This is a genomic window from Neobacillus sp. GCM10023253, from assembly GCF_042653105.1.
GTDB lineage: Bacteria > Bacillota > Bacilli > Bacillales > Cytobacillaceae > Neobacillus > Neobacillus citreus.
Genome location: NZ_JBHSHV010000010.1, coordinates 1 through 57,671, shown reverse-complemented (window position 1 = coordinate 57,671; position 57,671 = coordinate 1). Strand labels below are relative to the sequence as shown.

Annotated in this window: 52 protein-coding genes and 1 rRNA gene (1 of these 53 running past the window's edge); 44 read left to right on the top strand and 9 right to left on the bottom strand. The window is 42.3% G+C overall.

The annotated features are described in order from the left end of the window. Both ACFPA1_RS13655 and dacB read left to right on the top strand, forming a co-directional pair. On the top strand, window positions 1–77 hold the 3' end of the coding sequence (locus ACFPA1_RS13655) for a glycosyl hydrolase family 18 protein (RefSeq protein ID WP_213148195.1). 1,192 nt of this gene lie to the left of the window's left edge; 77 of the gene's 1,269 nt are visible here — the last part of the coding sequence; its start codon lies off the left edge, out of view; its stop codon occupies window positions 75–77. A gap of 84 nt (window positions 78–161) precedes the next feature. Then, window positions 162–1,628: a D-alanyl-D-alanine carboxypeptidase/D-alanyl-D-alanine-endopeptidase gene (dacB, locus tag ACFPA1_RS13650; protein WP_378583703.1), complete on the top strand. Its 1,467-nt coding sequence runs from the start codon at window positions 162–164 to the stop codon at window positions 1,626–1,628. Window positions 1,629–1,667: 39 nt separating this feature from the next. Here the strand turns inward: dacB and ACFPA1_RS13645 are convergent, their stop codons facing one another. Next, window positions 1,668–1,880, bottom strand: coding sequence for a cysteine-rich CWC family protein (locus tag ACFPA1_RS13645; protein ID WP_213148197.1), 213 nt, complete (start codon window positions 1,878–1,880; stop codon window positions 1,668–1,670). 62 nt (window positions 1,881–1,942) lie between these two features. Continuing rightward, window positions 1,943–2,425 carry an HIT family protein gene (locus tag ACFPA1_RS13640; protein WP_378583701.1) on the bottom strand — a complete coding sequence of 161 codons (483 nt, stop codon included), beginning with the start codon at window positions 2,423–2,425 and terminating at the stop codon, window positions 1,943–1,945. A gap of 186 nt (window positions 2,426–2,611) precedes the next feature. Here ACFPA1_RS13640 and ACFPA1_RS13635 point away from each other — a divergent pair, with 186 nt between their 5' ends. Further along, the gene (locus ACFPA1_RS13635) at window positions 2,612–3,340 is read left to right on the top strand and encodes a CBS domain-containing protein (RefSeq protein WP_378583698.1); all 729 of its coding nucleotides are present in this window, start codon (window positions 2,612–2,614) and stop codon (window positions 3,338–3,340) included. Between the two features lie 37 nt (window positions 3,341–3,377). On the opposite strand, the gene ACFPA1_RS13630 is transcribed toward ACFPA1_RS13635, so the two are convergent. Continuing rightward, a complete protein-coding gene (locus tag ACFPA1_RS13630) occupies window positions 3,378–4,091 on the bottom strand; it encodes a hypothetical protein (protein WP_213148200.1) in 714 nt (237 codons plus the stop codon). Between the two features lie 131 nt (window positions 4,092–4,222). Here ACFPA1_RS13630 and ACFPA1_RS13625 point away from each other — a divergent pair, with 131 nt between their 5' ends. From ACFPA1_RS13625 to ACFPA1_RS13615, 3 genes are all read left to right on the top strand, one after another. Next, entirely contained in the window at window positions 4,223–5,209 is a 987-nt protein-coding gene (locus ACFPA1_RS13625) for a helix-turn-helix transcriptional regulator (protein WP_378583695.1), read from the top strand. A gap of 120 nt (window positions 5,210–5,329) precedes the next feature. Then, the gene (locus ACFPA1_RS13620) at window positions 5,330–8,278 is read left to right on the top strand and encodes a PD-(D/E)XK nuclease family protein (RefSeq protein ID WP_378583693.1); all 2,949 of its coding nucleotides are present in this window, start codon (window positions 5,330–5,332) and stop codon (window positions 8,276–8,278) included. After that, a complete protein-coding gene (locus ACFPA1_RS13615) occupies window positions 8,271–11,474 on the top strand; it encodes a UvrD-helicase domain-containing protein (protein WP_378583691.1) in 3,204 nt (1,067 codons plus the stop codon). Before ACFPA1_RS13620 ends, ACFPA1_RS13615 begins: the two co-directional genes overlap by 8 nt. A gap of 75 nt (window positions 11,475–11,549) precedes the next feature. Here the strand turns inward: ACFPA1_RS13615 and ACFPA1_RS13610 are convergent, their stop codons facing one another. Continuing rightward, window positions 11,550–11,978, bottom strand: a complete 429-nt coding sequence (locus tag ACFPA1_RS13610; protein WP_213148204.1) for an acyl-CoA thioesterase — start codon at window positions 11,976–11,978, stop codon at window positions 11,550–11,552. 265 nt (window positions 11,979–12,243) lie between these two features. Between ACFPA1_RS13610 and eutL the strand changes: the two genes are divergently transcribed. The 11 genes from eutL (at window position 12,244) to ACFPA1_RS13555 (ending at window position 20,727) form a co-directional block, all read left to right on the top strand. Beyond that, window positions 12,244–12,900, top strand: a complete 657-nt coding sequence (eutL, locus tag ACFPA1_RS13605; RefSeq protein ID WP_213148205.1) for an ethanolamine utilization microcompartment protein EutL — start codon at window positions 12,244–12,246, stop codon at window positions 12,898–12,900. Between the two features lie 35 nt (window positions 12,901–12,935). Next, window positions 12,936–13,235: a BMC domain-containing protein gene (locus ACFPA1_RS13600; protein WP_213148206.1), complete on the top strand. Its 300-nt coding sequence runs from the start codon at window positions 12,936–12,938 to the stop codon at window positions 13,233–13,235. 22 nt (window positions 13,236–13,257) lie between these two features. Next, window positions 13,258–14,031, top strand: a complete 774-nt coding sequence (locus ACFPA1_RS13595) for a hypothetical protein (RefSeq protein WP_213148207.1) — start codon at window positions 13,258–13,260, stop codon at window positions 14,029–14,031. After that, window positions 14,028–14,303 (top strand): EutN/CcmL family microcompartment protein, encoded by a 276-nt coding sequence (locus tag ACFPA1_RS13590; RefSeq protein ID WP_213148208.1) that lies wholly within the window; start codon window positions 14,028–14,030, stop codon window positions 14,301–14,303. Before ACFPA1_RS13595 ends, ACFPA1_RS13590 begins: the two co-directional genes overlap by 4 nt. A 22-nt stretch (window positions 14,304–14,325) precedes the next feature. Next, on the top strand, window positions 14,326–14,664 hold the full coding sequence (gene eutS, locus ACFPA1_RS13585; protein ID WP_213148209.1) for an ethanolamine utilization microcompartment protein EutS: 339 nt from the start codon (window positions 14,326–14,328) through the stop codon (window positions 14,662–14,664). Then, window positions 14,661–15,101: a EutP/PduV family microcompartment system protein gene (locus ACFPA1_RS13580; protein WP_213148210.1), complete on the top strand. Its 441-nt coding sequence runs from the start codon at window positions 14,661–14,663 to the stop codon at window positions 15,099–15,101. Before eutS ends, ACFPA1_RS13580 begins: the two co-directional genes overlap by 4 nt. A 43-nt stretch (window positions 15,102–15,144) precedes the next feature. Next, window positions 15,145–16,572, top strand: coding sequence for an ethanolamine ammonia-lyase reactivating factor EutA (locus ACFPA1_RS13575; RefSeq protein WP_378583682.1), 1,428 nt, complete (start codon window positions 15,145–15,147; stop codon window positions 16,570–16,572). A gap of 170 nt (window positions 16,573–16,742) precedes the next feature. After that, window positions 16,743–18,104, top strand: a complete 1,362-nt coding sequence (locus ACFPA1_RS13570; protein ID WP_378583679.1) for an ethanolamine ammonia-lyase subunit EutB — start codon at window positions 16,743–16,745, stop codon at window positions 18,102–18,104. Window positions 18,105–18,161: 57 nt separating this feature from the next. Next, window positions 18,162–18,980, top strand: coding sequence for an ethanolamine ammonia-lyase subunit EutC (gene eutC, locus ACFPA1_RS13565; protein WP_378583714.1), 819 nt, complete (start codon window positions 18,162–18,164; stop codon window positions 18,978–18,980). A gap of 50 nt (window positions 18,981–19,030) precedes the next feature. Further along, window positions 19,031–19,165: a hypothetical protein gene (locus ACFPA1_RS13560; protein ID WP_277398268.1), complete on the top strand. Its 135-nt coding sequence runs from the start codon at window positions 19,031–19,033 to the stop codon at window positions 19,163–19,165. Window positions 19,166–19,191: 26 nt separating this feature from the next. Further along, window positions 19,192–20,727: an amino acid permease gene (locus ACFPA1_RS13555; RefSeq protein ID WP_213148213.1), complete on the top strand. Its 1,536-nt coding sequence runs from the start codon at window positions 19,192–19,194 to the stop codon at window positions 20,725–20,727. Between the two features lie 105 nt (window positions 20,728–20,832). Here ACFPA1_RS13555 and ACFPA1_RS13550 read toward each other — a convergent pair whose 3' ends face one another. Further along, window positions 20,833–21,189: a CotG/ExsB N-terminal domain-containing protein gene (locus ACFPA1_RS13550; protein WP_378583676.1), complete on the bottom strand. Its 357-nt coding sequence runs from the start codon at window positions 21,187–21,189 to the stop codon at window positions 20,833–20,835. Window positions 21,190–21,385: 196 nt separating this feature from the next. Between ACFPA1_RS13550 and ACFPA1_RS13545 the strand changes: the two genes are divergently transcribed. Next, entirely contained in the window at window positions 21,386–22,477 is a 1,092-nt protein-coding gene (locus ACFPA1_RS13545; RefSeq protein ID WP_378583675.1) for a CotH kinase family protein, read from the top strand. A gap of 72 nt (window positions 22,478–22,549) precedes the next feature. Here the strand turns inward: ACFPA1_RS13545 and ACFPA1_RS13540 are convergent, their stop codons facing one another. Beyond that, entirely contained in the window at window positions 22,550–23,623 is a 1,074-nt protein-coding gene (locus ACFPA1_RS13540; protein ID WP_378583674.1) for a Gfo/Idh/MocA family protein, read from the bottom strand. 163 nt (window positions 23,624–23,786) lie between these two features. Here ACFPA1_RS13540 and ACFPA1_RS13535 point away from each other — a divergent pair, with 163 nt between their 5' ends. The 4 genes from ACFPA1_RS13535 (at window position 23,787) to ACFPA1_RS13520 (ending at window position 27,441) form a co-directional block, all read left to right on the top strand. Then, window positions 23,787–24,401, top strand: a complete 615-nt coding sequence (locus ACFPA1_RS13535) for a DedA family protein (RefSeq protein WP_213148216.1) — start codon at window positions 23,787–23,789, stop codon at window positions 24,399–24,401. Window positions 24,402–24,528: 127 nt separating this feature from the next. After that, window positions 24,529–25,458, top strand: coding sequence for an alpha/beta hydrolase (locus ACFPA1_RS13530; RefSeq protein WP_213148217.1), 930 nt, complete (start codon window positions 24,529–24,531; stop codon window positions 25,456–25,458). A 182-nt stretch (window positions 25,459–25,640) separates the two neighbouring features. Next, window positions 25,641–26,495 (top strand): ABC transporter permease subunit, encoded by an 855-nt coding sequence (locus tag ACFPA1_RS13525; RefSeq protein ID WP_378583670.1) that lies wholly within the window; start codon window positions 25,641–25,643, stop codon window positions 26,493–26,495. Window position 26,496: 1 nt separating this feature from the next. Beyond that, on the top strand, window positions 26,497–27,441 hold the full coding sequence (locus ACFPA1_RS13520; protein ID WP_213148219.1) for an ABC transporter permease subunit: 945 nt from the start codon (window positions 26,497–26,499) through the stop codon (window positions 27,439–27,441). Window positions 27,442–27,544: 103 nt separating this feature from the next. Here ACFPA1_RS13520 and ACFPA1_RS13515 read toward each other — a convergent pair whose 3' ends face one another. Continuing rightward, window positions 27,545–28,474 carry an endonuclease I family protein gene (locus ACFPA1_RS13515; RefSeq protein ID WP_378583667.1) on the bottom strand — a complete coding sequence of 310 codons (930 nt, stop codon included), beginning with the start codon at window positions 28,472–28,474 and terminating at the stop codon, window positions 27,545–27,547. A 352-nt stretch (window positions 28,475–28,826) separates the two neighbouring features. On the opposite strand from ACFPA1_RS13515, the gene brnQ reads away from it, so the two are divergent. From brnQ to ACFPA1_RS13475, 8 genes are all read left to right on the top strand, one after another. Next, the gene (brnQ, locus tag ACFPA1_RS13510) at window positions 28,827–30,197 is read left to right on the top strand and encodes a branched-chain amino acid transport system II carrier protein (RefSeq protein WP_213148221.1); all 1,371 of its coding nucleotides are present in this window, start codon (window positions 28,827–28,829) and stop codon (window positions 30,195–30,197) included. A gap of 325 nt (window positions 30,198–30,522) precedes the next feature. Beyond that, complete coding sequence (locus tag ACFPA1_RS13505; RefSeq protein WP_378583665.1) at window positions 30,523–31,962, top strand: GntP family permease; 1,440 nt, start codon at window positions 30,523–30,525, stop codon at window positions 31,960–31,962. Between the two features lie 20 nt (window positions 31,963–31,982). Beyond that, the gene (locus ACFPA1_RS13500; RefSeq protein WP_378583662.1) at window positions 31,983–32,768 is read left to right on the top strand and encodes a 3-hydroxybutyrate dehydrogenase; all 786 of its coding nucleotides are present in this window, start codon (window positions 31,983–31,985) and stop codon (window positions 32,766–32,768) included. 144 nt (window positions 32,769–32,912) lie between these two features. Continuing rightward, complete coding sequence (locus ACFPA1_RS13495; protein ID WP_213148223.1) at window positions 32,913–34,343, top strand: sigma-54 interaction domain-containing protein; 1,431 nt, start codon at window positions 32,913–32,915, stop codon at window positions 34,341–34,343. Between the two features lie 216 nt (window positions 34,344–34,559). Next, entirely contained in the window at window positions 34,560–35,432 is an 873-nt protein-coding gene (locus ACFPA1_RS13490) for an SDR family oxidoreductase (protein WP_213148224.1), read from the top strand. Window positions 35,433–35,581: 149 nt separating this feature from the next. Next, on the top strand, window positions 35,582–36,127 hold the full coding sequence (locus tag ACFPA1_RS13485) for a GNAT family N-acetyltransferase (RefSeq protein ID WP_213148225.1): 546 nt from the start codon (window positions 35,582–35,584) through the stop codon (window positions 36,125–36,127). A 95-nt stretch (window positions 36,128–36,222) separates the two neighbouring features. Continuing rightward, the gene (locus ACFPA1_RS13480) at window positions 36,223–36,450 is read left to right on the top strand and encodes a hypothetical protein (protein WP_378583660.1); all 228 of its coding nucleotides are present in this window, start codon (window positions 36,223–36,225) and stop codon (window positions 36,448–36,450) included. Window positions 36,451–36,642: 192 nt separating this feature from the next. After that, window positions 36,643–37,908, top strand: coding sequence for an MFS transporter (locus ACFPA1_RS13475; protein ID WP_378583657.1), 1,266 nt, complete (start codon window positions 36,643–36,645; stop codon window positions 37,906–37,908). Between the two features lie 62 nt (window positions 37,909–37,970). Here ACFPA1_RS13475 and ACFPA1_RS13470 read toward each other — a convergent pair whose 3' ends face one another. After that, a complete protein-coding gene (locus ACFPA1_RS13470; RefSeq protein ID WP_378583654.1) occupies window positions 37,971–39,650 on the bottom strand; it encodes a multicopper oxidase family protein in 1,680 nt (559 codons plus the stop codon). A 118-nt stretch (window positions 39,651–39,768) separates the two neighbouring features. Between ACFPA1_RS13470 and ACFPA1_RS13465 the strand changes: the two genes are divergently transcribed. Both ACFPA1_RS13465 and ACFPA1_RS13460 read left to right on the top strand, forming a co-directional pair. Continuing rightward, the gene (locus ACFPA1_RS13465; RefSeq protein WP_378583651.1) at window positions 39,769–40,551 is read left to right on the top strand and encodes an HAD family hydrolase; all 783 of its coding nucleotides are present in this window, start codon (window positions 39,769–39,771) and stop codon (window positions 40,549–40,551) included. A 135-nt stretch (window positions 40,552–40,686) separates the two neighbouring features. Then, window positions 40,687–41,370, top strand: coding sequence for a BsuPI-related putative proteinase inhibitor (locus ACFPA1_RS13460; RefSeq protein ID WP_378583648.1), 684 nt, complete (start codon window positions 40,687–40,689; stop codon window positions 41,368–41,370). A 61-nt stretch (window positions 41,371–41,431) separates the two neighbouring features. Here ACFPA1_RS13460 and ACFPA1_RS13455 read toward each other — a convergent pair whose 3' ends face one another. Further along, window positions 41,432–41,743, bottom strand: coding sequence for a hypothetical protein (locus tag ACFPA1_RS13455; RefSeq protein WP_213148230.1), 312 nt, complete (start codon window positions 41,741–41,743; stop codon window positions 41,432–41,434). 177 nt (window positions 41,744–41,920) lie between these two features. Between ACFPA1_RS13455 and ACFPA1_RS13450 the strand changes: the two genes are divergently transcribed. The 12 genes from ACFPA1_RS13450 to ACFPA1_RS13395 all read left to right on the top strand — a co-directional run. After that, window positions 41,921–42,346, top strand: a complete 426-nt coding sequence (locus tag ACFPA1_RS13450; protein WP_213148231.1) for a hypothetical protein — start codon at window positions 41,921–41,923, stop codon at window positions 42,344–42,346. Window positions 42,347–42,355: 9 nt separating this feature from the next. Then, window positions 42,356–43,696: a sigma-54 interaction domain-containing protein gene (locus tag ACFPA1_RS13445; RefSeq protein ID WP_213148232.1), complete on the top strand. Its 1,341-nt coding sequence runs from the start codon at window positions 42,356–42,358 to the stop codon at window positions 43,694–43,696. A 181-nt stretch (window positions 43,697–43,877) separates the two neighbouring features. Continuing rightward, window positions 43,878–45,032, top strand: coding sequence for an acyl-CoA dehydrogenase family protein (locus tag ACFPA1_RS13440; RefSeq protein WP_241113892.1), 1,155 nt, complete (start codon window positions 43,878–43,880; stop codon window positions 45,030–45,032). 20 nt (window positions 45,033–45,052) lie between these two features. Then, window positions 45,053–45,493: a MaoC/PaaZ C-terminal domain-containing protein gene (locus tag ACFPA1_RS13435; protein ID WP_213148233.1), complete on the top strand. Its 441-nt coding sequence runs from the start codon at window positions 45,053–45,055 to the stop codon at window positions 45,491–45,493. Beyond that, window positions 45,468–46,265 (top strand): 1,4-dihydroxy-2-naphthoyl-CoA synthase, encoded by a 798-nt coding sequence (gene menB, locus ACFPA1_RS13430; protein ID WP_378583644.1) that lies wholly within the window; start codon window positions 45,468–45,470, stop codon window positions 46,263–46,265. Before ACFPA1_RS13435 ends, menB begins: the two co-directional genes overlap by 26 nt. A gap of 35 nt (window positions 46,266–46,300) precedes the next feature. After that, on the top strand, window positions 46,301–47,938 hold the full coding sequence (locus ACFPA1_RS13425) for an AMP-binding protein (RefSeq protein ID WP_213148235.1): 1,638 nt from the start codon (window positions 46,301–46,303) through the stop codon (window positions 47,936–47,938). 18 nt (window positions 47,939–47,956) lie between these two features. Beyond that, entirely contained in the window at window positions 47,957–48,703 is a 747-nt protein-coding gene (locus tag ACFPA1_RS13420; RefSeq protein ID WP_378583641.1) for an SDR family NAD(P)-dependent oxidoreductase, read from the top strand. Between the two features lie 30 nt (window positions 48,704–48,733). Further along, window positions 48,734–49,510 carry an enoyl-CoA hydratase/isomerase family protein gene (locus ACFPA1_RS13415; RefSeq protein WP_378583639.1) on the top strand — a complete coding sequence of 259 codons (777 nt, stop codon included), beginning with the start codon at window positions 48,734–48,736 and terminating at the stop codon, window positions 49,508–49,510. Between the two features lie 168 nt (window positions 49,511–49,678). Next, on the top strand, window positions 49,679–50,908 hold the full coding sequence (locus tag ACFPA1_RS13410) for a DUF438 domain-containing protein (protein ID WP_378583637.1): 1,230 nt from the start codon (window positions 49,679–49,681) through the stop codon (window positions 50,906–50,908). Window positions 50,909–51,106: 198 nt separating this feature from the next. Beyond that, window positions 51,107–52,549: a DHA2 family efflux MFS transporter permease subunit gene (locus ACFPA1_RS13405; RefSeq protein ID WP_378583634.1), complete on the top strand. Its 1,443-nt coding sequence runs from the start codon at window positions 51,107–51,109 to the stop codon at window positions 52,547–52,549. A gap of 262 nt (window positions 52,550–52,811) precedes the next feature. Next, window positions 52,812–57,155 carry an alpha-amylase family glycosyl hydrolase gene (locus ACFPA1_RS13400; protein WP_378583631.1) on the top strand — a complete coding sequence of 1,448 codons (4,344 nt, stop codon included), beginning with the start codon at window positions 52,812–52,814 and terminating at the stop codon, window positions 57,153–57,155. A gap of 342 nt (window positions 57,156–57,497) precedes the next feature. Beyond that, a 16S ribosomal RNA gene (locus ACFPA1_RS13395) occupies window positions 57,498–57,671 on the top strand; the annotation flags it as partial.

The window sequence follows — 57,671 nt, the reverse complement described above, 5'->3', positions numbered from 1 at the left end:
CATTTTGGCAAATCACCCTCCCATTTCCACAAAATTGGGCTTATATAAGGGACCATATAGCTGTTATAAAAACTTAATAGATTTGTCCAGTTTACCTATGTACAATTATTTTTAAGAGGTTTTGGACAAACTCTAAGGAAAAAAGAAAGGATGGAAATTTATTGCTCATAAGATTTCATTTTTCCTTCTTGATATTATTTTCCGCTATTAATTACATAGATCAAGACAGGGTTATTGCGGAAAGTAAGTCTGTAGTAATAGAAAGTCAGATTAAGGAGCTAATGAGTAATTCCCTTACAATGCAAGGGGCAATTGCTGGAATTAGTATCAGGTCAGCAGCAGATGGGAAAATGATTTATGAATATAATGGAGATGTGCGGCTTCGCCCTGCCTCCAATATGAAGCTGCTAACAGCCGCTGCTGCACTGAAAGTTTTAGGAGAGGACTATACCTTTCCAACCGAAATACATATCGATGGTCCCGTTAAAAAGAAGACACTTGCTGGGAATCTTTATATAAAGGGAAAAGGTGACCCCACCTTGACGAAAGAGGATTTTGACAACCTAGCTAAAGAAATTCGGAAGCATGGCATTACAAAGATAAAAGGAAACCTGATAGGTGATGATTCCCACTTCGATGATGTCCGGTACCCCCTTGACCTGCCATGGAGTGATGAAACGACTTATTACGGGGCACAGATTTCAGCACTGACAGCAGCACCAACTACAGACTACGATTCAGGGTCAGTAGAAGTTATCATGACACCAAGCTCCAAAGAAGGAGAAAAGCCGAAGGTAAAAATTACTCCGGAAACCAGCTATGTAAAAATAGTCAATCATGCTGTAACAGTTGGAGAAAATGAGAAAAAAGACATTACCATCAAACGGAAACATGCAAAAAATACGATAACAATTGAAGGCACTGTCCCAATAAAAACAAAAGCAGTCAAAGAGTGGGTGGGCGTTTGGGAACCAACGCGGTATGCATTGGCGCTTTTTAAACAATCATTAGCAGAACAAGGTATTAAGGTTTCCGGGAAAATTAAGACAGGTAAAGTACCTGACAATGCTACACTAATTATTACCCACAAATCAATGCCATTGTCAGAACTGCTTGTTCCCTTTATGAAGCTTAGCAACAATGTTCATGCTGAGGTGTTTGTAAAGGAAATGGGAAAGGTTGTTCTCGGTGAAGGCTCTTGGGAAAAGGGGCTTGAGGTTTTGGAGTCGGAAATGGTGAAGTTCGGGTTAAATCCGAAAACGATGGTCATCCGTGACGGTTCAGGCGTCTCTCATGTTGATTTAATTCCAGCAAACGAAATTTCCAAACTGCTACTTGCCGTCCAAAAGGAAACGTGGTTCTCTTCTTATCTAAATTCATTACCGGTAAGTGGTGTTCCTGAAAAAATGGCTGGCGGGTCGCTTCGCTATCGGATGAAAACCGCAGATGTTCGAGGAAGGGTAAAGGCAAAGACTGGGACTCTTTCCACTGTCAGTTCTTTATCCGGCTATGTAACAACAAAAAACGGTCAAATATTGATTTTTTCAATCATTTTAAACAACCTGATGGATGAAGATAAAGGGAAGAAGCTGGAAGATGAGTTTGTTAAAATATTGGCGAATCAGTAATGAACAGGCAGTGAAACTGTGGATTCACTGCCTTTTATATCACTTCTTAATCGTAGTTTTGCTTAAATGCTCTTCCCGAAATTTATCTAAACACTTTTTGCAGATACAATCTTTTCTTATACTTTCGGCAGGAACTAATTCAAGAATTTCGTTAGGAAATACCTCGGCATCACACCAGCAATTGCCATGTTCTCCCGCACCCGACATACATCCGTTAGCTTCACCGCAAATTGGGCAATATTTATTAGCCAATTTTAAACTCTCCTCCCTATATGTCTTTTATTTAATTTATATCATTTTGGTTTATGAAAATGTTATTTTAATTCTTTTTTTAATGATTCAATCGCCGTTAATACCTTTCGCCTGTTCTCTTCGTCATTCATATTGTTCCGGGCATGAAGCAGCACCGGTCTCACAGACTCAACGGAACGGCCAAACTCATACATCCATTCATAGCGGGGTACAAGCCAGGTATGAAAATGGTGGGTAGTGTCCTCGTTGTAAAAGTAATAAACATACTCAATACCAAGCGTATCTCTTTGGGCTTTTCTGATTTTTGTTAGTAGATTAATATAATCGAGTTTTTCTGCATCTGTCAGTTCATCAAAGCATTTAATATGCCTCTTCGATGCCAAGATAACTAAGCCTTCAATGGGATAGGCGACATCCTGATGGGCATGAAAATGTTCGGTTTCAATAATGACCCCGCCATCCGGATGAATCAGCCCGTTCGTTAAGGCACAGCTTAAGCATTCTACTTCTACTGTTTGACCATTTGAAAGAGTAATAGTTCGCATATCGGCTCCTTAGAAAAAGTAGTATCCAACCAATATTACACTAAACATGGAAAAAAGAATAGATTTTTCCAGCGGTGTGCCATCTAACATAAAGCGTGGGGAAGTTACTAACAAGTATTTTCTATTGATTTCCCACCTGCGAAAGAATGTATAATAGAGAAAAAAGCATTCACACGGGAGAGAACAATGAAACCGGCAAATAAACAGGATCAGCTTCTTTCCGAGCGCTTCGAGGTTGCCTTTAATCAGGTTCATAATGCGCTTCGGGATATTGTCCAGATTAATGATGAAAGATTTGTTGTTTTAGTGAAGGTAGGAGCAAAAAAGTATCAAGTCATAGAAACCTTTAAAAAGGATTTGGAGCAATATGCCAGACTTCGGAATGCGATTGTTCACGAAAAGATGGAGGTTGGCTTCTATATTGCAGAACCCAATGCTAAAGTGGTCCATCATATCGAAAAAATTGCTAATATCTTAAGCAGGCCGAATTACGCCCTTACGATTGCAACCAAGAACGTTGTTTTCTTTGATGAAAACGATAGTATTTTAAAGGTAACGGCTGCCATTAAACAGTATGGATATTCGAAGTTTCCGATTTATAAGAATCAAAAATGCATCGGCCTTTTGACCGCTGGTTCGATTATGAAATGGATGGCACAGCATATGGAAAGCGGCATCGTCAATCTGGCGGATGTTCGGATTGCAGATATTATGATGGTTGAAAAGAAACAGTCAATAGAGTTCATTTCAAAAGAAATTAATTTATTCCAGGTGGAAAACATTTTTGAAAAGGCTCATAAAAAGAAGAATAAATTAGAAGCAGTCGTGATCACGGAAAATGGAAATGCGGGTGAAAAGCCGCTTGGCATTATTACACCATGGGATTTAATTCAGATTGATTATACGGTTGATTAATAAAGGGTGCTCTAAAAAAGCACCCTTTTCCGATATTTTAAAAATCAAATTCGCTTAACTGGTCCATATGACTGGCAATCATCGCAATGATGGTGCTCGCCTCTTCTTTGCTAAAAATAAAATGCGATTCATCCTTGATTAACTCGTCCTCGGTTGTCCAAATTCGGTTTACCCGCTTCAGTACACCGTCACCGGTTTCCTGAACCACGCCAAACTGATAAGTTACTTCCACTTCATCCTCATGTTTGAAGGCTGTTACCTCTGGGGTGGACCATTCGACGTCAATTTCTTCAAAAATTTCATCCCGGTTTATTTGTGCGCCTTCAAAATACTCCTCGTCATCATCCGCCATTTCAAATTCATCTTCTTCACAATATTCATCATCTGATTGAAGATAAACCCCATCATCGGTAAAATGGTCCTCGCCGTTTATGTAATCATGGAGACTTTCATGTACCTCATCGACAATCTCCTCAATGTCTGAAAGAATGATTTTTGCAGTATGACCACTGTCAACATCGAAACTGTCAATATAAAATTCTTCGTTTTGCGGGTCAAAAAACAGCGTGCAAAAGTAATCTCGGTCCAGTTCCTCAGTATCAACATCTGCGGTCTCCACAAAAAACTCAACCCTAGGATGCTTGGCAGCTCTCTCAATCTTCATGTGGCCAGCTTGATCGTATTCTTCACAAATCGATTCAAGATGATCCTGTAATTCACTGCAAACTCGGTCAAACCATTCTAACGACATCAAACATCCCATCCCTTCAAGTTTAATCGAGGTTATTATGTCCGAGTTTCCAAAATATATTTCATGAAGGTAAAATGAGTACTAACGTAGAATTCTGGTAGAAGGAATTTTTTAATAGAAAGGTGATCTAGATGGCTAAGCCTCCAAGCGGAGAGCGTCTGCTTAAGTTGCGGGAAATTTTATTTAATGAAACAGATGAAACGAATGAGCTTTCAATGGGAGAAATCATTGAAAGACTTCGTCAGGAGTTTGGGACGGGTTTTGAATTTGAACAGCGTGCCATTCTTCGTGACGTCGAGGATTTAACTAACCAGCGTTTCGAAATATTTGTTACCAGGGGTGCTGCTGGGAAGAAATATTACAGTCATAAAAATAAGCGTTTCGAGCAGTACGAATTGAGACTTTTAATTAACGCTATCCTTTCAGCACGTTTTATTACAAAAAAAGAGGCAGAACAGTTGATTGAGAAGGTGAAGGGTCTGACCAGCAAGCATCTTGCAGCCAAGCTTCCGAATCCGACACATTATGAAAGTTCGATTCGCAGTACCTACCAGCAGCTGCGGTACGAAATTGACCAAATTCAAATTGCAATTAATGAAAATTTAAAAATTAAGTTTCAATATGGCAAATACGATATTGATAAAAATTTTGTCCTCCAGCGCAATGGTGAATTTTATGAGGTCAGCCCGCACGCACTCATTTGGAAAAATGATTATTACTATTTGATAGGGATCTTAAACGGTGAGGAGAAGTTCCGCCATTTCCGGGTAGACCGAATGCGGAATGTCCAATGCACGGAGGATTTTTTCCTTAAGGCTGATATCAATATCTCTGATTACATTAACAAATCCTTTAATATGTACGCTGGCAAAGAACAGTGGATTACACTGAAGTTTAAACAGTCCTTGGTGAATGTCATGATCGATTACTTTGGGCTTGGTGCCGATATGAAAAAAATTGATGAAGAATTTGGCTGGCTTAGGGTAAAAGCAAACAGAAGCGAGGGCCTTGTCCGCTGGCTCCTCAACTGGGGAAGTGATGTAAAGGTGCTTGAGCCTCGGGATTTAGTGGAAGAAATAAAAGCGGAAATTCAAAAAATGAATCAAACCTATGAATAGAGGCAGGCCATAATAAAGCTCGCCTCTTTTTTAGGTTTACCAAAAATGGTAAACCATTTGGAAGGAAATGTGAGATAATAAAATGTAACTAATTGTAAATTGATACAAGGAGATTTTTTTATGGAATCTTTAGTAAAAGAACTTAATGAAATTTGTATGAGAGATCCCTTTCGCGAGAAAATTGTCATTGTCGATTCTTATACAATTGGCGAACAAATAAACGAAGCCTTCATAAAAAAAGACTTCCAGGCGGTTAATCTTAAATATCGGACGGTTTTGGATCTGGCCAGGAGCCTAGTGGAACTGAATGCAGACCAGCCTGCGGAAATGCTTGACCAGACGGTGGGGGTACATTTTACGTATACACTGCTCAAAAGATTAAAGGAACAGGGGGCTCTCCATTATTTTTCAGGAATGGAGATTACCCCGTCCTTCAGCCAAGCCATTTTCTCGGCAATTCAAACATTGCGGCTCTCGGGTTATACCAAAGAGACTTTGAATTTGAACGTATTTGTGGCACCAGCCAAAGCCGAGGACATGGCTGAAATTCTTGCCGGATATGAAGAGCTTTTGCAAGCCAATACGTTCATCGACAGAGCTGCCCTGTTAACTAAAGCAATGGAATATGCCCTAATTGATGAAAAGAAATTGTTTATTCTGCAGTCTAATTTACAGTTGTCACAACTCGAAGAACATTTTCTTGAAAAAATTCTGCCAGAAAACACCGCTAAACTGCCACTGGCACCCGTTTTCGGCATCGATTTACCTGAGCGGACAAGCTTGAGTTCTGTTCGCTGGGGTGAGCCCTCACCACTTAGCTATCTTTATCAACAGGATAAGGCAGGCGGTAAGCCTGATTTGCATATTTTCACTGCCAAAACGGAAGAACTGGAATTGAAACAAATTCTGGAGCAGATCAAAAAGTCCAAATCTTCGCTTGATGAAAATGTCATCTACTATACGAGCGCTGATTCCTATGTTACCCTTTTTTATCATTTGTCCCAGCGAATAGACCTTCCGGTTACTTACGGGGAAGGGCTGCCGATTTCCTTCAGCCGTCCCGGCCGTCTGGTTTCAGGCCTGCTTGGGTGGATTCAGTCGAACTATAGTGTACAAGCATTTCTTGATTTATTAAATGAAGGGCTCCTCGAATTGGATGATGAGGCCCCGTCAAAAACAAGAATGGCCAGGATTTTAAGGGATTTACAGATTGGTTGGTCAGAGGAGAGGTATGGGGCATGTCTAGCTGCGGAAATTGAAAATTTAAACTCTGATAGCCCATACTATGAAACTCGATTAAAGGAATTTTCATGGTTAAAGCAGTGGTTCTCTTCCATTTTCAGAAAGCTGCCGGCCTTTGATTTAACAATCAACTATAAAAAATGCTTAACAGGTATTGCTCATATTTTAAAAAATTTCAGCAAAACCAGCTCAGGTTTAGATGAGATTAGTAAAACTGCATTGCTGGAGGAGATTGAAAAAATTATTCCATACGCAGACGAAGCCTTGCCTAAATATGACGTAATTGAAAAGGTGAAGGATTTGCTGCTGTCGATACGTGTTCAGCAATCAAGACCGAAACCGGGGCATCTACATGTAACCTCCTATAAAAATGGAACTTACAATAATCGCGCTAACGTGTTTTTTGTGGGTCTCGATAATAAAAAGTTTCCAGGTAATGCCGGTGAGGACCCGCTGCTCTTAGATTTGGAACGGAGAAAACTTAGCAGCAGCCTGCCACTGCGGAGCGAAAAGGGCCAGGTCAATTTATATACCTTATTGCAGGTAATGGCACAATCTGCTGGAACCGTAACAGTCAGCTATTGTCATTTTAATATCAATGATAACCGTGTCACGAATCCGGCATTTGTGGTGCTGCAATGTTACCGCCTTATGACTGGAGATCAAAATACAGACTTTAAAGCATTAAAATTACTTCCAACCTCCATCATTGCAGGCGATATTTTGGATGATAAAGATTACTGGAATGAAAAATTAGCCAGCAATCAGCCTGTCCGATTAACAGGTGGAATTCTTGGGTGTTTTTCAAATGTTAAGCAGGGGATAGCGGCGGAAATCAAGCGGAATTCAAGTGGATATTCGGAATTTGACGGCCTTGTACAGCTTGACGCGAATGAGGATGACCCGCTCCTTAATCAGAAGAAAACGATGAGCGCCGGAAAACTTGAAACGCTTGCCAAGTGTCCATATTCTTATTTCTTAAAAGAAGTGCTGCGCGTCAAACCAATTGAGGAAATTTCGTTTAATGCCAACAAATGGCTGGATCCTGCCTCAAGGGGAAGTCTCCTGCACAGCATCTTTGAAAATTTTTATAAGCAGTTAAAAAAGGAAAATGTGAAGCCTTCATATGCGCTTCATTTAGACAAGCTTATAGCGTTAGCAACTAGTTTAATTGAGCAGCAAAAGGAAATGCTGCCGCCGCCGAATGAACGCATTTTTTTAAGGGAAATGAATGATATTCTGGAATGCTGCAAAATTTTTCTTAAGGAAGAGGAGCGCCATAGCGAAGACTATGAGGCGATTGACTTTGAATATTCCTTTGGAATAGGCGGGAAAGAACCTGCAGTCATCAAGCTTCCTTTAGGAAATTTGAGGATTTCCGGTATCATTGACCGTGTGGATAAGTCAAGTGACGGAACCTACCACATTATTGACTACAAAACAGGAAGCACCTACGGATATAAGAAAAATGGCGCATTTAAAGGCGGCCGTCAGCTTCAGCATATGATTTATGCTTTGGCGATTGAGCAGCATCTTCAGCTTGGCGAGGGGGCCGTCGAAGAAAGCTCCTATTATTTCCCAACCGTAAAGGGGATGGCCGAGCGATTTACCAGGAAACAGGATGCCACCCTAAGAACCAATGGGTTAGATATTTTGGAAAAATTAATTGATGTAATTAAACATGGACATTTTGAAATGACGGATGACGTAGAGGATTGCAAGTACTGTGAATTTAAGCTTGTCTGCCGCCGCCATTTTTACAATCAAGATACCCTTGAAATGAAACAATCTAACCAGAAGTTAAAGGGGGTGCGGGCCTATGACTAAGGTGGTATTTGACCAAGCTGCCCGCGAAAAAATTAAGCATGAACTTGGAACGAATTTTTTGGTGGAAGCAGGCGCCGGTTCAGGGAAAACGACGAGCCTTGTGGACCGGATGGTCAACCTTATCTATACCGGAAGTGCTGCGATTCACCAGATTGTCGCCATTACCTTTACCAGGAAAGCTGCAGATGAGCTGAAGGTCCGCTTTCAAGCTAAATTAGAAGAGACTTGGAATAAGGAAACGGACCTTGATGCGGAATTCCGTTTGGGAGAGGCCTTGAAAAATATCGAACGCTGCTTTCTTGGCACTGTTCATTCCTTTTGCGCCAAGCTGCTAAGGGAGCGGCCAATTGAGGCAAAATTGGACTTAACCTTTAAGGAACTTGAGGAGTCGGATGATGCCGATGTTTTGGAGGAAGCATGGCAAAAGCATCTCCAAGATTTGATGGATTACGACTCCGGTCCGCTTGAAGAAATGGAACGATTAGGTATCTCAACGGATAACCTGTTTCCGTGGCTAAAGGATGTAAAGGAATATTCTGATGTAGAGTGGGTCTCAGAATCTGTACCGAAACCAGAGATGCTCGCGGACTACCAATCTTTTATGAATATCATTAGAGAAGCACGGAAAAGCGTACCGGAACAGGAGCCGGAAAAGGGCTATGATACCCTGCAAAAGACGATTTTGCTAGCCGTGCAAAGGGAAAGGTTTTTGGATTCTCCGAAGGAACCGGACATCATTGGTATTTTTAGCTTATTCGATAAGAATTTAAAGCCAACCTATAACCGCTGGCCGTCCAAGGAAGATGCCAAATTTTACGAAGAGAAAATTTCATCCGAATTCGCGGTGAAAATCAAGCCTCTAATTCAAGCCTGGAAGGAATATTGCCATCCTAAGATTATTGCCTTTCTCAAGGGTGCGGTTCAGACATACGAACAGCTAAAAAAAGAACGCTCCTTGTTAAATTTTCAGGACCTAATGATGCATACATCCAGGCTGCTGAAGGAAAACACTGAGGTCCGCAGTTATTTTCAAGGAAAGTACCGTTACCTGCTCGTCGATGAATTTCAGGATACCGATCCCCTGCAGGCAGAGATTATGTTCTATCTAACCGGTGAGGACCCGCATGAGAAAAACTGGACAAGCTGCAAACCAAAACCGGGCTCGCTTTTTGTCGTCGGGGACCCAAAGCAGGCCATCTATCGTTTCCGCCGGGCCGATATTGACACGTATAATCGAGTCAAACAATTAATTGAGGAGCATGGCGGGGAAGTGCTGCAGCTGACGACGAACTTTCGTACCTTAGATTCGGTGACAACCGAATTAAATACGGTTTTTGAACGTCATCTGCCAGAAGTGGAAACCAATTACCAAGCGGCATACCGTCCATTGATCTCTTATCACGTAGATTCGGGAAACGAATTTTCAGGCGTAAAGCGGTTGACCGTTCCGGCAGATTTTTCTAAGAAAGAGGAAGTCATCCATAAGGATGCCGAAAATATTGCGCTTTCGATTCGGAATCTTATCGAGCAAGGACATCGGGCACGGGATTTTATGGTGCTGACCAGATACAATGACGGGGTTGCTGTTTATGCGAAAGTTTTAGAGGAGTCCGGCATTCCTGTCAGTATCAGCGGCGAGGTTATTCTTGGTGAAACGAGAGAGTTTCAGGATCTATGGATTCTCTTAAAATCCTTCCTCGACCCAACGGATGAGGTAAGCTTTGTTGCCGTCCTCCGGGGGATTTTCTTTGGAATCAGTGATGATGAATTGTATCAATGGAAGCGGGCCAAAGGGCGGTTTTCACTGTATACGGATATTCCAGCAGATTTGTCTCCAGATGTTAAGGATAAATTTGAAACTGCCATTATGAAGCTGCTATCTTATCAAAAGATGATTCGCAATCTGCCGCCAACAGCTGCGATTGAAATAATTATCGAGGATGTCGGTTTCTACCCCTTGCTATTAATGAATGAACGTGGCAAACGAACCTATAAAAGCCTGCTGCAAATGCTTGAGGCCTTGAGAAAACAGGAGGCGGGAGGAAAGACAACCTATAAGCAGGTGATAGAAACCCTTACTGAAATGATTTTTGAAAAATCGGTTGTCGCCAATTTGGAAGAAGAAGCAGATGCCGTGCGCATCATGAATGTCCATAAGGCAAAGGGACTTGAGGCACCGATTGTCTTTTTAGCCCATCCTGCCAAGTCGGTTAGCCCAGAATCGTTTTTATCAAAGCACATTAAACGCGAGGACCTGATTTCAAAAGGGTACTTCATGTTTAATGTGGATAACGGCTACCAGTCCCGGGAGGCGGCGATTCCCAAGGAGTGGGAGATTCATAAAGCGGAGGAGCTAAAATACCTTACGGAGGAAGAGCTTCGGATCATTTATGTGGCCGCCACCCGTGCGGAGAAAGCTCTGATTATCAGCTCAAACGGGAATAACAAGAAAAACCCATGGAATATTCTGTTTGCGATGGAAGCGATCGAGGAACTCGAGGTTCCTGAAATAGATGTCTGGGACAATAGGACTGTACCAAAGGAAATCACCCTCAGTGAATTCCAAGCAAAAACTTCAAGTAAGCTTGCTTGGCTTGAACCAAGCAAAATGAAGTCCTACGATCATTGGACGCCAACAAAGGACAAGGATTATTCAGAACTGACGATTGAGCGAGAATCCGGCGGCGGCAAGGAATGGGGCACGGTTGTTCATGATGTTTTTGAAAAAGCGGTCCAGGGCCATGATGGTACGGATTATATTAAAATTGCGTTAACCAAACATGGATTGGCTGAAGAAAAAGAGACGGAAGTCACGGCCTATTTAGACCAATTTAAAAATTCCTCCCTTTGGGACGAGCTGCGGACGGCAGATGAGGTTCTTACGGAAGTGCCATTTACCTTTAAAGTGGTTAAAGGCCACCCGCTTTATTCACAGATTACCGAGGGTCCCAAGGACGAGCATCCTTTCTATGTAAAAGGGGTCATTGACCTAATTTATAAAAAGAATGACAAATGGACCATTGTCGATTATAAGACGGACCGGGCTGTCCGTGAGGAGGATTATGAGAAGCTTCGTGACTTTTATAGCAGCCAGCTCGCCTTTTATAAGGGAGCATGGGAGGAACTGACTAGAGAAGCGGTTGGCCAGCAATGTCTTTATTTCCTTGCACCGAATCGGATATTTTTCAAAAAATAGTATGATTCAAAGTAAAAAGCGGCCGCTTAAAAGACGGCCGCCTTTTTTGTGTATACTAGTTATTTAACTCAATCATTACTGGGTCAATAAGCCGTTCTCGAATTCTTCAATTCGGCTGCGGACTAGAGCCGGCACTGGCCGGGTTGTTTTTGTTTTAGCATCATAGCTGACGTAAATAATTTCGGCTAAAAGAATTGGGTCTGTTTCACCATCTCTAGTAATCATGCAGTTTAAGGTCAAACTTGTGTTACCGATCTTGGACATTTTACACCAAATGTTCAGCCAGTCATTCAATTCTGCTGACTTTTTAAACTCCAAAGTAGATTTTGCCAGAACAAAATCAAAATCGGCCTCTTCAAAGTCTAACTTCAATCCCTCATGGAAATATTCAGTAACAGCAACATCTATATAAGTCATATAGTGAGCGTTAAAAACAATCTTCTGACCGTCAATTTCAGAATAGCGGACCTTCAGGCGATGTGAAAAACGAAAATCATTAACCATTGTAAACCACCTTTTTTAAATTTTGATAAGGATGATTCCCTCAAATCTATTTATTCTGTTAATTCCTTTCATTTCCTTTTTTTGAAGGTCTTTTTATATATCAAATGATCGAGGAAATTCTAAATTAGGAATTTTTGCATAAATTGAAATAAGAATAATAGGATGTAGTAACCTAGCAAAATTGAATAGAGATTGGCATCGGTGCCTTAGATGAAGTGTCATACTGCCATCAGGGCACCCTTTTTGCTAATAGGGAGTGGAACTCATGAGGCTACAACGATTACCTGCCCAAGCCTTGGCAAGTCAGCTGATACCAAATGTTGATGAAGGGTTAAGAGAGGCATTGAAGGTTCCGGACCACGTCAAAAGCTTGGGGCTGGTTACCAGCACAAGTGATGATGTCGGCTATACTGCGATTGATGAGGCCACCAAAATGGCCGCGGTGGAAGTCGTCTATGCAAAGTCTTTTTATGCCGGGGCCGCACATGCTTCCGGTCCATTATCGGGAGAGTTTATTGGGATTTTAGGCGGGGCTACACCGTCTGAAGTAAAGAGCGGCTTGGAGGTCGCTGTAAGGATGATCAATGAGGGTCCGGCTTTTTATGCGGTGGACGAGGCTGGGAATCACGCTTACTATGCCCATACAATTTCTCGAACTGGTTCGTTTTTATCGAGTTTAGCCGGGATTGAAACGGGGGAGCCGCTCGCATATTTAATTGCTCCTCCTCTTGAGGCGATGGTGGGGCTGGACGCAGCGTTAAAGGCGGCAGACGTAAGGCTTTGTGTTTTTTATGGACCGCCGACAGAAACCAACTTTGGCGGGGGGCTTCTGACAGGAAGCCAATCCTCCTGTAAAGCAGCAGCGGAGGCCTTTGCGGACACGATTCAAAAAATAGCTCAGTCTCCCCATAAGATGTTTTAGGATAGATGGTAAAAAAAATGAAGGAGGTTCCAAAAATGGGACGAGAAACGTCGGCATTAGGAATGATTGAAACAAAGGGATTAGTGGGAGCAGTTGAGGCTGCGGATGCGATGGTGAAAGCCGCGGATGTTAGTCTGGTAGGGAAGGTTCAGGTAGGGGGCGGGCTTGTAACGGTATTGGTCCGCGGTGATGTTGGTGCTGTCAAGGCTGCTACAGATGCAGGGGCAGCCGCAGCGTCGAAGGTGGGAGAACTCATTTCCGTCCATGTAATACCAAGGCCGCACTCCGATATTGAACTGATCCTCCCGAAGCTGGAAGGGCAAAGCATAACGTAAATGGCGGTTGGGAGTGTTAAAAATGGATAAAGGGCAGCTGCAGAAATTGGTAGAACGGATTGCCCGTGAACTTATCGAACAAGAGACTCCTAGAATAAAAGTCCTGTTTGTATTTTGTGACAGCTCAGCGCACGAGCCCTTTGTTGACCAATTGATGGTTCTAAAAAAACATCCAATAGATTATGATTTCCTGTCGCTTGACGGTGAGACGTCAGGATGGCTTGGGGGCAGCTATATCCAAGCTACCGGGGCAGGGCAAGTAATAGCAGCGGACGAGTATGCCAAAGCACCGATTGAGCTGCCGAAGGATTATGATGCCATTGTCATCCCGGAAATCGACTTGGATAACGCCGCCCGTGTCTGCCAAGGATTAAAGGGTTCTGTGAAATCGGAAATCATCTTTGCGGCCCTCGTTCTTCAGAAACCGGTCATGGTTGGCGGTGATTCTTCTGGTATCAAGCGGGCCGATCGCCGGACCTTAAAAACACTGGATTTACCGCTCCCACTAAAGAAACGATTTGAGTCCTATAAACAGGAGCTCACCAACCTTGGTATTCGTTTTTTCAAGCAATCCTATATGCATAAAGAAATTATTAGTTTGTTTTTCCAAGAAAAAAAGGACCAACAATCCGGGGAGACCTTTATAGGAAAGGTGTTAACAGTGGAATGGCTTACTGGGAATCTGGGAATCTCGAAGACTTTGATGATCAGGCAAGGGACGATCCTGACGCCGCTGGCAAAGGATTTTCTGAAGGAAAAAGGGGTAAAAGTCATTGAAGAGGGGGCGGATGGATGATTCTTGGGAAGGTCATGGGCAGCATTTGGGCTACTCAAAAGGAGGATGGCATGAGCCAACTGAAGCTGCTGATCATTGAGCCCATCAACTGGAAAGGGGAGCCGGCAGGGGCTCCAATTATTGCTGCTGATCGAATTGGGGCCGGCCGCGGTGAGCGTGTAATTGTTTCACGTGGCAGTCCGGCAAGGACTATTTTTTCAAAAAATGCCCCGATCGATGCAGTGGTGGTTGGAATTGTCGATTCCCTCGAGGTAGGCGAAGGGGAAGAATAGCGTTTAAAGGTGTGAAGAATGGATGGAGAAAAAGCAGCGCGTCATTCAGGAATATGTACCGGGGAAGCAGCTGACATTGGCACACATTATAGCCAATCCTGATGAAGCCTTATATACGAAGCTTGGAATTGGTCAAGCGGGGGCGATTGGAATTTTGACATTGACACCAACAGAGACCGCCATAATTGCAGCTGATATTGCTACCAAAGCAGCAGATGTCGATATTGGGTATTTGGACCGCTTTACCGGATCGCTTGTCATCTGCGGAACGGTCTCTAATGTAGAAATGGCCATCCAAGCCATCAATCAATTCCTGAGCAGGCATTTGAAATTTGAACCAGCGGAGATCACTAAGTCATGAAAAAAGGGAAAGTGATGTTAATTGGTCCAGTTGGGTCAGGAAAATCTACGTTAACCAAACGACTGCTTGAGGACCCGACACCCGCTGTCAAAACACAGGCACTAAACTATATGGATTGGATCATTGACACACCTGGGGAGTATAGTGAAAATCCATTGTTTTACCGTTCTTTAATCGCGACAGCATTGGAAGCGCGGATTCTCCTAATCATTCAAGACGCAACTCGCCATGAGCAGTTCCTGCCGCCGAATTTTGCACAGGGATTTCCGTTGATTCCTATTGGTGTCATCACCAAAATAGACCATCCAAATGCGGATTTGGAAAAGGCTGAAAAACTGCTGAGGCAAGTTTTGTCAAATCATTCAATATATAAAATTTCGTCCATCACTCTTGAAGGAATACCGGATTTGAAGGCGGCCCTATTGAATCTTATTTGAATTTTTAGGAGCGGTACAGATAGCGGTCTGGAGGGGCTTTAGATTGAGCTTGGAAGCAATAAAGAGTGTCGGCATTGATATTGGCACAAGTACAACGAAATTGATTTTAAGCGAACTGACGTTAGGCAGGGTGTCGAGTCATTTTGCCCTGCCACACTTTGATATTATTGATCGAAAGGTCACCTATGTGAGTGAGATTATTTCCACTCCTTTGAAAAATGTAGATGAAATTGACTTGCTGACATTGGCGGGCTGGCTTGAACAGGAATATCGACGAATTGGACTGTCACTATCGGAGATCAAGTCGGGTGCGGTAATCATAACGGGGGAAACGGCGATTAAGAAAAATGCTGATGCTCTGCTGCATTATTTGGCGGAACGATCCGGGGACTTTGTGGTAGCGATAGCCGGAGCCAGCTTGGAAGGCGTATTGGCTGGACGGGGATCGGGTGCCTCTGAGTACTCAAAAAAGGTGAAGGGTATTGTCGCCAATATCGATATCGGCGGCGGTACTGCCAACGTTGCCCTTTTTAAGCAAGGAAAAGTGCTGGATACGATTACCTTTCATGTTGGCGGCCGGCTGGTCGAAATCGATTCTGCCGGTGAAGTCTTGGCGGTATCCCAGTCTTTACAGCCTTGGCTTTTTTCTAAAAACTACTTGCTGGAAAAGGGGATGCGGCTTACATTAAAGCAGATTTCTGACCTTTCTTCTGGTTTGTGCAAAGACATGCTGGACTGTTTAGTGGGGAAGATGCCTATAGGTACCGTTAAGGCGTTGGTTCACAGTGCTTCGTCGGAAACACTTCCGATGATTAATGATGTTATGATTTCTGGGGGGGTTGGGAGGCTGGCACTGGAAGGGCCTCCTCCGACATTGGGTGAGGCAGCGAAATATAACGACATCGGCCCGATTTTGGCTGCAGAACTGATGAAAGCTTTAAAAAACTATCCTTTTTCCGTAGTGGAGTCATCGCAAACTTCGAGGGCAACGGTCATCGGGGCAGGCATGCAGACAACGAAAATCAGCGGGGCGACGATATCGATTGCTCCTGAGCATCTGCCGCTAAGAAACATCCCAGTAGTTAAAATGAGCTATTCAGAAACGGCTCTGGAGCAGTATATTGAACGGCTTTTTTTTCAAGGAAAGGAATTGTTCCATGAAAATTCTAAAGTGCCGTTTGCGATTAGTTTAGCGGAAATGCCCTATTTGCCTTATTTAAAGCTAAAGGGGCTGGCGGAAGTACTCGGAAAGGTCTACGCACGGCTTTTTCCTAGGGCAACAGCTCTTGTTGTAGTCTGTGAAAATGATATGGCTAAAGCCCTGGGGCAGGCGCTGCGACTGCAGTTAGCGGCTGATATGGACGTGATTTGTATTGACCAGGTGGTGGTTGAGTACGGCGACTATATTGATATTGGCGAACCGTTGAATGATACAATGGTGCCCGTTGTTGTGAAGACGCTGGCGTTTTAGCTGGATGGCGAGTAAAATCTGGAAATCGACGAGTAAAATACCAAAGTTGACGAGTAAAATGGGGAAAGCAGCGAGTAAATTGGCCGAACTGACGAGTAAAATCGGAAAACAGGCGAGTAAATCCTCGTTAACCCCTTAAAAGAAAAAGAAACTGGGAGGTGAAGTGAAATTTGAAAACCAAAATTACTTTACTTAATAAAACATATCAATTTAATAGCTTAAAAGAAATTCTAGCGAAGGCGAATGAGGAAAAGTCGGGGGACCAATTGGCGGGTATCGCCGCCAACGACGCTCAGGAGCGGCTTGCAGCACGTCACCTCCTGGCTGATTTGACCCTGAGCGACATCCGCAATAACCCAGTGCTCCCACCTGAAGAGGACGAGGTTTCCCTCGTCATTGAAGAATCTATTAATGAAAAAATCTATCAATCTATCGCCAATTGGACTGTCAGCGACCTGCGTGAGATCCTGCTGGCTGAATCTACAACAAATCGGGAAATCAGCCGGATCCGCCGGGGACTGACGAGTGAGATGGTCGCTGCCGCAGCTAAAATCATGTCCAACCTGGATTTGATTCAGGCAACATCTAAAATCGAGGTTGTGACCCAGTGTAATTATCCGGTCGGCCATAAAGGCACGCTTGCTGGCAGGGCCCAGCCGAATCATCCCACTGACAGCATTCAAGGAATCAGGGCCTCTCTATATGAAGCGCTCAGTTATGGAATCGGTGATGCAGTTATCGGGATTAACCCAGTTATTGATTCAGCCGAAAGTGTAAAACAAATTTTACAAATGACTAAAGAGGAAATCGACCGCTTTCAAATCCCTACGCAAAATTGTGTGCTTGCACATGTCACGACCCAGATGCGGGCCATCAGAAATGGTGCGCCGTCTGATTTGCTTTTTCAAAGCCTGGCGGGAACGGAGGCAGGGAACACAGCGTTTGGCATCAGCGTCGGACTGTTGGATGAGGCGAATGATTTGATCCAAAAAGAGGGAACGGCAGCTGGGCCGAATTTGTGGTATTTTGAGACGGGACAGGGGTCGGAGCTTTCATCAGATGCACATCATGGCATTGACCAGGTAACGCTCGAAGCCCGCTGCTATGGGCTTGCAAAAAAATATAAGCCGTTTATCGTCAACACCGTAGTCGGTTTTATTGGGCCGGAATATCTCTACAACAGCAAACAGGTTATCAGGGCCGGGCTTGAGGATCATTTTATGGGGAAGCTGCAAGGAATTCCCATGGGTGTCGACGTTTGTTATACAAACCATATGAAAGCCGACCAGAATGATATGGAGAATCTCGCCGTCCTCCTTGGTTCGGCCGGTGTCAATTTCCTCATCGGCGTTCCGATGGCGGATGATTGCATGCTGAATTATCAATCGACCAGCTTCCATGACATTGCTTCTGTCAGAAGGGTGCTGGGCCTAAGACCTGCGCCATTTTTTGAAAAATGGCTTGAGAAGATGGGAATTATGGAGAGCGGAATATTAACCGAGCGGGCCGGTGATCCGACATTGTTTATGTAAGGAAAGGAGGGGGAGAGAGTGCAGGAGAATGAGATTGAATTTATTGTTCAAAAAGTAATGGAGGAACTTCAAAGGAACTTTCCCGCTGAAACTAAAGCAGAAGAAATTGCGAAAACCAATGAAGAAGGACTGATATTTACTGAGAACGACTGGAAGACCTCTATTCCGGCAGCTGTATATCAGGAGGGGGTATCTGATTTAATTGCCTCTACACCGGCTAGGATTGGCGTTTGGCGGACTGGAACCCGGCCGCTCACGAAAACGATGTTAAAGCTGCAGTTTGACCATGCGGCGGCAATTGATGCGGTCGGGGGCGAGGTCCTTGAAAAAACCCTGGCGGAATTTGATTTATTTACCGTTGAAACATGCTATGAAAACAAGGAAACGTATCTAAAAAGGCCTGATAAAGGGCGCATCTTAACCGATAATGCGGTTAGGGCCATTAAGGAAAAATGCAGCCATCACCCGCAGGTGCAAATTGTCGTCTCAGACGGACTAAGCGCTAGTGCTGTGGAAACCAATTTAATGGATGTTTATCCGGCCTTACTGGATTCTTTGAAAATCAATAACCTTTCCGCTGGAACCCCGTTTTTTGTTAAAGGGGGCAGGGTAGCTTGCATGGATCATATTGGCGAGATTCTTGAGCCGGAGGTGTTGGTCCTGTTAATCGGCGAACGGCCTGGGCTGGTCTCGGCTAGTTCGATGAGTGCCTATATGTGCTACCGGCCGCGAAAAGGAGTGGTTGAATCCGACCGAAATGTCATTTCGAATATTCACCCGCTTGGAACTCCGCCTGTCGAGGCTGGTGCTCATATTGGTACTGTCCTTAAGAAGATGCTTGAGCAAAAGGTGAGCGGAGTAAAGCTGGAATTATAGTGTTATTCTATCTTTCTATTGGGATTTTATAGTGAAAGGAGGGTGGGGGGATGGAGGTTGTAATCGGCTTTGCACTTGTAGTCATCACTTTAGTGGTCGGTACGGCCATTGGCATGCATGCGAATAAAAATGTAAGGGCCTTTAAAGAAGAAGAGCATGAAATCTTTGTTGGAAAGGATGACTAATAATCAGTCAGAAAGGGGTAGAACAAATGAAAAACAAAGACCAACAATTGTTGGAGGATAGGAAGCAGCTGAACCGCTATGGCTATGCCCAGGAATTACTGCGGGATATGGGCGGATTTTCCAACTTTGCGATTTCCTTTTCGATTATTTCCATCTTAACAGGGGCTGTTTCTCTCTATGGACATGGGTTAACGTACGGCGGCCCGGGTATGATGGGTTTTGGCTGGACGATTGTGGCCTTTTTCGTGATGCTGGTGGCCGCATCACTTGCCGAGCTGGCTTCTGCTATTCCCACTGCAGGTGCCCTGTATCACTGGGCCGCCGCCTTAAAGGGGGTTCGGATTGGCTGGTACACAGCCTGGATTAATTTAATCGGCCAAATTGGGATTGTGGCCGGAATCGACTACTCTTGCGCCTTATTTGCAGACCCGCTCCTAGCAACCGTTTTTGGATATACCTCTACCGATACCACCACTTTAATTGTCTTTGGCGTTATTCTCCTATTACACGGAATCCTCAATCACGTTGGGATTAAAATCGTCGCAAAATTAAACGACTTTTCAGCCTGGTACCATATGGTCGTTGTTGCTATTCTGGTTGTCAGCTTAGCATTTTTTACAAGAAACGGCCTACAGCCGGTTGATTACTTATTCCAGGTAGGGCAAACCTTCTCCGATAAGCCTTATGTTCTGGCCTTTTTAATCGGATTGTTACAGGCACAGTGGACCTTTACTGGTTATGATGCGTCTGCCCATACGATTGAAGAAACAGTCCACCCACGTGTTCGCGCTCCATGGGGCATTTACAACTCCGTTGCGTTTTCATTTGTGTTTGGATTTATCATGCTGGCATTTGTCACGCTTTCGATTCATGATGCGGCCGGTGCGGTGAAATCAGATAATGCTTTTATCTTTGTTATTAGTGAAGCTCTGGGCGGCACCTTTGGAGCAGTCGTGTTATGGCTAGTGACATTTGCAATGTTCTTCTGCGGCCTTTCGTCGATTACTTCCTTTTCGCGGATGATGTATGCTTTCTCAAGGGACAAAGGAATGCCGTTCAGCCGCCATTGGGCGGAAATCAGCCGGAAGTTCCGGACACCGGCAAAGGCGATTTGGCTGTCTGTGATTCTTTCGTTTGTGCTGGCGTTGATTGATTACATTACGAAGCTGGTGAATCCGGATGCAGGTTACTCCACCATCGCCTTCCTGACGGCAGTAAGTGTGGTTGGTTTGTATGTTGCCTATGGGATTCCCATCTATCTCAAGCTGCAGGCAGAGGCTAAGGGGATCTTTCAGCCAAAGCATTACGGCCCTTGGAGTCTTGGAAAGTGGAGCAAGCCGATCAATATTCTCAGCATCCTTTGGATTATCTTCATTTCTATCATGATGATCATTCCCCCTAACCAAATGGCTGCCTATGCCTTGGCGGGAATGTTTATCTTGTTAATTATTATGGATTTGACTTATTATAAAAAGCATTTCAAAGGCCCTCAGTCAGCACTCGAAAAATCAATTGATGAAATTAGAAGACTGGAAGACGAGTTTGAACATGGGAAACATTAATTAAAAAGAGGTCAGGACCTTTCAGACGTTGTGCCGGGGTCCTGACCTTCAGAGTTTTCCTGATTAGAAAAAAAAGAAAAGGCGGACCAGCCGCCTTTTGATTCTTTAACCTCTTTTACGGGATTTAAACACCCACATGTTGCCGTCTTTCCAGCAGCTTTTCGTTTGATGTCTGCCGTGGCCTGTATTACGCCAGTTTGTGCATTCCAGATTATGCGTTAAGCGTCTTGAAGTTCTTTTTCTGGACGTGCGGCGTCGAGTTGTATTTCTGCTGGATGTCATCTTTCGACGACTAGAGGTTCGTCTAGAAGTCCGACTAGAAGTCCGACTAGAAGTTCTTCTGTGGCTAGATGTCCCGCGATGACGGCCTGGATCCATAAACATGAAATCCCCGAATCCGCCGCGTCCTACGTCATCAGCAGCTCTTTGAATATCCTCTGGAGAAAATTCTCTTTCTTCCATTTGAAGCACCTCCTTTTTTACAGAAAAGGGAGTACGAAATGAATTGTGCATTATCTATTACACCCACTCCTCTTTTAACAATTTACGAATGGACGCTTGTCTTGGTCTCGGACAATAGCCTATTCAATGAAAAAATCAATAAACCGTGACATCCCTTTTACTCCATCATAGGTATAAAAGGAGGGGAGGATAGGGAATGGACGAAGCCGTAAAACTGCCAAACTATAAAATTTTTATAAAACCGAGCGACTTAAAGGAGCTTAAAAGGGATATATGGGTGGATATGCCAATCCCCGCACAGCTAAATATCGATGGCAAGAGATTAGAGGTAGATATCAGCTACCGCGGCTCCCATATTCGTGATTTTTTGAAAAAATCGTATTACATTTCTTTTTATAAGCCTAAAAAATTCAAAGGCTCCAGTGAAATTCATATAAATGCTGAGTATAAGGATCCTTCGTTCATACGGAATAAATTATCCTTCGATTTCTTTTCTGAGATTGGTGTCCTGGCACCATATTCCCGGCATGTCTTTTTGACCCTTAACGGCAAACCGGAAGGAATATATTTGGAAATCGAATCGGTGGATGAAAATTTTTTAAGAAGAAGAAACCTTCCCGCTGGCAGCATTTATTACGCCATTGATGGCGATGCGAATTTTTCATTGATGAGTGATTTGGATAAAGCCGTGAAAAAGTCATTGAAATCAGGCTATGAAAAGAAGTGTGGGAAGTCGTCCGAGGATAAGTTTTTAGAAAGGTTTATTTATAACATTAATACGATTACTAGAAGTGAATTTGAGAGGGAAATTATTAAATATATTGATGTTGAAAAATACTTGCGGTGGATTGCGGGCATCATCTTCACGTCCAACTATGATGGTTTTGTCCATAATTATTCGCTTTACCGAAATGGTGAAACAGGGCTATTCGAGGTGATGCCATGGGATTACGATGCCACCTGGGGGAGGGATGTTAACGGGAAGGTGATGGGGGCGGATTATGTTCCGCTTAAGGGCTATAATACGTTAACGGCAAGAATTTTGGATGTGGATTCGTTTCGAAAGCAGTATCAAAAGCTGCTGGTTGAAATTATGAATCAGCAGTTTACATTGGGATTTATGGTGCCTAGAGTTGAAAAGGTGCTTGGGATAATCCGGCCCTATGTCCTGCAGGACCCCTACAAAAAGGACTCGATCACACAATTTGACCAGGAGCTTCGGGTAATCACGGAATACATCCTTGAAAGAAGAAAATATATCGAACGCGAAATAGTAAAGCTTAACTAAATTAGGCCGCAGCCTTTAAGATTGCGGTGTTTTTAAAAGAACCATCCAATTTCGGATGGTTCTTTTATGAATTTAAAGGGAAACTATTCGTCCTTCCCTCGAGGAAAGCCGAATCGCATCAAGCACCCTTTGTGTTTCATGGCCGTTCTCAAAATTAGCTAGATTAGGGTGTTTAACACCTGTCACTAGAGTTTCGTACAGGGCATCTAGAGCGCGGTTAAAGCCGTTATAGTAACGGGCGGCGACCGCCGGCATTTCTGCAGGGGCTGTTATATCAGGTACTAGCTCAACTGCTTCAAGAGGAGCATCACCTGAAGAAAGCAGTACCTGGCTATCGTCTAACATAATCATTGTTCCTTCTGTACCAAAGACCTCTAAACGCCATGAATTGGCGGTTTGGCGGACTCCCGACACAAATTCCAACGTTACTGTAACCCCGTTATCAAGCTTGCCAATAACCTGAAATGCATCATCGGCTGTACGGATTTCGACTGTTCCATCCCCAGAAGTATAGGTTGGTACATGGATAGGAAGATTAGCAAACACTTCATGAAAATGACTGTCAAGCCACCACTGAAGAGAGTCGGACATATGCGAACCAATTGCCCCGAGCATCCCTCCGCCAGTCTCCGCTTTGGCCAGCCAGCCACGTGGGTTGGATGAAAGATAGGCATAATTCGGAAAAGCAGCCAAATAACGAACGTGTAAAACTTTACCCAAGCTGCCGCTGTCCAAAATTTCCTTCACCTTTGTCCGGGCAGGTAGGAAGCGGAATTCATGATTAATGATCCCTAGTTTGTTTGCTTGGTTTTTGGCTGAAAGCATTTCCTCTGTCTCCGACACATCTAAGCCCATTGGCTTTTCACAGACCACATGCAGACCTTTTTCATAAGCAGCCAGTACCATTTCTTTATGTAAATGAACAGCTGAAGCTACAACAACAAGGTCGAGTTCTTCCTTCTCGAGCATTAATCGCCAGTCAGTATAAACATTATCTATACCGCTCGTGTTTCGGACATTCTCCACATTTCCTCGTGAAACACTTGCTATTGCGGTTACCTCAAATCCGTCATGAAAGTTCATCATCGGTGCATGCACTTTAGCGCCGAAACCGGTTCCGATAATTCCTGCCTTAAATTTCTTCATGTGTAAAACCCCCTCAATTTTAGGATAATTTAAGTGTAATAGGAACTGGTAGTTTGTGCTAGATAGAAGAAAAAATTTTCCTATATGAACTTATACCAATTAGCGGAACCTTTTAGGATAAAAAACGTAATACATGTGGAAATGAAAAAAATGGAGGATTAAAATGGAAGTTTGGATAAAAGATTTTATTGAAAGCTATGGTTACATAGGGGTATTTTTGCTGATCGCTCTTGAAAATATTTTCCCGCCCATTCCTTCGGAGGTCATCCTGACCTTTGGCGGTTATATGACCTTGGATACCAGTTTGAACGTTACGGGAGTCATTATTGCCTCAACTTTAGGTTCTGTATTTGGTGCGGTAATTTTATATCGTCTCGGAAATTTTTTGGATGTGGAACGGTTTGACAGAATCATTAAGCGGTATGGAAAATTATTACGACTAAAAAAGGAAGATTTATACCGCGCCAATGCCTGGTTTAATAAATATGGTATTTGGACGGTTTTCCTGTGTAGGTTTATTCCGCTAATTCGCAGTTTAATTTCAATCCCCGCTGGAATGGCCAACATGAATTTTTCTCTTTTCCTAATTTTCACAACGATTGGAACACTGATTTGGAATACTGTCCTGATTCATCTAGGTGCAAGCTTGGGAGAGAATTGGGAACTTATTACGGAAAAAATGGATAATTTCTCTAACGTAATTTACGGGATTCTTTTCGGCCTATTAATGGTGGGAGTCATCACATTAATAAGGAAAGGCTTACTTTTTTCGAAATGAAGAAAGAAACAATTTCTTAAACTGCCTCGCCTGATGGGGATAATTATTTATATTTTTGGAGGAAAAAATTAACTTTTCTCGAACAATATAATCGTATGAAACTATGATTCTGAAGGTGGGCGAAAAAATGACTCTTGAACTGCAAACAAAGTTTTTATTAGACCAGTTAAAAGCTCTAGGCGCACCGCCGCTCGAAACTTTAACCCCGCAAATGGCAAGAATGGGTTCCAAGTTTCCCCAAGGGGAAGTTGAGGAAGTAGGCAAGGTGGAAAACCGGACTATTCCTGGCCCTGCGTCAGATATTCCTGTAAGGGTCTACTATCCGAAGGAAGAACAGTCAAGCTATCCAGCGTTAGTTTTTTATCACGGCGGAGGTTGGGTGATCTGCGATCTTGATACCCATGATAATATTTGCCGGGCCCTTACCAATAGCGCTGGCTGCGTTACGATTTCCGTTGACTATCGGCTTGCACCTGAACACAAGTTTCCGGCTGCAGTGGAAGACTCCTACGCAGCAGTACAATATGTATACGACCATGCCGAAGACTTTAAGGTGGACCGCACGCGGATTGCTGTTGGCGGCGACAGTGCTGGTGGTAACCTTGCTGCTGTTATCAGTCATCTTGCAAAAGAGAAAAACACCCCGCCAATTTGTTTCCAGCTTTTGATGTATCCAAGTACCAACACTGGCGGAGTGCCGACCGTTTCGATGGTGGAGAATGCTCACGGCTATTTTCTAGAAAAGGGAACAATGGAATGGTTCCGCGATTGTTATTTGAACAGTGAGGAAGATAAGAAAAGCCCACTCGTATCGCCTGCCTTAAATGAGGACTTTACAGGCCTGCCGCCGGCACTAGTTATTACCGCAGAATATGACCCGTTACGCGACGAAGGGGAAGAGTATGGTAAAAAATTAGCTGATTCAGGTGTGGAAGTAGAAACAATCCGTTACGACGGCACCATCCACGGCTTTATCAGCATGGCGGCAGTACTAAACGTAGGAAAAGCGGCCTTGGAAAAATCAGGGGAAGCTTTAAAAAAAGCATTCAGTAAATAAAATACCTAAAAGTGTCTGGGCCATTATACAATCCAGGCACTTTTTTAAAATTAAAAATAGCAAAATGGAAAAAGAGCATTTATAATATATTTTGCGGAATTTTGTGTAAATTTTTATAGCTTACCGTGGATCAAAATGAGGCACGAGAACCGTACCCATGCATCAATAGAGAGGAAGAATCTATGAATCTTAAACGTATTGCGAAAAAAGTGGTTATTTTAGTTTTGCAGTGCTTGTTAGCAGTGGAAGTGTTGATTTGCATTGGTGCATTACCGGTTTTATTAAAGGATTTGACGTTTCATTTTTCAGATTACTTTATTGCGATTAAAGCCATGAACCTTGGTTTAATCTCCTATGATCAATTGACTTTGGACGGAAAAAATCCATTATTTCCAGTTATTTTTGATAGATACATAGAGTCTATGAAAATTCTCGGATTAAGCATCCTTACAGCTTGTTTCATCGCCTTTGTCATTACATATCTTTCGTTTATATTTTTTCGAAAAAAAATCAACGTCCTTAAAAACTTGATTGAATTGGCAGAGGCTGTTCCTGATTTGATGTTCATTCTCTTATTGCAGCTGGCTGTTATTATGATTTACAAGAAAACAGGAATAAAAATAGCAACAGTGGTCAGTATACGTGAAAAGGCCTTCCTTTTGCCAGTGATCAGCTTAAGCGTTCCCATTAGCTTCTATATCACGAAGGTGTTCATTCACCACATTGAGGAAGAGTTGGAGAAACAATATATCCATTTAGCCAAAGCAAAGGGATTATCTTTTTCTTATATTTTGAATATCCACGTGCTCCGGAATATTGCCGAAGGGATGTTTGGCTCCTCGAAGACCATTTTCTGGACGATGCTGTCCACTTTATTGGTAGTAGATTATTTGTTTAATATGAACGGCTTGTTAAGGGCAATGGTCACTGGACCGGATCCTTTTGTTGTCGGCTGTATTCTCATTTTAATCCCTTTTTATCTACTTTACCGCACGTACGAATGGATCAGCTTTGATTACAGAAAGGATTCCAAGTAGCATGATTCTATTTTTATTAAAAAGAAAAAGATTTGTTTTTGGCGTCTTATTCCTTGTTACGCTGCTTACCTGGAGCATAGTAAATACGGTACTTCATGATGGGGAAATCAGACAGGTGCGTTTTTTTTATGATGATAAGGGGAATCTCATCGATGCACCGCCCTACCCGCCATTTACGGTGTTTTTGCTCGGTTCGGATAAGTTCGGGTATGATTTGGGGCAAATGATGATTGAAGGGGCAAAGTACACCATCGGAATCACCTTGATTGTTGCCATTTTAAGGCTGCTGTTGTCCTTAGTGGCAAGCTCCTTGATCTACTCTGTGAGACCAAGACTGTTTGGTTTTCTAAAAAGTCTTTTTGAACCATTTTCCGTCGTTCCGCAAACCATCATCGTTTATTTCATTTTGTTTAGTGTTTTGTGGATGCCAATTGACGGATTTCAAACCCCATTTTGGAAACGGGCTTTATTTGAAACGGTTATTTTAATTATCATTGCGATTCCGAATTTAACCATCCATCTAGCGAATGAAATGAGGATTGTGGAAAAGGAAGATTTTATTGTGGCCTCCAAAACGCTTGGTGCAAGTAAACGCTACATTTATTTTAAACACATCGTTCCCCATGTTTACGAAAAATGGATTTTATTATTCGGTCAGCAATTTACCCAGGTCCTGCAGCTCCTTGCCCACCTTGGGTTTATGAAGCTATTCTTTGGCGGTACCTTCGTTTCTTACGGGATGATTGTAGACGATCCGCGCTCTGTTTCTTATGAGTGGTCCGGCGTTATTGGCGGAAGTCTTCCTTACCTTTATTCCAGCCAATGGATTATCATTGTGCCAGTTCTCTTCTTTATATTTACAGCAATCAGCGTCGCCTTCATCAATGATTCGATAAAGTCGTATTTTCAAAGAAAAGAGTATACATTTAAAAGGGAAAAGGTCTAAATATATTTTATATCCATATAAAAGAGGCAATCCGGTTAAAAGGATGCCTCTTTTTTAGTACTACATATCTTTTAATCTGCAAAAAAATGATGGGAATAACAAGTTAAAGAATAGGGAATTCAATTTGTTCAGTCAATTTAGGAAAGTCAATGAATGGGTTCCGATTTCCTTGGATTTGGTAAATGGTTTGATTGCGATGCATTTCATAAAGTCCTACTGGAAAAGTCTTGTGCCACTTGATTAAAGTGGAGAGGTCTATCTCAATTCGAAAAGCTTTTTTGATTGCCTTCGGATAGCGGAGCAAGAAATACAGCATTGCCCTTGCTGCTGTCCCTTTGCCATGCTCAGGCTCAAATCTTCCCCCGACTGCGAGTCCGCAATTATTTTGAACCGGTTCTTCCGGTGATTCGGGATGGAAATTGGGTAAATCTGAGTAAGGGAAATTGGAGCGGGTAATATTACATTCCGGGTCGCAAACAAACAAATGATGCAAATCGCCCTTCATAGGTTCGAGGGCTCCGAACCATGATTGGGGGACAATATGTTCCGTGTTAACTTTTAATTTTCGTTCATAGGCTTTCAATTGGTGAAGCGTTTCGAATTCCTTTTGCTTAATTTTTCGAAGAAATTCCTGAAATTCTTCATATTTTTCTGTGATGATTTGATAATCCTGAATAATGATGGTTTCAGGATTCTTTTTTTCACTGGAGTAAATACTTTTTACGCTGCCGTCTGGGTGCAGGTCTACCCAGGTATATAGATATAAATCTTTACTGATAAAATAGGGGATTCGATTTTTATGGGTTTTTGTTAGTAATTCATTGTATTTATAAAATAAAGTGGCGCCATCAAGGTTATGTTGCGCGATTGTTTGATAGTATTTTTCAATATCGAGTGAATCTTCTGTTTCATCGTAATAAAGGTCTTTGTCTTCCTGTATTTTTCGCTTGTTATCTCGCAAAAAAGCCAATTGTTTATGCAAATCAATAAATTCCGAAGTGCTATCCTTAATGACTTTTTTCTTTTTTGACATCTAAATCTCACTCCAGAGAAAAGAATTTATCTTTCAAATTCATTATATAATGATATCTCCGGCAAAACGGCTATAATTTGAAATTTTGTGTTAACAGGCGTAGGTTATGGCTCGGGTGGCTGAATTTCCCTATGGTAAAATGTTATTTTAGAAAAATTACTTTTGTTTTGTGAATTGAGTGTTATAAAAGTAGCTTCAAAAAGAAATTACTGTAAATAATGATTAATTCTGTATTTCCAGTATTTAAATGTATTTTAAAATTATCAAAATAATCACGGAAATGGATTGCATTTTAATTTTGAGAATAGTAAAATTAGTATCCGTGAATAAGAAATGAAGGGGTTTAACCTTAATGGAAAATAGATTGCCATTTTCGAAGTATTTTGTAATAGGGGTCATGTTATTTGCCTTGTTTTTTGGAGCGGGAAATCTAATATTTCCGGCATCACTCGGGCAAAACGCAGGGACAAACGTTTGGGAGGCGGCAGCTGGGTTTCTTATAACGGGGATTGGTTTGCCGTTTCTTGGAATATTAGCGATGGGCGTTTCTGGAAGCAGAAATCTGCAGGAACTGTCAAGCAGGGTTCATCCGCTTTATGGAATCATCTTTACCTCGCTGCTTTATTTAACAATTGGACCGCTGTTTGCAGCACCAAGAACAGGTGCTGTAGCCTATGATATTGGTATTGCGCCGTTTGTCGGCGGGGGCTCGGACCGCATTGGATTGTTCATATTTTCACTAATATTTTTTGGAATAACCTTGTGGTTTTCATTAAATCCGGCTAAGCTGGTTGACCGGATCGGGAAAATCCTCTCGCCTGCCATCATTATTCTCATTTTTGTGTTATTGGTCATGGTGATTGTTAAACCAATGGGGTCGATTGGAGCACCACAAGAAGCATATGCCAACGGTGCGTTTGTAAAGGGCTTTATGGAAGGATACAACACGATGGATGCACTGGCATCGCTTGTGTTTGGCATCATTGTTATCAATGCTGTTCGTGCCATGGGAGTTAAATCAACAAGCGGTATTCTGTCGGCTTCAGCCAAATCCGGATTGGTTGCGGTAGTTTTCCTAGGAATCATTTATGTTGGTGTTGCTTACTTAGGTGCGACTAGCACAGGGCGATTCGGACTTTTAGAAACAGGAGGTCCTGTTCTCGGAAAAACAGCAACCTATTATTTTGGGATTGTCGGAACAGTCATGCTTTCGATTATTATCATTCTCGCTTGCTTGACTACGAGTATCGGATTGGTAACAGCCTGCGGTGAGTATTTTCATGGCCAAATGCCGAAAATCAGCTATAAAATTTGGGTTGTTTTCTTTTCGTTAGTATCTCTTATCATTGGTAATTTCGGATTAGCAAACATCATCAACTTTTCAATTCCAGTGTTAATGTTTCTTTATCCGCTGGCTGTTGTCCTAATGCTGCTGACATTTTTATCAAAGTTTTTTAGACATTCGCAGATCGTCTATGTTTCAGCAACTGTTGTAACCTTTATGGTCAGCATTATCGATGGTATCAAAACTTTCTGTCAGCTTGTAGGAATCGAAAATTTTAGGTGGATGGACCCGATCGTATCCTTTTATGAACAAGTACTGCCGTTATATAATGAAGGACTGGGCTGGCTGTTGCCAGCGATCATTGCGATTGCGATCAGCACTGGAATCGTGAAGCTGCAAAAATATTTTCGAATTTCTCTTAGGGAAAATAACGTTTAAGGCATAATTTTATAAGATGCACTGCACATTGGCAGTGCGTTTTTTGTTGAAAAAAACCTATTGGTGAAGGGATTAATTTTCCGGATAGGCGGAATTTCCGGAAGAACGGAAAAACAGCTTCCGTAGAATCGGAAATTTCACTCACCAAATATCGATATTTCCTAAGTGAATATGTTGATTATGCCTTTATATTAGGAATTTTTAATTTTCAGAATAGTTGGCATAAAACTTGCAAATAAATTTAATGTAACGGCCTTTTTTTAAAACGAGGATGAAAGCGTTTTCCGAAAAAGACCTTTACGAATTTTACGCAAGGGGGATTTATATGGATTTATTGGTAATTTTATTGGCACTTGGATTATTGATGTTTGTGGCCTACCGAGGTTACTCTGTTATCCTGTTTGCTCCAATCTGTGCCCTCCTGGCTGTGGTCTTAATTGCACCAAGCCATGTATTGCCATTCTTTTCGGGCGTATTTATGGAAAAAATGGTCGGATTTATTAAATCTTATTTTGCTGTTTTCTTATTGGGAGCTATTTTTGGTAAGGTTGTTGAAATGTCCGGGATTGCTGAATCTATTGCGAAGACAATTGTCGGCTGGCTTGGGGCGAAACGGGCGATGCTGTCGATTGTGCTGCTTGGGGCAATATTAACCTACAGCGGGGTTAGTTTATTCGTAGCCGTGTTTGCAATTTACCCGTTTGCTGCACAAATGTTCAAGCAGGCAGATATTCCGAAAAGGCTTATTCCAGGTACGATTGCGCTAGGTGCGTTTACATTTACAATGGATGCGCTGCCTGGAACACCGCAAATTCAAAACGTTATTCCGATTGCTTTTTTTAAAACCGACATCTACGCCGCACCTATCCTTGGAATCATTGGTGCCATCATCGTTTTGGCAGCCGGCTTATTCTATCTGGAATCCAGACGGAAAAAAGCTGAAAAAGCAGGTGAAGGTTATTATGGGTTAGGAGCGGAAATGGCAGCTGCTATTGAAAAGGAAAAGCTTGGTGCCAATGAGCCTGCTCTACCTGATTTAACAATCGAACAGTCATTATCAAGAAAAATTCTTGCCTTTGTTCCGCTCATTTTGGTCGGAGTAACGAATAAACTTTTTGTAACGAATATTCCAAAGTGGTATCCGAATGGCTTTGATTTTGCAGCACTGGGCTTAGATGCCTATAAGGTGGATGTGGCAGTATCTGCTCCAATTTGGGCGATAATTATGGCACTCCTTGTCGGGATTATTACATCTATTGCCTATGATTGGAAACGGGTTACGAATGGCTTTAAGGATGGCGTAAACACTGCGATAGGCGGGTCACTTTTGGCAACCATGAATACAGGGGCTGAATACGGATTTGGCGGAGTGATTGCTGCACTTCCGGGATTTGCAAAAATAAGTGATGGCATATCGACTACTTTTACCAATCCGCTTGTGAATGGTGCCGTTACGACAACTACGCTTGCAGGGATGACTGGCTCAGCATCTGGAGGTATGGGGATTGCCTTAGGCGCGATGGCTGAAAAGTATAATCAAGCGATTGCCGCAGCGAATATTCCTCCTGAAGTTATGCACCGAGTTGTGGCGATGGCATCAGGAGGAATGGACACGCTGCCGCATAACGGAGCAGTCATCACCTTGCTGGCAGTAACAGGTTTAACCCATAAGCAATCCTATCGTGATATTTTTGCCATCACGGTCATTAAAACATTGGCGGTATTTGCGGTTATTGCTATCTATTCACTCTTTGGAATCGCTTAACAGTTTAGGGGGTCTTGAATATGAGTCAAGCATTAGCTGGAAAAACAGCATTTGTAACCGGGTCGGCAAGCGGTATCGGCTTAGAAATTGCTAGGACTTTTGCTGAAGAAGGTGCAAATATTGTTATTTCCGATTTAAATGAAGAAAAAAGTAAACTAGTGGCGCTGGAGTTAAAGGAACAAGGTTTTGAAGCAACTGCCGCTCCCTGTGATGTCACCGATGAGGAGGCATATAAGAATAGTCTGGAATTGGCAAGAAGTACTTTTGGAAAAATTGATATTCTCGTAAATAATGCCGGGCTGCAATATGTTTCCCCAATTGAGGATTTTCCGACAGAAAAATTTGAACTAATGATTAAAGTTATGTTAACGGCGCCGTTTATTGGCATTAAAAATGTATTGCCGTATATGAAAGAGCAGGGCTTTGGCCGAATTATCAATATGGCTTCCATTAATGGCTTGGTTGGCTTTGCCGGGAAAGCGGCCTACAACAGCGCGAAACATGGGGTGATTGGCTTAACGAAAGTAGCCGCATTGGAAGGAGCCCAGTACGGAATTACGGTCAATGCCTTATGTCCGGGTTATGTTGATACACCGCTTGTAAGGGGACAGTTGGTTGATTTGGCCAAGACGAGAAATGTCGGATTAGAACGTGTCCTCGAGGAAGTCATTTATCCGCTTGTCCCCCAAAAAAGGCTCTTATCCGTATCCGAGATTGCGGATTATGCAGTATTTCTAGCAAGCGACAAAGGCAGGGGGATAACAGGTCAGGCGGTTGTTCTCGATGGAGGGTACACAGCGCAGTAGACGGTATCAGTGTAATTGTTAACATAGTACAAGAGAATCCGTGTCAGCGGGATTCTCTTTTTTTTACAAATCTTCCAATTTTCAAAAAACTCATTAAGATTTTGCTATAATAAATTTATCGAGTTTTTATAAGGGAGGCAATCGATGCGGGCATTTGACAAAGTACCAAACAGCTGGCATGAGCAAATTATCAATCTATTAGCAGAACGTGTGGTTATTGTCGATGATAACGGGATTATTTTATATATTAACGAGGGATATTGCGAGTTTATCGGCACCACGATGGAAGAGGCGATTGGCCGGCAGGTACAGGATGTGATTGAAAACTCACGGATGCATATTGTTGCCCAAACAGGTGTGAAGGAACTGGCCTCAGTCCAACAAATAAATGGCAGTGAAATGATTGCTAATCGATTTCCAATTGTTGAAGAGGAACAGATTGTTGGTGCCGTAGGAAATGTCATGTTCCGTAATCCTGAAGAATGGCGTATGTATAAAAGTAAGATCCAAAGCCTTGTTGATGAATTAAACTATTATCAAGCAAAAGTTCAAAGGGATTTGCAAAGTAAATATAGTTTTCAGGACTTAATTGGGGACAGCCCTAATTTTCTTGCAGCAAAAACATTGGCTCAAAGAGTTTCCAGGAGCGATTCATCGGTGTTATTGATCGGTGAATCAGGCACCGGAAAGGAGTTATTTGCACATGCGATTCATCATGACAGTAACCGGACGGCCGCTCCCTTTGTGGCCATTAATTGTTCCTCCATCCCGGAGCACCTGCTTGAATCGGAATTGTTTGGCTATGAGGATGGTGCGTTTACAGGCGCGAAAAAAGGCGGCAAGAAGGGACAGTTTGAATTAGCAAGCGACGGGACGTTGTTTTTGGATGAAATTGGGGACATGCCGCTCACGATGCAAAGTAAACTATTAAGAGTGCTGCAGGAAAAAGAAGTGGTCCGAGTCGGAGGTCATAAATCTATCCCTGTGGATGTGCGGATTATTGCTGCCACCCATCGGAATTTAGAAAGAATGGTAGAAAAAGGGGATTTCCGTCAAGATTTATATTACCGATTAAATGTTATTAAAATTGATATTCCTCCGCTTAGGATGAGAAAGGAAGATATCCCTGCGGTTGCGAAGCGGTTATTGAAGAAATTAGAAGCAAGATTTTTCCGAAATGGTATTGAGCTGTCTATTGAAGTAACAGAAAGATTGATGCAGCATTCTTGGCCGGGGAACATTCGCGAATTGGAGAATGTATTAGAACGTTCGATCAATGTGCTTGATGGAAAAACCATTCTATTAATGCACCTGCCCCTATATTTGCGCGATCGAGAAACCGAGGGGGGAAACGCAGGTAACTTACATAATGAACAAACTGTTTCATTAAGCAATATCTTGTCAACGGAACCGAAGAATATTCTCCCATTGAAGGAGACACTCGTCCAAGCAGAAAAACAAGCAATTGAACAAGCTTTAGTGGTAACGAAGGGTAATAAACTAGAAGCGGCTAAACTACTGGAAATCGGTAAAACCAGTTTTTATGATAAATGTAAATTATATGATATAAATTAACAAGATTTAACCAATACAGGAACTAAAGAAATCCATCATATTATCAAGGACTTCACTCGAAATTTTAATGAGTAAGTCTTTTTTTGTGAATTTTATTTTAATAGAAAGAACAAAATTTATTTGTTGACAAAAAAATATATTGTAACTATTATGATTACAGGTAATTAAATTTGTTACAAATGGACTCTTAAATAAAACTATATCGGAGGAATCAAAATGAAATTATTAGTCACAGGAGCTACAGGAAAGTTTGGCTCAAAAGTCGTTGAGAATTTATTAAAAACTGTAACCGCAAACCAACTTGCTGTCAGTGTTCGCAATCCGGAGAAAGCAGAAGGGCTGCGCGCTCGTGGAGTGGAAGTCCGCCACGGAGATTTTGACCTTCCAGAAACATTGGATACTGCTTTTGCAGGAATCGACCGCTTGTTAATTATTTCTGCAGATGGAGACAATGAAACAAGAATACGCCAGCATGCCAATGCAGTAGCTGCGGCAGAACGTGCGGGAGTTAAATTCATTGCCTATACTAGTTTAGCGAACGCCATGGAAAGTAATAACCTATTCGCTCCGACACATCAGGCAACAGAAAAGGCAATCGTGAAAACAGGCATCCCATACTCCTTCTTACGCAACAACTGGTATCTAGAAAACGAAATCCCAAGTATTCAAGGCGTCATCGCAGGTGCTCCATGGGTAACATCTGCGGAATCAGGTAAAGTCGGCTGGGCGTTGCAGCAGGATTATGCTGAGGCTGCAGCTGCGGTACTGACGGGTGAAGGACACGATAACACAATCTACGAACTTTCCGGTAAGCTATTAACCCAGCAAGAATTGACTTCTGCTCTTGGCAATGTCTTGGGTAAAGAAGTAAGTGTGCAACAGGTAGATGACGCTGCTTATGCTGAAATTATGAAAGGTGCTGGCCTGCCAGATTTTCTAATTCCGATGCTTGTTGACATCCAAAGAAGCATTCGCGAAGGTACACTTGCAGTTGAGAGCAACGACTTCGAAAAGCTTATCGGCCGACCTGCTACTTCAATAAACGAAGCATTATCACAAATCGTTAATGGTATCACCCTAACAAAATAATAAAACTCAAATTTCAATGATTTGTGGAGATAAAAGTTGCGTTTCTGTTTCGAACAGGAACGCTTTTCTATGTTATCAAGCAGGAAATAAAGTGGGCATGGGAGTATTATAGTAAGGGCAACTAAGCTGAAAATGGGGGACAGATTTTAATGAAAGTGAATCCAAAGGAATTTGAAATAAATAATTTAATTTATATCATTAGGTCTGCAAAGGAAGAGGATGCCAGAAACTTATCTGAAGTTAGATTGCAGATTGATGGTGAAACAGAAAATATGGATAGAGAAAAAGGAGAAGCATACATAGATGAATCTGGCTTCAAACAGATTATTAGATCGGATACCGAACGGAAAAATAATCTTTTTTTAGTGGCAGAAGCAAATGATAGAATTGTAGGTTTCTCTAGATGTGAAGGGACTCAACTGAAAAGAATGTCACATAAAGTGGAATTTGGAATCTGTGTTTTAAAAGAATTTTGGGGACATAGCATTGGGAAAAAACTATTGGAAGAATCCATTCATTGGGCAGATTCAAACGGTATTAAGAAAATATCATTAAGTGTTCTTGAAACAAATCGTAAGGCTGTTAAGCTTTATCAAAGATATGGGTTTGAAGTGGAAGGCATTTTAAAAAAGGACAAAATTCTTTCCGATGGGAATTACTATAATACTTTTTTGATGGGAAGGTTTAATGTGTAATCAAAAGGCTATTTGGTGTTTTTTTTTATGAAAGTAACAAAGTGAAACTTGTCTTCATATGATAAATTAAATTTCGTGGAAAAGAGGTGTGAAGATTGACACAACATATTACAACTGGTCCATATCCTGGACAAACTGGAGGTTGTATTGCCGAATATAATCACTCAACGCTTAGCCATGTTCCACATCACTACTCGCCTTCTCACAATCCTAATCACAATCCTAATCACAATCCATATTATCAACAGCCAATGACGGGTCCGGGGTTTCAAGGAATCCCGTCTTGGAGACCGCCGGGAGGTTCTTATCCGTATTTATATTAATGTCTTGAATTGTTGTAAAAAGAATAATTTTGGTTATAGGTACTTTTCTTCTTAATGAGAAAGTACCTTTTTTATTTGTTTAAAGCGGAAAAGTGGTATCATAGTACAGTAAATACTATTAATATTGTGAAATTTATGATTAGGCTGAAAACGGGAACAAAACTAAATTACATTACGGATGTGGTGAATTCTATGAAAGCAAAATTCCATTATGCATGGATAATTATTTTTATTACATTTTTAGCTTTATTGGCTGTTCAAGGAGTTCGCCTTGCGTTTGGAGCATTTGTGCAGCCCTGGGAAAAAGATTTTTCCATGGATAGGGGGACTATTTCCCTTATATCTACATTAAGCTTTGTTGTTTATGGTCTTTCGCAGCCAGTGATTGGGAGACTCGTAGATAAGCTGGGTCCACGGTTGATTTTATCGGTGAGTACCTTATTGGTTGGAGTGAGTATCTTTTTAACCTCCTTTATCAATCAGCCATGGCAGCTGTTTGTTCTTTACGGCATCTTCGTTTCCATCGGGGTGGGGGGAGCATCCAATGTTGCGGCAACCGTCCTTGTAACGAAGTGGTTCAATGAAAAACGCGGCCTTGCCTTAGGAATTATCGAAGCAGGATTTGGAGCAGGGCAAATGCTGCTTGTTCCAGGGTCCTTATTGTTAATAAACTGGTTGAATTGGAAAGTAACAGTTGTTATTTTAGGTATCTTTCTGGCAGTTATTGTTTTTCCTGTTGTCCTTTTATTATTACGAAATGACCCTAAAGAGAAAGGTTTACTGCCAATTGGCGGAAAAGGCAAAGAAGAAAAACAGACAATTGGTGATGCGAATCAAAATAGTAATTTTTTTATTTGGGAAGCTTTCCGCAAAAGACAGTTTTGGTTTTTAATTTTACCGTTTGGCGTTTGTGGATTTACCACGACAGGATTAATGGACACACATTTAATTCCAATTTCTAATTTATGTGGGTTTTCACCAGGTGTAACAAGTGCTGCAGTGAGCATTCTGGCTGCTTTCAACATTATTGGCATTTTACTTTCAGGTATCGTTGCGGACCGATGGAGCTGCAAAAAAATACTGATCGGGTTGTATGTGGTAAGGGCTTTATCTATTGTTATTCTTTTAAATACCTATAACCCGGCAATGCTGCTGGCTTTTGCCGTTGTGTTCGGATTGGTCGACTTTGCAACGGTAGCGCCAACTCAATTACTGGCAACTCAATTTTTTAAAAATCATTCTGTAGGGTTTATCCTGGGCATGTTGTCACTAAGCCATCAAATAGGCTCGGCATTAGGTTCGTACTTACCAGGTTTATGGTATAGCCTCTCAGGGAATTATAATCTTTCCTTCTATTTTTCGATTTTCATTCTTGCACTGGCGGCCATTTTTAGCGGGTTGCTTCCGAAGCAAATCGTTAGTAAGGAAGAGAAAGAATTAAAAACATTGCATGCATAAATATTGGAAAAACCTAGCATTTCTTGATAATGCTAGGTTCTTTCATTAGAAGAGGGGGGAAGTCAAATACTTGACTCATCTTGGCCCTCCTTTTCAAAGCTTTGAGTAAACGAGTCATCAGGGCATTGACCTGGAATTGGAATACGTGGGTCAAATTCGGGATTTTGGAGTACTTCATACGGCCGCATCATTTCATGGTCCTCATGTTCAAGGTTATGGCAATGCCAAGGGTAGATTCCCGTAAAAGGTCCGAAGCGGGCAATAATGCGAGTGACCTCTTTCGGATTCACCCCAACGGTATCCTTCCAGCCTTTTTCATTTGCGGATGGTTCCCGCGGTGGTCCGACGTGTGTGATATTTTTATTTTTATCAATCGTAATTGGCGCATGATTGAGAACCTGAAAATGTACAAGATGTAAGTGCATTGGATGATTGTCTCCTGTCAAGTTGTAAAGCTCCCAAACTTCTACTGTACCATTATACGGAGTTTCTGTAATGGGTAATTCACTCCAGGTCATGTCATTGAGCAATGGTTTCAAACGACCTGGAAATTCTGGGTCATCTATTTCAGTCAAAATGTTCTGCCGTACAGGTACACCTTTTGGATTAAGTCTCTCCAAACAAGATAATGTTGCTGGAATGACACTTTTGTCAGGTTCAGTAAGGTTTTTACTAACACGGAACTCCATAATTTGCGGAAGTGCTGGATTAGGCGGATTGCCGCTTGGGAATGGTGATGGCGCATCATTTGTTAGGGTGATTTTCTGACCTGCATGTTTGGAAAAGTCGACAATCACATCTGCACGTTCCGCTGGACCAAGCAGCAGCCCTTCCCTATGTGGTACAATAACTGGTTTCTCAAGAAATCCGCCATCTGTCCCAATTTGAATAAACTCTTGGCCAGAGCTTAATCGTAGTCGATAAAATCGGGCATTGGAGCCATTCAAGATACGGAAGCGGTATTTGCGCGGTTCCACTTCGAGAAAGGGCCAGACTTTTCCATTCACAAGAGCGGTATTCCCGAAAAATTCTGGGACGACAGATGGTCTGGGTAAGCTTGAATCAATTGGCGGTGAAGGATTCGGCGGCGCTGCCTGGTTTGGCTGGGAAGGATAGAATAATTCACCAAACCGCTCACCCTTAAGATAGAACGAGCGATCTTGAATCAATAACGGGATTTCATAGTTTCCTCGTGGAAGATTCAGCATTTCCTCTTCGTCATCTCTAATAAGGTAAAACCCGGCTAGCCCTGCATAAACATTCAGACGGGTGATTCCAATCGCATGATCATGATACCAGAGTGTAGCAGGACGTTGGCCATTTGGGTAATAATAAACTTCATGCAAGAATTTAGGGCCAACGTTTTTGAAGTTTCGGGTAAACCAGGCTTCCGGATACCCGTCATTTTCCGGACGATTACGACCACCGTGTAAGTGTACAACTGTCCGGACAGATGGTCGGTCCAGTTCTGCGCCATGCACGGTTCTATCTACCGGAAGCAGGTGTTCATACGGCAGCTTGTTTTCCCACTTAACATAAATAGGTTGGTTCCTGCGAACCTCAAATGTAGGTCCTGGATACATGCTGTTATAACCCCAAACAGTCGTCGGTTTTAGGTCACGGTGTAATTTTTGCTGAACCTGCTTCATTTCTACCTCGTAGTACGGTTTTCCATCTTTGTTCCCGACGGGGGTTATGACTGACGGTATTGGCAATGCATCTACAAACTTGTCTAAAGGCAAATATAATTCCTCCTTATTTTAAAACCTCTTTTTTAGATTATGAATATAGGAAGTTTTCAGTTTTCTTTTTTTGAAAAAATGGTAAACTAGTTAAAAAAACAAAAAGTGAGGCGCCAGCATGATTAAAGCAGTTTTTTTTGATTTGGATGATACGTTGCTGTGGGATCAGAAGAGTGTAAAGGAAGCCTTTGTGGCTACATGTAAGGTTGCAGAAGACCGATATGGACTAGATTCGGACCAGTTGGAGGAGGCTGTCAGAGAGGCTGCTAGAAACCTCTACTCTTCCTATGAATTTTATCCTTTTACACAAATGATAGGAATCAATCCCTTTGAAGGTCTATGGGGTAATTTCCTAGATGATCACGATGATTTTAGAAAAATGAAGGATACGGTTCCTGGTTACCGGAAAGACGCTTGGACGGCGGGTCTTAAGGCTTTAGGGGTTGACGACCCAGAATTTGGACAAGAATTGGCGGAGCGTTTCCCAGCCGAGCGCCGAAAGCTGCCGTTTTTATATGAGGAAACGTTTAAAACACTAGATTCGTTAAAAGGGAAATACCAGCTTCTACTATTAACGAATGGATCACCAGACTTGCAAAATACGAAACTAACCATTACTCCAGAATTGGTTCCATACTTCGACCAAATCGTCATCTCAGGTGATTTTGGTAGAGGAAAACCAGATCCAACGATTTTTGAACATGCCTTGTCACGCCTGTCTATGCAAAAGGATGAAGTCATCATGGTGGGGGATAACCTAATGACCGATATTCTTGGGGCAAACCGTGCAGGGATCAAATCCGTTTGGATTAACCGCCACAATAAAGAGCGGAATGAAGTCATACCTACGTTCGAGATTCACCATTTAGAAGAGCTTTTTACGATATTGGAGAATTTATAAAAAAAGATCAGCTGCCTTATCGGGCGGCTTTCTTTATGTCAAAAGACCAATTTCTTTAATACAGTGTAACCTCCCCCCTTCTTTAAGCGACTATTATGCTGAAAACCAAATAATTACAAAAAGGGGATCGTGAAAATGAGAAATAAAAGTGTGATTTTCATATTAACCTCTGCCTTAGCTATTGGTCTTTTAGCAGGCTGCGGTTCAGGTGTGGGGGATAAGACGAATGGCAGTTCAGGAGCTCCAAAAGACGCAGCCCCTAAACAAAATGAGATTGCAGCAAGTTTCTTTCCAAGGATTGAAATTATTGAGCAAGGGCCGGGAATTAACGTGAATTACAGAGTAAAGAATATTTCCGGTAAAGCCCAGAAATTAACGTTTTCAAATGGCTTACAAGTGGATTATATCGTATATGATGAGTCTGGAAAAAAGGTGAAACAATATTCAGAAGAGGTTATGTCAACTCAAGCCATGGAGGAAGTAAATCTCGAAAACAATGAAGAAATCGCCAAGGAATTTACCATCACCGACTTGAAAAATGGCAAGTATAAGCTGGAGGTTTTCTTAACAGCAAAAGAGGAGCAGGCGAGGGTTGTTATGGATTTACTTGTGGAAAAAGCCGCTCTCGACGGTTCTGGCAAATATGTTGGACAAATCGACCCACATACCATTGAGATTGATATGAATGGCACGAAAACCGCGTTCCAATTATCTGATGAAGCCCAAAAACAAATATTAGCCCTTAAAGAGGGAAGTAACGTAACATTTCTATATAAAGAAAATGAAAATGGCCAAAAGGTAATTGAAAAATTTTTATAAAAAATATATTCATAAAAGGGACAGCGATTTTAGATATCACTGCCCCTTAGTTTTTAACCAATCAGCCTTTCAGCTTTTTAAGTACCCGTTCTTCGAAATCTGCCCTGTCAATATCCAAATCATGTGTTTCATTACGAAATGACTTGAACCTTCCGCCCTTCACTTCAAGGGTAAAATAGCCTCTTTCACTTGCAATATTTATATCGCCGATAATATTTTTCCTTCGGATTGGATCGAACAAATTTATCATATTTGGATTGCTGGGATGCGGTCTGAATTGGCAGCCTTGCTCCACGCATATTTTAACAATGTTACGGACCTTCTGATTGGCGATACTATCAATTTTCTTGGTTGTTTCTTTACTTATGGTCATTCTTTAGTCTCCTTTCCGTCATAACAACGATATGCCGTGGCGGCGTTGAATATTCAATAATTATAAAACCTAACACAGTTGTGAATGGGGATTGAGTATTGCACGGATGGATGAGTATCTGTTACCCTTAAATTATAAAAAATATTCATAATATTTTTTCAATAGGAGATGAAATAGATGAATATAGCGATTGATGAGTTATTTATCGGACAAATCGCTCGCTTAAAACGAGTATTTACAGATGATGATGTCAAATTATGCAATGAGTTGACACGGGATTTTAGCCCAGTTTATCAAGTAAATGAAAATGTCTGGAAAAATTTTTACGACCAACCAATTGTTCCAGGGTTATTGACCGAGGGCTTAATCACCCAGGTCATTAGCCAAAAGCTGCCGGGAGACGCCTGCATTTTGTTGCAAAAGGAACTGGTTTTTTATTACCCAGTCCATGTGGGAGATGAGATTACAGCGGAGCTCGAAATTATTGATATTAACGAAACAAGGAATTGGGTAACACAAAGGGTCAGCTGTTACAACCAGCAGGGAAACGAAGTGGTAAAAGGACAGGTGGTCATACTTGTACTGCCGAAACAAAGTTCATAGGTGATGTGAATGGAGCTAACCCAAAAAGTTGATAACCGCGCTGGGTATTGGGGATCACTGGAAGTGGATGAAAAGGGGATTCTTGTAGATGTCAGCCCTGAATTTTGCAGCTGTTTTGCTTTTGAAAAGCCTGATATAATTGGGCTTTCAATTGCGCATATCGTGGAAGGAGCCACAAAAAAACGGCCAAACTCTGCTGTTGGAAATACAGTTATTTCTGGTTTAATTAAAGGTCGTCCCTGTTTAATTCGAATCGAAAAAAAGGACAAACACCTCATTTATTCGGTCATTTTAAGAAAAGAAGAAATCGATCATGCTGAATTTTATTCCTTTCTGCAGATGGTGGATAAGCCAAAAATAAGATCAAAGACAGCCAACAGGAATCGCTATAGCTTTGAGGAGATTATTGGCGACAGCCCATTGATGGCGCAAATTAAGGAACTGGCTGCCAGGATTGCAGCCAGCAGTTCAACTGTGCTGCTTACGGGCGAAAGCGGTACAGGGAAGGAATTGTTTGCCCAGGCCATTCATGGACTTAGCTCGAGAAAAAACCATCCGTTTGTAGCGGTTAACTGTGCGGCCATTCCTGATGAATTATTTGAATCTGAAGTATTTGGCTATGAAGGTGGGGCATTTAGCGGGGCGAAGAAAGAAGGAAAGCCTGGAAAAATTGAATTGGCGCAGAACGGGACACTATTTTTAGATGAGATATCCGAGTTGCCGTATCAAGCCCAGGGGAAACTGCTCCGGGTGCTTCAAGAGCGAGAGGTGGAGCGGCTTGGGGGAACTGGAAGCAAGAATGTTGATATCCGGATTGTTGCCGCTACGAACCGAGATCTAAAAACTTTGGTTCAGGAAGGCAAGTTCCGGCAGGATTTGTTTTATCGTTTGTATGTATTTGAATTAAAAATACCGTCATTAAGGCAGAGAAAAGAGGACATTTTACCGTTAGCCTATTATTTCATCGAATATTTCAATGAAAAATTAGTCCAAGAGGTAAAATACTTAGCACCCAATCTCCAGGAATGGCTTTTGAATTACGAGTGGCCTGGGAATGTTCGCGAACTAAAAGCGGTTATTGAACGGGGGATGAACATTGTTCAGGGGGAAACCCTGACAATGGAAAGCTTGTTTTTTTCCCCATCTCTTGAACGTTCAGTTGAAAAAATGGAGGCGGAAGAAACACCTAAACTCTTAAGTTTAGAGGAAGCTGTATCAAATGCAGAAATTTCTGCTATCCAGCGTGCACTAAAGGAAGCAGACGGCGACCGGACAAAAGCAGCCCAATTGCTGAATATTCACCTAGCCAGTCTATATAGAAAAATAGCGAAATATAAACTAAATAAATGATGATTTTATCTATTCACACACACTTTTCCTAGTGTGTGTTTTTTTGTTTCGCAAATTAGATTCGCAGATTTGCAAAAGAATAGTGATTTTGCAAAAATGCAAAACTCGGGAAACAGCAATAGTAGTGAATTCTATGTTGGCACGGAATTTGCAATATAGAAAGGTAAAGGAGGGAATCATCTTGTTGAATTTTACCTTTAGTAATGAACAAGAATATTTTCGCGAAATGCTAAGAGAATTTTCCTTAAATGAATTGCTGCCCCAATATACAAAATGGGACCGGGAAAAAACACATCCCCGCCATTTGTGGAAAAAGCTTGGGGAACTGGGAGTGAATGGACTGCGAATTCCCGAAGAGTATGGCGGCAGCGGGGCGGATTGCGTGACGACTGGAATTGCTGCAGAAGAAATAGGGCGCGGGGATTTTAACTTAACCTATGCCGTTATGCTGAATGCGCTTGCATCGGAAATTATTAGCAATCATGCGACAGACCAATTGAAAAAAACTTGGCTTCCGCAAATTGCTAGCGGTGACAAAATTGTTGGAGTAGCAATTACCGAGCCAGCGGCCGGGACCGATGCAGCTGGAATCCGCTCGACAGCAGTACATAAAGGGGACCGCTACATTTTAAATGGAGAAAAGTCAGGTATTAGTGCGGCAACCATTGGCGATGCTTTCATAGTTTTTGCAAAAACAGACCCCAGCTCCGGCAGCAAAGGCATCAGTGCCTTCGTTGTGCCTGCCGATGCTCCGGGCGTGGAGTGTAAAGGTTATGACGACATGGGTAATGTACCGATTGGAAGAGGGTCGATTTATTTAACGGACGTCGAAGTTCCGGAAGAAAATTTAATCGGACTTGAAAACAATGGTTTTTTCCAGGTCATGAATGGGTTTGACCTTAGCCGCCTATTAATTGGCCTTCAGTGTGCAGGGGCAGCCTTCCAAAGTATCGATGAGACCATTGAGCACGTAAAAACGAGGCAGGCTTTTGGCAGACCGCTTGCAAAATTTCAGGGTGTTTCTTTTCCAATCGTTACCCACTATACGCAGTTGGAGTTAATTAAGTGGCAGGCATATCGCGGCCTATGGCTTCGTGACAATGGGAAAAAACATACAAAAGAGGCATCCTCGGTAAAATGGCTAGGTCCAAAATATGCTCAGGAGGCAATCCATGAATGTATGCTTCTTAATGGCCACTACGCCTATACGAAGGAAATGCCGCTCGAACAAAGGCTTAGGGATGTAATTGGGCTGGAAATTGGTGATGGCACAGCACAGGCTAACCAAATGGTTATTGCTCGAGAATTGATCGGAAAACAATTTCGTCCCTATTAAAATAGGAGACTACTTCCCAAATGGATGATGCTGATAAATTTTTTATCGGACAAATAGCGAGAATCCAAAGGACCATTGTTAGTAAAGATGTTGAAAAGTGGAAATTTTTAACCCGGGATTTTAATGTGGTGTATCAAAGTGAGACGCGGTTTGAACAGCCTCTTGTTCCGGGAATTGTTTGTGAGGGATTGATTGCGGAGGCGATGGGTAAAGAATTGACCTGTCACCCTGCTGTGATATTGAAGAAAGAATTCGTCTTTTTAAATCCAGTCCATATCGGAGATTTGTTGACAGTTGAGATAGAAACCATAGACGTCAATCAAGAGATGGATTGGGTGACTGAAAAGGTAACATGCACCAATCAATCTGGTCTTGAAGTGGTCAGAGGGCAAGTTATTTTGAAAATTTTATCAAAAGAAAATGGAGGAATGAAAAATGGAAATGACAGATGTACTTTATGAGAAAAAGGATGGAATTGCCAAGATAACAATTAATCGCCCAGAGGTTTATAATGCCTTTCGTGCTCAAACTGTCCAAGAATTGATTTGGGCGTTCCGGGATGCCTGGGATGATAACAGAATTGGTGCGGTTATTTTGACCGGAGCAGGAGAAAAAGCCTTCTGTACTGGCGGTGACCAAAAGAATAAAGGTGACAGTGGCTATGATAGCTCAGGCGGACTTGGCGGCGGTATCGGCTTGGAAATTGAAGCTCTGCATCGGACAATCCGCGCGATTCCAAAGCCGGTTATTGCAGCCGTAAACGGTTATGCGATTGGCGGCGGCCACGTTCTACATGTGGTTTGCGATTTAACCATCGCCGCTGAAAATGCCATTTTTGGCCAAAGCGGTCCGAAAGTGGGCAGCTATGATGCAGGGTTGGGATCTGCCTATCTTGCAAGGATTGTCGGTGAGAAAAAGGCCAGGGAAATTTGGTACTTGTGCGAAAAGTATTCGGCGCAAGAGGCAAAGGAAATGGGACTTGTCAATAAAATCGTCCCTCAAGGCGATCTGATGGCGGCTGCAGAGGAGTGGGCGGGAAAAATTCTAGAAAAGAGTCCAACAGCTATTAAAATGCTGAAATATTCCTTTAACGCAGATTCTGCCAATATTGAAGGGATTTCGCAAATTTCAATGGCGAGCTTAGCGATGTTCTACAAAACGGATGAGTCGGCAGAGGGAAGAAATGCGTTTGTCGAGAAACGTCCGGTTGATTTTAAGAAATTCAGACAGTAAACCAATATTACCTTTAGTAGGGGGAGAACAGGCTGATGGGTTTCGAAACGATTTTAACGGATGAGGATATCAAAAAATATGAATCGAATTGGTCAAATAAGACGATTCTTGATTATTTAAAGGAAGCAATTGAAAAGTATCCTGAAAAAACAGCCATTATTGATAAGAAAAGCAGATACACCTATAAGGAACTCGGAAAACTCGTTGACCGAGTAGCCCTTGGTCTGCTTGAAATAGGCTTGAGAAAAGGGGATGTCATCTCCATCCAGCTTCCAAACTGGAATGAGTTTGTGATTTTGCACTTTGCAGCCACTAGAATTGGCGCCATAAGCAATCCATTAATCCATATTTATCGTGATCGGGAAATTGGCTTTATGGTCAAACTCGCCGAATCCAAGATGATTGTCGTACCCGAAGAGTTCCGCGGTTTCAATTATCCGGAAATGATTGAGAGGCTTAAGCCGCAATGGCCCTCACTGGAACATATTTTTGTCATTGGAGAAAAAGTGCCGGAGGGCATGAAATCTTTCTCCTATTTAATGGATGTTCCTTGGGAAGAGCAAAGGGATCCTTCTGTTTTGGACCAGATTGCCCTAAATCCTAATGAAATAACAGAAATTATTTTTACATCAGGGACGACAGGTGAACCAAAAGGTGTCATGCACACCCACAATACGGTGACGTTCGCATCTGAGCTTTGGATTGACCATTTTCAATTAACTCCTAATGATGTCATTTTCATGGCTTCCACCTTTGCCCATCAAACCGGTTTCCTATATGGTGTCCGCCTTCCGGCTATATATGCGGGGAGTGCTGTTTACCAAGATATTTGGAATCCGGAAGAGTTTATTCAATTAATAGAAAAAGAGAAAATTACCTTTACTACTGCAGCTACACCGTTTTTACAGGACACGATTCAAGTCAACGGAATCGAGAAATATGATTTAAGCTCGCTCAGGTATTTTGCCGCGATTGGAGCCCCAATCCCAAGAACACTGGTTAAACAGGCCCGGCAAAAGCTGCCTGCGCAAATCCTGTCAGGCTGGGGGCAAACCGAAAACGGCTTGGTTACCCTTACTCTTGCAAACGATACCGAGGAAAAGCTCACTTCTACAGATGGGAAAGCATTCCCGGGGCTTGAGGTTAAGGTTGTGGATGCAGTAGGTAATCAAGTGCCTCCTAACGTAGAAGGAAGTTTACTGGTAAGAGGACCTTCATTGTTTGTTGGTTATTTAAAACGAATAGAGTTGACAAGGTCTGAGTTTGACGGGGAATGGTTCATCACAGGCGACCGCGCGATGATGGATGAAGACGGCTATATCCGCATCACCGGCCGTAACAAGGATATTATTATTCGCGGCGGCGAGAACATCCCGGTTGCGTATGTGGAAAATGTTTTATACGAGCACCCGGATGTATCCGTCGTTCAAATTGTTGCCATGCCAGATGCGCGTCTGCAGGAAAAAGCCTGTGCATTTATAAGCATGAAGCAGGGGGCAGCACCGCTGACTTTTGATGCGATGAAGGCCTTTTTAGCAGAAAGAGGCGTCGCCAAGCAATATTGGCCAGAGCACCTCGAAGTGATTGACGATTTCCCGCGAACACCAAGCGGGAAAATCCAGAAGTTCCGCTTGCGGGATCTGATAAATGAAAAATTTGCTGATAAGGTTTAAAAATTGGAGGGATAAACAGTGGTAAAACGTACTGCATTTGTTACTGGTGCCGGCAGCGGCATTGGCAGAGAGATTGCTAAATTACTAGCATCACGGGGAATGGCCTTAATTGTTGCTGATATTAATAAGGAGGGCGCTGCGGAAACTGTTTCGCAAATTAAAGGAAATGACGGTGAAGCAGTTGCAGTTCATTGTGATGTTACCAGTTTGGAAAGTGTGAAAAAAGCGGTTCAGGAATCGGTTGAGGCATTTGGAAAAATTGACGTGTTAGTGAATAACGCCGGCTGGGATAAGGTTGAACCTTTTTTAAAAAGTAAGCCGGACACCTGGAAGAGAATCATCGATATTAATTTAATGGGGCAGATCCATACGTGCAAGGAGATTTTACCGCTTATGATTAAAAACGGTTACGGGAAGGTTGTTAATATTGCTTCTGATGCAGCTCGGGTTGGTTCGAGCGGTGAAGCTGTTTATTCTGCGGCAAAAGGCGGCGTAGTAGCGCTGACAAAAACACTTGCCCGCGAAATGGCCCGTCATAAGATCAATATTAATTGCGTGGCTCCAGGACCGAGTGACACTCCTTTATTTCAGGAAATTGGATCTTACAATGTAGGACTTGCCGGTGCTCTGGAAAAGGCTATTCCGTTCCGAAGATTGGCACAGCCACAGGATATTGCCGGCGCGGTGGCCTACTTTGTTTCTGATGATGCGGGGTATGTGACTGGACAAACGTTGTCGGTCAGCGGAGGCTTGACAATGCTCTAAAAAATAGAATCTTTTAAGGAGATTAGTAGAATGTCTTTTGATAATATTTTGGTTGAAAAACTAGGGGCTATCGGGGTTATCAAAATCAATCGGCCTAGCGTTCGGAACGCTTTGAATCAGGATACCATTACCGAGATGGAAGAGGGGTTTGAAGCGCTTGAACGGGATGATAGGATTGGGGTCATTGTTTTTACCGGAACAGGGGATAAAGCCTTTGCGGCTGGGGCTGATATCAATCAGGTCCGCGGCTATCAACCTATGGATGCCATTTCGTTCGGAATGTCCCGCTTTTATCAAAAAGTGGAAAGCAGCCCAAAGGTGACCATCGCAGCGGTAAACGGCTATGCCTTAGGCGGTGGCAGTGAACTGGCGCTGTCCTGCGATATTCGGATTGCCAGTGAGGATGCTAAATTTGGCCTGCCTGAACTTAACTTGGCGGTTATTCCGGCAGCAGGCGGGACTCAACGGCTGTCAAGATTGATTGGCAAAAGCAGAGCCCTTGATCTTATATTAACAGGTGACATGATCACTGCTGAGAAAGCAAAAGAAATCGGCTTGGTATCGGCAGTTGTTCCAACAGAAGAGTTATGGAGAGCTGTTGAAGAAAAGGCGGGGAAAATTTTAGCCAAGGGGCCTTTAGCGGTAAGGCTTGCCAAGCTCGCGGTTCACAGCGGAGCAGAAACGGATATTCAAACAGGTATATTGATAGAGCAACTGGCTCAAGCAGTACTGTACGGCTCCCTTGACAAGGAGGAAGGAACCTCGGCATTCCTTGAAAAACGACAAGCTTCATTTATCGGCAAATAGGCGGTTCAGCTTCAGTTTTCATTTTTAGAAACTGAAGCTTTTTTATGGAGGTTTTCATTGTTCACAACTTGTTAATATTTCATTTGTAATGAATGATTTTAATCACAAACTCGTACCGGGATTAGTGTTATTTTTTAAAAAAGCAATTGACGAAGGAGAATCCTGGATATGAGTGAATTCATTAATAACCGCGAACAACAAACATATAAGAATACTGAGCGAATTGAAATTTTAAAAGAAATTTTCAGAGATCTTCATAATGGAAGAAATTTAAATGAAGTAAAGGCTCATTTCGATGCTTTTATTGGCAAGGTTACCATTGAGGAAATTGCGCAGCTGCAGCTGGAGTTTGTCAACGAAGGAGGCATGCCGGCAGATGAGTTGCAGCGCCTGTACACTCAGCACACTGATATTTTTAAAGGAAGAATTGAGGAAGATAACCGCGAAAAACGTCCTGAGGAGCAGCCGGGACACCCGATTCACACCTTCATGCTGGAAAATAGAGAGCTTGATAAATTAGTGAAAACGCAGCTCCAAGTGCATTTATGGCAGTTCGAAGAAGAGGATCATGCGGAAAATGTATTTAAGCTCTTAGAGGATATCAATTTACTGCTTGATATTGATAAACATTTCAATCGTAAAGAGCATTTGATTTTTCCGTACTTAGAAAACTACGGCATTTACGGTCCAACAAATAATATGTGGAGAATCGATGACTTCATCCGCGATGCAATAAAAAAAGTGAGACAAACACTGCTTCATTATAATGGTGAAAAGAAGGTAGTGCTTGAAAAACTAAATTGGGTAATCGAAGAGGTAACAGAAATGATTTACCGTGAGGAGAACATTCTGTTCCCAATGGCGCTGGCCAATTTCACAGAAGATGAATGGGTGAAAATTGCTCATGAGAGCGATGAAATCGGTTTTTGCCTAACCGAACCGGAAGCTGTTTGGAAACCAGAACGGAAGGCACTTGATGAAAATGCCATTTCCGAAGGCTATATTAAAATGGAAACCGGGATCCTGTCGTTAAAACAACTTGAACTGTTATTAAACCATTTGCCGGTTGACATTTCCTTTATTGATCATGAGGATGTGGTTCGTTATTTCTCGCACGGGAAGGAACGAATTTTTGCTAGAACAAAAGCCATTATCGGAAGGACAGTGCAAAATTGTCACCCGCCAAGAAGTGTTCATGTGGTCGAGGATTTGCTCGCAGACTTTAAATCAGGTAAGAAAGACAGCGAGGATTTTTGGATTAAGTTTCGCGATAAGTACGTCTACATTAGATATTTTGCCGTTCGCGATGAGGATGGAAAATATGTAGGCACCTTGGAGTTTACGCAAAATATCGCCCCGATTCAGGCGATTGAAGGTGAAAAACGGATTTTATCATAATGTTATAGAAGTAATTGGGATTGGCCCCCTCGGTGAATGAGGGGGTTTTTTGTGTAAATGGGAAAAGTGTACAGTGATCAGAATGTCGCAAGAAAAATAAATAAAAAAGACAAACTCATCCAAGTTAAATAATTAGCACAACGTGGCAAAATCATGTAATCTAAAAAGTACGTTTTTGAAAATAAAGGAGGATGAGAAATGGATAAATCCACTAATAAACGTGGCCCAATCGTGGCGCTTCTTTTAGCGGGAACATTTATCGCAATCTTAAATCAAACCTTGATGATTACAGCAATACCTCCAATAATGAAGGAAATGAACATTACCGCCAACAGTGCGCAATGGCTGACGACCATTTTTATGCTTGTCAACGGTATTATGGTACCGGTAAGTGCATTCCTGTTAGAACGGTTTACCACCCGCCAGTTATTCTTGACTGCAATGAGCATTTTTGCAGCCGGTACAATAGTTGGGGGAATAGCCCCAAATTTCGAATTTCTTTTATTAGGAAGAATTATTCAATCATGCGGAGCTGGAGTGATGCTGCCGTTGATGCAAACGGTATTTTTGCTAATTTTTCCGGTTAATCGACGCGGCGCTGCTATGGGACTAGTTGGACTTGTTATATCCTTTGCTCCGGCGATTGGGCCGGCCTTATCGGGATGGATTACGTCGCATTATTCATGGCGCCTCTTGTTTTTTATCATCCTGCCAATAGCTTTAATAGACATTGTTGTCGCATACTTCACCTTGAGAAATGTTACCGAATTATCGAAACCAAAAGTCGATGTAATTTCCATCATTTTATCCTCTATTGGATTCGGCAGTCTTCTATATGGATTCACATGTGCAGGAAATTTTGGCTGGGGAAGCGGCATCACTCTTTTTACATTAGGAATCGGAGGTCTTGCTTTGGTATGGTTTATTACAAGACAGTTACGTCTGGAACATGCCATGCTGGAATTTAGAGTATTTAAAATTTCGATTTTTCCGCATGCCATCATTATCGGGATGGTAGGGTTTATGGGGTTAATTGGTGCTGAAACGATCATTCCTTTATATATGCAAAATATGAGAGATTTCTCAGCGTTTGAGGCAGGCCTTGCTCTTTTACCGGGCGCGCTAATAAGCGGATTTTTGGCACCGATTATCGGTAGAATTTTTGATAAAATTGGTGCTAGATGGCTGGTAATCACAGGTTTAATCATAATAACCGCATCCTCATTTGCGTTTACTAAATTGGGTCCAAACACGACCATTACCTTTATAACAGTTTTATATAGCATTAGGATGTTCGGCCTCTCCATGGTTATGATGCCGGCTGCCACGGCAGCCCTAAACCAGCTTCCGAAACGGCTCATTCCCCATGGGGCAGCAATGGATAATACGATGAAAATGATTGCCGCATCAGTTGGGACTGCTATTCTTGTCACTGTGATGACGACAACTGCTGCATGGGCGAAGGATGAGCCGGGAATCTTATATCCGGATATCCACGGTGCCAACATGGCATTTATGGTGATTGCTGTACTATCGCTTTTGACGCTGGTTCTTTCGTTTTTTATAAAAAATGACACCCTGCCTGAAGAAGGTAGTGAAGATGAGGGGCGCCGAAACATTCGAGTGAAATTCCAAGAATAGAGTGCCCATTTGAAGAGGAGGCGAGTGTCTCCTCTTTATTTTGTGTGAAAGCATGTCCGTCTACCAGGTGAAGGTACTTGACCATGAAGCCGTAGGAGTGGTTAGCCTAACGTAATCGTGTCCGTGATTTAAGTTTTAGTAAATATTAGTAGCAAAGACCTATTCTTTTCGAGATATTGATGATGAGATAATAGGTGCAAGTAAGCGTTTTCTATTGGTAATTGTGCAAACGTTTGCGCAAAAAACAGGGGGAGGAAAATGAATGAAAGGAAAATCACGTAAGTGGATGAATTACCTTGCACTTTTGGCATTAGTAGTGCAAACGATTGCAGGAACAGCTTTTTTCCATCCGGCACAAACAAAAGCAGAAGGTCGGATTGTGACTCTAGTTGGTAACTTGCAAGATGAGCTAGGAGGTTCCGGTGAGTGGAATCCTGCAGATCCTGCTACACAAATGAAGTTGCAGGAAACGGGAAAGTACATTCTAACCGGTAAGCTGCCTGCGGGAAATTATGAATATAAAATTGCCATAAATGGCACCTGGGATGAGAACTACGGGGCAGATGGGGCACGGAACGGTGATAATTATAAATTATCACTTGATAAAGAAACAGAGGTTACGTTTGTTTATGATGACACTACTCATAGAGTAACCGTACCGATTGAATTGCCGGATAATCAAAAGCCAAGGATTGTTGGTGATATTCAACCAGAGCTTAATGCCGGGGGAGAGTGGTCTCCTAGTGAATCAACGGCTATTTTGCATGATGAAGACCATGACAACGTCTACACATATACAGCTCAAGTTCCAAAAGGGAAACATGAATTTAAAATTGTTCTTGGGGATAACTGGAGTGCACCAGCTTATCCAGCTAATAATTTTGTGTTAAATGTCCTAAAGGATGAATCGGTCACATTTTTTTACAACCATGATACAAAAGAAGTATATACCGATTATGATCCGGGGCTTCCCGATGGCAATGTTCAGGGGGACAAGCTATACCACGATACATGGGATACAGCTTACCGTTCACCATTTGGGGCGGTAAAAGCAGGAGATGTTGTAAAGCTTCGTCTTCAAGCAAAGAAAGGGGACCTAACTGGAGCAAGGGTTCAGCTAAAAAACTATAATACCGGTAACACGGTTACTGTAGATATGGAATCTGCCGGCTGGCTTGAGCAAAAGGGTGGACAAGTGGAGTTTTGGGAAGCGAACGTGACGCCTAAAGAAAAGGGTGTATACGGGTATAAATTTATTGCCCAAGATGGCCCAGGACAGAAGGAATATGGGGAAGATGTCCAAGAAGGCGGAATAGGTACGGCATCTGACTCCAACGCATCATTATTCCAGCTAACGGTATATGACCCGTCATATAAAACTCCTGATTGGATGAAGGAAGCTGTCGTTTATCAGATTTTCCCTGACCGTTTTCACAATGGAAATAAGAAAAACGATAATGCCAAAAGCAATGCACGCGGGGAGGAGCAAATTGAACATAAAGAATGGACTGATTTGCCTGATAATCCTCGTTTGAAAGGGACCGAAGGATATCAAGACGATGCCATCTTTTCTAATGATTTCTTTGGGGGCGACATTGCAGGTATTCAACAGAAATTGGATTATATCCAATCATTGGGAGTAAACACGCTTTATTTAAATCCAATTGCTGAGGCAGCATCGAATCATAAATATGACGCTGCGGATTATAAAAATGTCGACCCGATGTTTGGTTCTCCAAAAGAGTTCGAGGCATTTACTAAGGAGTTAAAGAAACGAAAGATTCACTTGATTTTAGATGGCGTATTTAACCATGTTGGCGATGATTCCATCTACTTTGACCGTTACGGTAAATATCCAACGGTAGGTGCTTATGAGTATTGGTCTTCTATTTACGACCTTGTGAATCAGGGAATATCAGAAGATGAGGCTAAAAAACAAGTAAAAGAAAAGTTTATATCTGAGGGCCAAACATTTAGCCCTTATGGTTTTGAAAACTGGTTTAACATTCAAAATGAAAAAGTTGACGGTGTTTATAAGTACCAATGTTGGTGGGGGTACGATTCACTTCCGGAAATCAAATCCATTCCCGGTGAAGCAGTCGATTATCCATCTGAACTAAATAATGACTCGTTCGCCAATTACATTATGTATGATGAAGATTCGGTAGCCAAGTCATGGATTAAAAAGGGTTCTTCAGGTTGGCGTTTAGACGTGGCGAACGAAGTGGATCCTCAGTTTTGGAGGGAGTTCCGAAAAGAACTTAAGACTGGAAAGAAAGACGAACCATTAATCCTGGGTGAAATCTGGGATGATGCCTCCAAATATTTCTTAGGTGACCTATATGATTCCGTCATGAATTACCGCTTCCGCGGAGCGATGATCGATTACCTAAAAACCGGAAACGCAGAAGGTGCACAAAATCAGCTCAATGCTGTTTATGAGGATTATCCAAAAGAAGCATTTTATTCCCTTATGAATCTGATGGGTTCACATGATACTGCGCGTGCAGCGTTTGTTCTAGGGAATGGAACAGACTCTTTTGAAAGAGCGGAGTTCGATAAAAACTATAACCAGAAGCTAGGAATTCAACGTTTAAAGCTGGCTGCCATTTTGCAGATGGGTTACGCAGGCGCACCGACCATTTATTATGGTGATGAAGCAGGTGTGACCGGCTCAAAGGATCCCGATGACCGCCGTACGTATCCATGGGGCAGCGAAGATCAGGAGTTAATCAAGCATTATCAAGCCATCGGAAAAGTAAGATCGAGTTATCATGATTTGTTTAGCTATGGTGATTTGCACCATTTATATGCAAAAGGCGATGTGCTTGCTTTTTCACGATCTGATAAAAAGAATGTTGGGATCGTCATTACAAACCGCAGCAACGAACAAAAAACAGTCGAGCTAAATATGGAAGAAATGATGATAAATGGGATCAAATTAACAGACCAGCTCGATAAAAGGTATACCGTAGAGTCAAAGGATGGAAAATTGATTGTAACTATTCCGGCCATGAGTGGGCGGATGCTTGTTTCGGAAAAGGGCCAAAACCTTAAACGTCCTGCTGCTGTTACGGATTTAACTGTGGAAGAAGGCAATCATTCGGGAGTGATTAAATGGGAAGGCGACTCGCAAAGATATGCCGTCTACCAAACAACGATTTCCGGTGCTTTTTACAAAAAGGTAAAAGAGTCTTCTACTAATAGTGTAACAATTGATGGACTAGATAATGGACGAAAATATTACTTTGCAGTGGCTGCGCTTGATAAAAATGGGAATAGCTCTGAGAAGGTGGAATTCCAAACTGCCGTTATTCCGCATGTGAAATTAACGGAAGATAACTACAAAATTGAAAACGTCACATCGCTTGAACAAGCGAGTATTGATCTTTCAAAGCCTGAAACAGTCACAGCAAATTTCTTTGTAAAAGGTGAAACAGAAACGGGAGAAATGGAAGGATTGCAGGCTAAACTTGAAGTAAAACAGCCTGGAAGCGAAAATTGGATTTCTTACAATGCTACTTATGTAAATCAACAGGATGTGTCGAATGTCTTTAGTTCTAATTTCCTGGCGTTTGATGAAGGCAGCTATGAGTATCGATTTGCCTTTTCAAATGACTTAGGCCGCACCTGGGTCACAAGTGAAATAAAAACTGTAACCTTTACCAAAGGAAGTGACACCATACCCCCTGTAGAAAAAATAACATTAGCTGAGCCGCAACAGGAATCAGGACAAGTGAACCTTTCTTGGAAATTGGAAGGAAAAGAAGATCCATATATGATTGTTATTGTTCGAGACGGCATAAAAATCGATCAGCTGCTGGATGTGACAAAAGAATCGTATCGCGATATTAACGTAACAAACGGAAAAACGTATGCGTACGAGGTACAAGTTTATGACCGGGCGGGAAATATGGTGAAATCCAATCCTGTAACTGTCACACCTGAATTAGTAACCGTAAAGGTAACATTTAAGGTGAACGCACCAGCCTATACTCCACAAGGAATTTATATTACGATGCCTGGTAGCAAAAACGGCTGGAACACCGGTGCGTGGCAAATGACGCGTGCTGGAGCAGTCACCAATGATTATGAATATACTGTCGAAGCACAGGAAGGTGAAGTATTAACGTATAAATACGTAAAAAATGGCACATGGGATCAAGAAGGGTTGCCTGACCATACAGCTTCGAACCCAGATGATGATGATGTCAGCTATTACGGCTACGGAGCACAAGGGACAGACCTATCTACCATCGTTACAAACCAGGGTGGAAACCAAATGGTCGTTCAGGATAAGATTGTCCGTTGGATTGATCAGCCAGTTGTTATAACTTCCCATACTGACGGGCAAACGGTATCATCTGACACGATAACGCTGCAAGGTAATGCTATTAAAGATGGGGTTCTTACTATAAATGGTGAGCCTGTAACAATAAACAGTGATATGACTTTCTCGCAAACTATTAAATTAAATGCAGGAGAAAACAAACTCAGCATTTATATCGAACCATCAGAATCAAGTAAAACGACTAATTTTAAAAATGATGGCGGTGCAATTGCTAAAGCAACAAAGACGTTTGAATTCGTGATTAATAAACAATAATTTTGCTATTGCCTCTTTCCTAATTAAATGGAGAGAGGCATTTTATTTTGGATTTTATCTTTCTTTTAGTTCAATTGGAAAAAATTATATATTGAACACGAGTGATTCAGGTGATAAGATATAAAAGTTCCTTCACGAGAGGTCAAACCTAATGAATGAAAATTATGAGTTGACACTTATGAAGTGAATATGATATATTAATTTTTGTCGCTGAAACAAGAGGCGAAATAGTTCTTTGAAAACTAAACAAACAAAAACGTCAACAAACAATAATTATCATGTTTCTTCTATTAAATAGAGAACATGAGCCAACGTAACATTTTTGAGCTAATCAACTCAACTTTATTGGAGAGTTTGATCCTGGCTCAGGACGAACGCTGGCGGCGTGCCTAATACATGCAAGTCGAGCGAATCACTGGGACGTAAGTCCCGCTGGTTAGCGGCGGACGGGTGAGTAACACGTGGGCAACCTGCCTGTAAGACTGGGATAACTTCGGGAAACCGGAGCTAATACCG

Coding starts and splice junctions, on each gene's coding strand:
- ACFPA1_RS13640 (WP_378583701.1), bottom strand. CDS start 2,425: ATGCGAACTATTACTCTTTCAAATGGTCAAACAGTAGAAGTAGAATGC.
- ACFPA1_RS13635 (WP_378583698.1), top strand. CDS start 2,612: ATGAAACCGGCAAATAAACAGGATCAGCTTCTTTCCGAGCGCTTCGAG.
- ACFPA1_RS13630 (WP_213148200.1), bottom strand. CDS start 4,091: ATGTCGTTAGAATGGTTTGACCGAGTTTGCAGTGAATTACAGGATCAT.
- ACFPA1_RS13625 (WP_378583695.1), top strand. CDS start 4,223: ATGGCTAAGCCTCCAAGCGGAGAGCGTCTGCTTAAGTTGCGGGAAATT.
- ACFPA1_RS13620 (WP_378583693.1), top strand. CDS start 5,330: ATGGAATCTTTAGTAAAAGAACTTAATGAAATTTGTATGAGAGATCCC.
- ACFPA1_RS13615 (WP_378583691.1), top strand. CDS start 8,271: ATGACTAAGGTGGTATTTGACCAAGCTGCCCGCGAAAAAATTAAGCAT.
- ACFPA1_RS13610 (WP_213148204.1), bottom strand. CDS start 11,978: ATGGTTAATGATTTTCGTTTTTCACATCGCCTGAAGGTCCGCTATTCT.
- eutL (WP_213148205.1), top strand. CDS start 12,244: ATGAGGCTACAACGATTACCTGCCCAAGCCTTGGCAAGTCAGCTGATA.
- ACFPA1_RS13600 (WP_213148206.1), top strand. CDS start 12,936: ATGGGACGAGAAACGTCGGCATTAGGAATGATTGAAACAAAGGGATTA.
- ACFPA1_RS13595 (WP_213148207.1), top strand. CDS start 13,258: ATGGATAAAGGGCAGCTGCAGAAATTGGTAGAACGGATTGCCCGTGAA.
- ACFPA1_RS13590 (WP_213148208.1), top strand. CDS start 14,028: ATGATTCTTGGGAAGGTCATGGGCAGCATTTGGGCTACTCAAAAGGAG.
- eutS (WP_213148209.1), top strand. CDS start 14,326: ATGGAGAAAAAGCAGCGCGTCATTCAGGAATATGTACCGGGGAAGCAG.
- ACFPA1_RS13580 (WP_213148210.1), top strand. CDS start 14,661: ATGAAAAAAGGGAAAGTGATGTTAATTGGTCCAGTTGGGTCAGGAAAA.
- eutC (WP_378583714.1), top strand. CDS start 18,162: ATGGAGGAACTTCAAAGGAACTTTCCCGCTGAAACTAAAGCAGAAGAA.
- ACFPA1_RS13560 (WP_277398268.1), top strand. CDS start 19,031: ATGGAGGTTGTAATCGGCTTTGCACTTGTAGTCATCACTTTAGTGGTC.
- ACFPA1_RS13555 (WP_213148213.1), top strand. CDS start 19,192: ATGAAAAACAAAGACCAACAATTGTTGGAGGATAGGAAGCAGCTGAAC.
- ACFPA1_RS13550 (WP_378583676.1), bottom strand. CDS start 21,189: ATGGAAGAAAGAGAATTTTCTCCAGAGGATATTCAAAGAGCTGCTGAT.
- ACFPA1_RS13545 (WP_378583675.1), top strand. CDS start 21,386: ATGGACGAAGCCGTAAAACTGCCAAACTATAAAATTTTTATAAAACCG.
- ACFPA1_RS13540 (WP_378583674.1), bottom strand. CDS start 23,623: ATGAAGAAATTTAAGGCAGGAATTATCGGAACCGGTTTCGGCGCTAAA.
- ACFPA1_RS13535 (WP_213148216.1), top strand. CDS start 23,787: ATGGAAGTTTGGATAAAAGATTTTATTGAAAGCTATGGTTACATAGGG.
- ACFPA1_RS13530 (WP_213148217.1), top strand. CDS start 24,529: ATGACTCTTGAACTGCAAACAAAGTTTTTATTAGACCAGTTAAAAGCT.
- ACFPA1_RS13525 (WP_378583670.1), top strand. CDS start 25,641: ATGAATCTTAAACGTATTGCGAAAAAAGTGGTTATTTTAGTTTTGCAG.
- ACFPA1_RS13520 (WP_213148219.1), top strand. CDS start 26,497: ATGATTCTATTTTTATTAAAAAGAAAAAGATTTGTTTTTGGCGTCTTA.
- ACFPA1_RS13515 (WP_378583667.1), bottom strand. CDS start 28,474: ATGTCAAAAAAGAAAAAAGTCATTAAGGATAGCACTTCGGAATTTATT.
- brnQ (WP_213148221.1), top strand. CDS start 28,827: ATGGAAAATAGATTGCCATTTTCGAAGTATTTTGTAATAGGGGTCATG.
- ACFPA1_RS13505 (WP_378583665.1), top strand. CDS start 30,523: ATGGATTTATTGGTAATTTTATTGGCACTTGGATTATTGATGTTTGTG.
- ACFPA1_RS13500 (WP_378583662.1), top strand. CDS start 31,983: ATGAGTCAAGCATTAGCTGGAAAAACAGCATTTGTAACCGGGTCGGCA.
- ACFPA1_RS13495 (WP_213148223.1), top strand. CDS start 32,913: ATGCGGGCATTTGACAAAGTACCAAACAGCTGGCATGAGCAAATTATC.
- ACFPA1_RS13490 (WP_213148224.1), top strand. CDS start 34,560: ATGAAATTATTAGTCACAGGAGCTACAGGAAAGTTTGGCTCAAAAGTC.
- ACFPA1_RS13485 (WP_213148225.1), top strand. CDS start 35,582: ATGAAAGTGAATCCAAAGGAATTTGAAATAAATAATTTAATTTATATC.
- ACFPA1_RS13475 (WP_378583657.1), top strand. CDS start 36,643: ATGAAAGCAAAATTCCATTATGCATGGATAATTATTTTTATTACATTT.
- ACFPA1_RS13465 (WP_378583651.1), top strand. CDS start 39,769: ATGATTAAAGCAGTTTTTTTTGATTTGGATGATACGTTGCTGTGGGAT.
- ACFPA1_RS13460 (WP_378583648.1), top strand. CDS start 40,687: ATGAGAAATAAAAGTGTGATTTTCATATTAACCTCTGCCTTAGCTATT.
- ACFPA1_RS13455 (WP_213148230.1), bottom strand. CDS start 41,743: ATGACCATAAGTAAAGAAACAACCAAGAAAATTGATAGTATCGCCAAT.
- ACFPA1_RS13450 (WP_213148231.1), top strand. CDS start 41,921: ATGAATATAGCGATTGATGAGTTATTTATCGGACAAATCGCTCGCTTA.
- ACFPA1_RS13445 (WP_213148232.1), top strand. CDS start 42,356: ATGGAGCTAACCCAAAAAGTTGATAACCGCGCTGGGTATTGGGGATCA.
- ACFPA1_RS13435 (WP_213148233.1), top strand. CDS start 45,053: ATGGATGATGCTGATAAATTTTTTATCGGACAAATAGCGAGAATCCAA.
- menB (WP_378583644.1), top strand. CDS start 45,468: ATGGAAATGACAGATGTACTTTATGAGAAAAAGGATGGAATTGCCAAG.
- ACFPA1_RS13425 (WP_213148235.1), top strand. CDS start 46,301: ATGGGTTTCGAAACGATTTTAACGGATGAGGATATCAAAAAATATGAA.
- ACFPA1_RS13415 (WP_378583639.1), top strand. CDS start 48,734: ATGTCTTTTGATAATATTTTGGTTGAAAAACTAGGGGCTATCGGGGTT.
- ACFPA1_RS13410 (WP_378583637.1), top strand. CDS start 49,679: ATGAGTGAATTCATTAATAACCGCGAACAACAAACATATAAGAATACT.
- ACFPA1_RS13405 (WP_378583634.1), top strand. CDS start 51,107: ATGGATAAATCCACTAATAAACGTGGCCCAATCGTGGCGCTTCTTTTA.
- ACFPA1_RS13400 (WP_378583631.1), top strand. CDS start 52,812: ATGAAAGGAAAATCACGTAAGTGGATGAATTACCTTGCACTTTTGGCA.